The sequence below is a fragment of the Actinosynnema sp. NPDC053489 genome (genome assembly GCF_044544865.1).
Taxonomy (GTDB): domain Bacteria; phylum Actinomycetota; class Actinomycetes; order Mycobacteriales; family Pseudonocardiaceae; genus Actinosynnema.
This window is the reverse complement of the sequence record NZ_JBITXT010000004.1, coordinates 115,344-171,246: the sequence shown is the minus strand read 5'-3', so window position 1 is coordinate 171,246 and position 55,903 is coordinate 115,344. Positions and strand designations below refer to the sequence as shown.

58 protein-coding genes (2 of these 58 only partly in view) are annotated in these 55,903 nt (G+C 73.8%); 34 read left to right on the top strand and 24 right to left on the bottom strand.

Features of this window, described 5'->3' with window-relative positions; all coding sequences use genetic code 11:
• Positions 1-1,157, bottom strand: partial view of a prolyl oligopeptidase family serine peptidase gene (locus tag ACIGNX_RS10545; protein WP_396538489.1) — the 5' portion only. 757 nt of this gene lie to the left of the window's left edge; the window shows 1,157 of its 1,914 coding nt (coding positions 1-1,157); the start codon lies at positions 1,155-1,157; its stop codon lies off the left edge, out of view.
• Positions 1,158-1,287: 130 nt separating this feature from the next.
• Between ACIGNX_RS10545 and ACIGNX_RS10540 the strand changes: the two genes are divergently transcribed.
• From ACIGNX_RS10540 to ACIGNX_RS10505, 8 genes are all read left to right on the top strand, one after another.
• Positions 1,288-1,854: a DUF3090 domain-containing protein gene (locus ACIGNX_RS10540; protein WP_396538487.1), complete on the top strand. Its 567-nt coding sequence runs from the start codon at positions 1,288-1,290 to the stop codon at positions 1,852-1,854.
• Between the two features lie 8 nt (positions 1,855-1,862).
• Positions 1,863-2,657, top strand: coding sequence for an SCO1664 family protein (locus ACIGNX_RS10535; RefSeq protein ID WP_396538485.1), 795 nt, complete (start codon positions 1,863-1,865; stop codon positions 2,655-2,657).
• A gap of 55 nt (positions 2,658-2,712) precedes the next feature.
• Positions 2,713-3,183 carry a GNAT family N-acetyltransferase gene (locus ACIGNX_RS10530; RefSeq protein ID WP_396538483.1) on the top strand — a complete coding sequence of 157 codons (471 nt, stop codon included), beginning with the start codon at positions 2,713-2,715 and terminating at the stop codon, positions 3,181-3,183.
• A gap of 22 nt (positions 3,184-3,205) precedes the next feature.
• Positions 3,206-3,946 carry an aminoglycoside phosphotransferase family protein gene (locus ACIGNX_RS10525; RefSeq protein WP_396538481.1) on the top strand — a complete coding sequence of 247 codons (741 nt, stop codon included), beginning with the start codon at positions 3,206-3,208 and terminating at the stop codon, positions 3,944-3,946.
• Between the two features lie 11 nt (positions 3,947-3,957).
• Positions 3,958-4,764 carry a DUF3097 domain-containing protein gene (locus ACIGNX_RS10520; protein WP_396538479.1) on the top strand — a complete coding sequence of 269 codons (807 nt, stop codon included), beginning with the start codon at positions 3,958-3,960 and terminating at the stop codon, positions 4,762-4,764.
• 40 nt (positions 4,765-4,804) lie between these two features.
• On the top strand, positions 4,805-5,230 hold the full coding sequence (locus ACIGNX_RS10515; protein ID WP_396538477.1) for an NfeD family protein: 426 nt from the start codon (positions 4,805-4,807) through the stop codon (positions 5,228-5,230).
• Between the two features lie 67 nt (positions 5,231-5,297).
• Positions 5,298-6,461 (top strand): SPFH domain-containing protein, encoded by a 1,164-nt coding sequence (locus ACIGNX_RS10510; RefSeq protein WP_396539183.1) that lies wholly within the window; start codon positions 5,298-5,300, stop codon positions 6,459-6,461.
• Between the two features lie 113 nt (positions 6,462-6,574).
• Entirely contained in the window at positions 6,575-7,618 is a 1,044-nt protein-coding gene (locus ACIGNX_RS10505; RefSeq protein ID WP_396538475.1) for a hypothetical protein, read from the top strand.
• A 122-nt stretch (positions 7,619-7,740) separates the two neighbouring features.
• Here ACIGNX_RS10505 and ACIGNX_RS10500 read toward each other — a convergent pair whose 3' ends face one another.
• On the bottom strand, positions 7,741-9,105 hold the full coding sequence (locus ACIGNX_RS10500; protein ID WP_396538473.1) for an amidase family protein: 1,365 nt from the start codon (positions 9,103-9,105) through the stop codon (positions 7,741-7,743).
• A 36-nt stretch (positions 9,106-9,141) separates the two neighbouring features.
• On the bottom strand, positions 9,142-9,516 hold the full coding sequence (locus tag ACIGNX_RS10495; RefSeq protein ID WP_396538471.1) for a DUF1707 domain-containing protein: 375 nt from the start codon (positions 9,514-9,516) through the stop codon (positions 9,142-9,144).
• A 100-nt stretch (positions 9,517-9,616) separates the two neighbouring features.
• Between ACIGNX_RS10495 and ACIGNX_RS10490 the strand changes: the two genes are divergently transcribed.
• Positions 9,617-10,501, top strand: a complete 885-nt coding sequence (locus tag ACIGNX_RS10490) for a pentapeptide repeat-containing protein (RefSeq protein WP_396538469.1) — start codon at positions 9,617-9,619, stop codon at positions 10,499-10,501.
• A 22-nt stretch (positions 10,502-10,523) separates the two neighbouring features.
• Here the strand turns inward: ACIGNX_RS10490 and ACIGNX_RS10485 are convergent, their stop codons facing one another.
• Entirely contained in the window at positions 10,524-11,036 is a 513-nt protein-coding gene (locus ACIGNX_RS10485) for a CGNR zinc finger domain-containing protein (protein WP_396538467.1), read from the bottom strand.
• Positions 11,037-11,234: 198 nt separating this feature from the next.
• On the opposite strand from ACIGNX_RS10485, the gene ACIGNX_RS10480 reads away from it, so the two are divergent.
• On the top strand, positions 11,235-11,906 hold the full coding sequence (locus ACIGNX_RS10480; protein ID WP_396538465.1) for a TetR/AcrR family transcriptional regulator: 672 nt from the start codon (positions 11,235-11,237) through the stop codon (positions 11,904-11,906).
• Here the strand turns inward: ACIGNX_RS10480 and ACIGNX_RS10475 are convergent.
• On the bottom strand, positions 11,811-12,698 hold the full coding sequence (locus ACIGNX_RS10475) for a sucrase ferredoxin (RefSeq protein WP_396538463.1): 888 nt from the start codon (positions 12,696-12,698) through the stop codon (positions 11,811-11,813). The genes ACIGNX_RS10480 and ACIGNX_RS10475 overlap by 96 nt on opposite strands.
• Before the next feature lie 200 nt (positions 12,699-12,898).
• On the opposite strand from ACIGNX_RS10475, the gene ACIGNX_RS10470 reads away from it, so the two are divergent.
• Positions 12,899-13,612: an SDR family oxidoreductase gene (locus ACIGNX_RS10470; protein ID WP_396538461.1), complete on the top strand. Its 714-nt coding sequence runs from the start codon at positions 12,899-12,901 to the stop codon at positions 13,610-13,612.
• A gap of 92 nt (positions 13,613-13,704) precedes the next feature.
• The gene (locus ACIGNX_RS10465; protein WP_396538459.1) at positions 13,705-14,310 is read left to right on the top strand and encodes a class I SAM-dependent methyltransferase; all 606 of its coding nucleotides are present in this window, start codon (positions 13,705-13,707) and stop codon (positions 14,308-14,310) included.
• A 39-nt stretch (positions 14,311-14,349) separates the two neighbouring features.
• Here the strand turns inward: ACIGNX_RS10465 and pip are convergent, their stop codons facing one another.
• Positions 14,350-15,306, bottom strand: coding sequence for a prolyl aminopeptidase (gene pip / locus ACIGNX_RS10460; protein ID WP_396538457.1), 957 nt, complete (start codon positions 15,304-15,306; stop codon positions 14,350-14,352).
• Between the two features lie 43 nt (positions 15,307-15,349).
• On the opposite strand from pip, the gene ACIGNX_RS10455 reads away from it, so the two are divergent.
• A complete protein-coding gene (locus ACIGNX_RS10455) occupies positions 15,350-15,817 on the top strand; it encodes a MarR family winged helix-turn-helix transcriptional regulator (RefSeq protein WP_396538455.1) in 468 nt (155 codons plus the stop codon).
• Positions 15,818-15,868: 51 nt separating this feature from the next.
• Here the strand turns inward: ACIGNX_RS10455 and ACIGNX_RS10450 are convergent, their stop codons facing one another.
• On the bottom strand, positions 15,869-16,813 hold the full coding sequence (locus ACIGNX_RS10450; protein ID WP_396538453.1) for a helix-turn-helix transcriptional regulator: 945 nt from the start codon (positions 16,811-16,813) through the stop codon (positions 15,869-15,871).
• Between the two features lie 91 nt (positions 16,814-16,904).
• Here ACIGNX_RS10450 and ACIGNX_RS10445 point away from each other — a divergent pair, with 91 nt between their 5' ends.
• The 9 genes from ACIGNX_RS10445 (at position 16,905) to ACIGNX_RS10405 (ending at position 27,932) form a co-directional block, all read left to right on the top strand.
• Positions 16,905-17,315: a VOC family protein gene (locus ACIGNX_RS10445; RefSeq protein WP_396538451.1), complete on the top strand. Its 411-nt coding sequence runs from the start codon at positions 16,905-16,907 to the stop codon at positions 17,313-17,315.
• A gap of 79 nt (positions 17,316-17,394) precedes the next feature.
• Positions 17,395-18,606, top strand: a complete 1,212-nt coding sequence (locus tag ACIGNX_RS10440; protein WP_396538449.1) for a glycosyltransferase — start codon at positions 17,395-17,397, stop codon at positions 18,604-18,606.
• An 803-nt stretch (positions 18,607-19,409) separates the two neighbouring features.
• Entirely contained in the window at positions 19,410-20,381 is a 972-nt protein-coding gene (locus ACIGNX_RS10435; RefSeq protein WP_396538447.1) for a tyrosine-type recombinase/integrase, read from the top strand.
• An 84-nt stretch (positions 20,382-20,465) separates the two neighbouring features.
• A complete protein-coding gene (locus ACIGNX_RS10430; protein ID WP_396538445.1) occupies positions 20,466-21,374 on the top strand; it encodes a Ku protein in 909 nt (302 codons plus the stop codon).
• A gap of 16 nt (positions 21,375-21,390) precedes the next feature.
• Entirely contained in the window at positions 21,391-22,848 is a 1,458-nt protein-coding gene (gene ligD, locus ACIGNX_RS10425; RefSeq protein WP_396538443.1) for a non-homologous end-joining DNA ligase, read from the top strand.
• 28 nt (positions 22,849-22,876) lie between these two features.
• Entirely contained in the window at positions 22,877-23,743 is an 867-nt protein-coding gene (gene ligD / locus ACIGNX_RS10420; RefSeq protein WP_396538441.1) for a non-homologous end-joining DNA ligase, read from the top strand.
• Positions 23,744-23,788: 45 nt separating this feature from the next.
• Positions 23,789-24,337, top strand: coding sequence for a GrpB family protein (locus ACIGNX_RS10415; protein ID WP_396538439.1), 549 nt, complete (start codon positions 23,789-23,791; stop codon positions 24,335-24,337).
• A 45-nt stretch (positions 24,338-24,382) separates the two neighbouring features.
• Positions 24,383-27,418: a BTAD domain-containing putative transcriptional regulator gene (locus ACIGNX_RS10410; protein WP_396538437.1), complete on the top strand. Its 3,036-nt coding sequence runs from the start codon at positions 24,383-24,385 to the stop codon at positions 27,416-27,418.
• Between the two features lie 52 nt (positions 27,419-27,470).
• The gene (locus tag ACIGNX_RS10405) at positions 27,471-27,932 is read left to right on the top strand and encodes a PPOX class F420-dependent oxidoreductase (RefSeq protein WP_396538435.1); all 462 of its coding nucleotides are present in this window, start codon (positions 27,471-27,473) and stop codon (positions 27,930-27,932) included.
• Between the two features lie 65 nt (positions 27,933-27,997).
• On the opposite strand, the gene ACIGNX_RS10400 is transcribed toward ACIGNX_RS10405, so the two are convergent.
• The 3 genes from ACIGNX_RS10400 to ACIGNX_RS10390 all read right to left on the bottom strand — a co-directional run bounded on the left by ACIGNX_RS10400 (position 27,998) and on the right by ACIGNX_RS10390 (position 31,186).
• A complete protein-coding gene (locus ACIGNX_RS10400) occupies positions 27,998-28,657 on the bottom strand; it encodes a VOC family protein (protein ID WP_396538433.1) in 660 nt (219 codons plus the stop codon).
• Positions 28,658-28,691: 34 nt separating this feature from the next.
• Positions 28,692-30,761 carry a putative bifunctional diguanylate cyclase/phosphodiesterase gene (locus ACIGNX_RS10395; protein WP_396538431.1) on the bottom strand — a complete coding sequence of 690 codons (2,070 nt, stop codon included), beginning with the start codon at positions 30,759-30,761 and terminating at the stop codon, positions 28,692-28,694.
• A gap of 68 nt (positions 30,762-30,829) precedes the next feature.
• A complete protein-coding gene (locus tag ACIGNX_RS10390) occupies positions 30,830-31,186 on the bottom strand; it encodes a hypothetical protein (protein ID WP_396538429.1) in 357 nt (118 codons plus the stop codon).
• 67 nt (positions 31,187-31,253) lie between these two features.
• Between ACIGNX_RS10390 and ACIGNX_RS10385 the strand changes: the two genes are divergently transcribed.
• The gene (locus tag ACIGNX_RS10385) at positions 31,254-32,042 is read left to right on the top strand and encodes a glycerophosphodiester phosphodiesterase family protein (protein WP_396538427.1); all 789 of its coding nucleotides are present in this window, start codon (positions 31,254-31,256) and stop codon (positions 32,040-32,042) included.
• A gap of 76 nt (positions 32,043-32,118) precedes the next feature.
• Entirely contained in the window at positions 32,119-33,516 is a 1,398-nt protein-coding gene (locus ACIGNX_RS10380) for an MFS transporter (protein ID WP_396538425.1), read from the top strand.
• Positions 33,517-33,548: 32 nt separating this feature from the next.
• Here ACIGNX_RS10380 and ACIGNX_RS10375 read toward each other — a convergent pair whose 3' ends face one another.
• Both ACIGNX_RS10375 and ACIGNX_RS10370 read right to left on the bottom strand, forming a co-directional pair.
• Positions 33,549-34,283: a hypothetical protein gene (locus ACIGNX_RS10375; protein WP_396538423.1), complete on the bottom strand. Its 735-nt coding sequence runs from the start codon at positions 34,281-34,283 to the stop codon at positions 33,549-33,551.
• A complete protein-coding gene (locus ACIGNX_RS10370; protein WP_396538421.1) occupies positions 34,280-34,594 on the bottom strand; it encodes a PadR family transcriptional regulator in 315 nt (104 codons plus the stop codon). The genes ACIGNX_RS10375 and ACIGNX_RS10370 overlap by 4 nt, the downstream gene beginning before the upstream one ends.
• Before the next feature lie 168 nt (positions 34,595-34,762).
• On the opposite strand from ACIGNX_RS10370, the gene ACIGNX_RS10365 reads away from it, so the two are divergent.
• The 4 genes from ACIGNX_RS10365 (at position 34,763) to ACIGNX_RS10350 (ending at position 37,533) form a co-directional block, all read left to right on the top strand.
• On the top strand, positions 34,763-35,494 hold the full coding sequence (locus ACIGNX_RS10365; protein ID WP_396538419.1) for a thymidine kinase: 732 nt from the start codon (positions 34,763-34,765) through the stop codon (positions 35,492-35,494).
• Between the two features lie 66 nt (positions 35,495-35,560).
• Positions 35,561-36,193: a helix-turn-helix domain-containing protein gene (locus ACIGNX_RS10360; RefSeq protein WP_396538417.1), complete on the top strand. Its 633-nt coding sequence runs from the start codon at positions 35,561-35,563 to the stop codon at positions 36,191-36,193.
• Positions 36,194-36,220: 27 nt separating this feature from the next.
• Complete coding sequence (locus ACIGNX_RS10355; protein WP_396538415.1) at positions 36,221-36,718, top strand: NUDIX domain-containing protein; 498 nt, start codon at positions 36,221-36,223, stop codon at positions 36,716-36,718.
• Between the two features lie 470 nt (positions 36,719-37,188).
• Positions 37,189-37,533, top strand: a complete 345-nt coding sequence (locus tag ACIGNX_RS10350) for an RNA polymerase-binding protein RbpA (protein WP_316035332.1) — start codon at positions 37,189-37,191, stop codon at positions 37,531-37,533.
• Between the two features lie 122 nt (positions 37,534-37,655).
• On the opposite strand, the gene ACIGNX_RS10345 is transcribed toward ACIGNX_RS10350, so the two are convergent.
• Together ACIGNX_RS10345 and lnt are read right to left on the bottom strand one after the other, a co-directional pair.
• A complete protein-coding gene (locus ACIGNX_RS10345; protein ID WP_396538413.1) occupies positions 37,656-38,447 on the bottom strand; it encodes a polyprenol monophosphomannose synthase in 792 nt (263 codons plus the stop codon).
• Positions 38,422-40,029, bottom strand: a complete 1,608-nt coding sequence (gene lnt, locus ACIGNX_RS10340; protein ID WP_396538411.1) for an apolipoprotein N-acyltransferase — start codon at positions 40,027-40,029, stop codon at positions 38,422-38,424. The genes ACIGNX_RS10345 and lnt overlap by 26 nt, the downstream gene beginning before the upstream one ends.
• Before the next feature lie 407 nt (positions 40,030-40,436).
• Between lnt and ACIGNX_RS10335 the strand changes: the two genes are divergently transcribed.
• Positions 40,437-40,622, top strand: coding sequence for a PspC domain-containing protein (locus ACIGNX_RS10335; RefSeq protein WP_396538409.1), 186 nt, complete (start codon positions 40,437-40,439; stop codon positions 40,620-40,622).
• 4 nt (positions 40,623-40,626) lie between these two features.
• Here the strand turns inward: ACIGNX_RS10335 and ACIGNX_RS10330 are convergent, their stop codons facing one another.
• A complete protein-coding gene (locus ACIGNX_RS10330; RefSeq protein WP_396538407.1) occupies positions 40,627-40,983 on the bottom strand; it encodes a GntR family transcriptional regulator in 357 nt (118 codons plus the stop codon).
• Positions 40,984-41,059: 76 nt separating this feature from the next.
• Here ACIGNX_RS10330 and ACIGNX_RS10325 point away from each other — a divergent pair, with 76 nt between their 5' ends.
• On the top strand, positions 41,060-41,503 hold the full coding sequence (locus ACIGNX_RS10325; protein ID WP_396538405.1) for a hypothetical protein: 444 nt from the start codon (positions 41,060-41,062) through the stop codon (positions 41,501-41,503).
• On the opposite strand, the gene ACIGNX_RS10320 is transcribed toward ACIGNX_RS10325, so the two are convergent.
• The 8 genes from ACIGNX_RS10320 to ACIGNX_RS10285 all read right to left on the bottom strand — a co-directional run bounded on the left by ACIGNX_RS10320 (position 41,500) and on the right by ACIGNX_RS10285 (position 50,270).
• Positions 41,500-41,895 carry a hotdog domain-containing protein gene (locus tag ACIGNX_RS10320; protein WP_396538403.1) on the bottom strand — a complete coding sequence of 132 codons (396 nt, stop codon included), beginning with the start codon at positions 41,893-41,895 and terminating at the stop codon, positions 41,500-41,502. The two genes, ACIGNX_RS10325 and ACIGNX_RS10320, sit on opposite strands and share 4 nt — an antisense overlap.
• Positions 41,892-42,635, bottom strand: a complete 744-nt coding sequence (locus tag ACIGNX_RS10315) for an OAM dimerization domain-containing protein (RefSeq protein WP_396538401.1) — start codon at positions 42,633-42,635, stop codon at positions 41,892-41,894. The genes ACIGNX_RS10320 and ACIGNX_RS10315 overlap by 4 nt, the downstream gene beginning before the upstream one ends.
• The gene (locus ACIGNX_RS10310) at positions 42,632-44,200 is read right to left on the bottom strand and encodes a lysine 5,6-aminomutase subunit alpha (RefSeq protein WP_396538399.1); all 1,569 of its coding nucleotides are present in this window, start codon (positions 44,198-44,200) and stop codon (positions 42,632-42,634) included. The genes ACIGNX_RS10315 and ACIGNX_RS10310 overlap by 4 nt, the downstream gene beginning before the upstream one ends.
• Before the next feature lie 272 nt (positions 44,201-44,472).
• Positions 44,473-45,969 carry an amidohydrolase gene (locus ACIGNX_RS10305; RefSeq protein ID WP_396539181.1) on the bottom strand — a complete coding sequence of 499 codons (1,497 nt, stop codon included), beginning with the start codon at positions 45,967-45,969 and terminating at the stop codon, positions 44,473-44,475.
• 56 nt (positions 45,970-46,025) lie between these two features.
• Entirely contained in the window at positions 46,026-47,015 is a 990-nt protein-coding gene (locus ACIGNX_RS10300; RefSeq protein ID WP_396538397.1) for an L-erythro-3,5-diaminohexanoate dehydrogenase, read from the bottom strand.
• 181 nt (positions 47,016-47,196) lie between these two features.
• Complete coding sequence (locus tag ACIGNX_RS10295) at positions 47,197-48,741, bottom strand: alpha-amylase family protein (RefSeq protein WP_396538395.1); 1,545 nt, start codon at positions 48,739-48,741, stop codon at positions 47,197-47,199.
• Positions 48,738-49,697 (bottom strand): TIGR03885 family FMN-dependent LLM class oxidoreductase, encoded by a 960-nt coding sequence (locus ACIGNX_RS10290; RefSeq protein ID WP_396538393.1) that lies wholly within the window; start codon positions 49,695-49,697, stop codon positions 48,738-48,740. Before ACIGNX_RS10290 ends, ACIGNX_RS10295 begins: the two co-directional genes overlap by 4 nt.
• 102 nt (positions 49,698-49,799) lie before the next feature.
• Positions 49,800-50,270: an FxsA family protein gene (locus tag ACIGNX_RS10285; protein ID WP_396538391.1), complete on the bottom strand. Its 471-nt coding sequence runs from the start codon at positions 50,268-50,270 to the stop codon at positions 49,800-49,802.
• 107 nt (positions 50,271-50,377) lie between these two features.
• On the opposite strand from ACIGNX_RS10285, the gene ACIGNX_RS10280 reads away from it, so the two are divergent.
• Positions 50,378-51,763 (top strand): KamA family radical SAM protein, encoded by a 1,386-nt coding sequence (locus ACIGNX_RS10280; RefSeq protein ID WP_396538389.1) that lies wholly within the window; start codon positions 50,378-50,380, stop codon positions 51,761-51,763.
• 182 nt (positions 51,764-51,945) lie between these two features.
• Positions 51,946-53,163 (top strand): cytochrome P450, encoded by a 1,218-nt coding sequence (locus ACIGNX_RS10275; RefSeq protein WP_396538387.1) that lies wholly within the window; start codon positions 51,946-51,948, stop codon positions 53,161-53,163.
• A 49-nt stretch (positions 53,164-53,212) separates the two neighbouring features.
• Here the strand turns inward: ACIGNX_RS10275 and ACIGNX_RS10270 are convergent, their stop codons facing one another.
• On the bottom strand, positions 53,213-54,589 hold the full coding sequence (locus ACIGNX_RS10270) for a hypothetical protein (protein ID WP_396538385.1): 1,377 nt from the start codon (positions 54,587-54,589) through the stop codon (positions 53,213-53,215).
• A 171-nt stretch (positions 54,590-54,760) separates the two neighbouring features.
• Here ACIGNX_RS10270 and ACIGNX_RS10265 point away from each other — a divergent pair, with 171 nt between their 5' ends.
• Both ACIGNX_RS10265 and ACIGNX_RS10260 read left to right on the top strand, forming a co-directional pair.
• Positions 54,761-55,606 carry a carbohydrate kinase family protein gene (locus tag ACIGNX_RS10265; RefSeq protein WP_396538383.1) on the top strand — a complete coding sequence of 282 codons (846 nt, stop codon included), beginning with the start codon at positions 54,761-54,763 and terminating at the stop codon, positions 55,604-55,606.
• A gap of 78 nt (positions 55,607-55,684) precedes the next feature.
• Positions 55,685-55,903, top strand: the 5' portion of a protein-coding gene (locus tag ACIGNX_RS10260; RefSeq protein ID WP_396538381.1) for a LacI family DNA-binding transcriptional regulator. It continues 807 nt past the right edge of the window; 219 of the gene's 1,026 nt are visible here — the first part of the coding sequence; the start codon lies at positions 55,685-55,687; its stop codon lies beyond the right edge, outside the window.

The window sequence follows — 55,903 nt, the reverse complement described above, 5'->3', positions numbered from 1 at the left end:
TTGCGCGGCGGGTAGACGTAGGCGGGCACGTCGCCGTCGGGGCCGGGGAACAGGCGTTCCTCGGGCACGGGCAGGTGGTCGACCGGCAGCGGCGACGCGGCCGGGGTGTGCTCGGTCAGCTCGCCGGTGGACAGGTCCAGCGACACCACGGCCGCCTCGGTCAGCGGCCCGGCGGCGGAGCTGACCACGACGCCGTCGTGCACGGCGAGGTGGGCGTGCCAGACGGGCAGGTCCACGTCGACGTCGGTGACGGTGCCGCTGCGCTCGTCGAGCACGGCCAGCGCGCCGGAGCGCAGCACGGCGTGGCGGCCGCCGCCGAGCGGGGCGAACCAGCGGTTGCCCAGCCGCCACATCGGCCCGCCCAGCTCCTGCGCGCACGGGGCGAGGTTCGTCGCGGTGCCGTCCGGGCGGATGCGGAACAGGTTCCACCAGCCGTCGGGGTCGGTGAGGGCGAGCAGGTCCTCGCCGTCCCACTCGACCTGGCAGACGGCCTCGGTGTCGCCGCCGGCCACGACGCGGTGCCCGGGCGAGCCGACCTCGGCCACGCACAGCTCGGTGCCGTCCCACGGCATGCGGGGGTGGTCCCAGCCGATCCAGGCGAAGCGGCGGCCGTCGGGCGAGAGCCGGGGCCCGGTCATGAAGTGGTGGCTGGCGGCCAGCACCCGCGGCGGGGAGCCGTCCAGGGGCAGCGCGACCAGGTCGCGGCGCACGTCGGTGCGGGCGTCGCCGGTCACGGTCTCGCGCACGCACCACACCTCGGCGTGCCCGGGTCCGGCGGTGAGGTCGGCGTAGCGCAGCCCGTGGTGCCGCTCGGGCTCGGGGCTCAGCGGCACGGGCCGCGGGTCGTCGGGGTCGAACAGGTAGACGCGCTGGTCGTCCCAGTTGGTGAACGCCACGCGCGTCCCCTCGGGCGTGTCCAGCACCACCCACGGCCGGCCGCCGTACTCGTGGACGCGGTTGCGCGCGTTCCACGGCGGCGGCAGCAGGTCCCGCCCGTCGCGCACGAGCGCGACCCGGCCGCCCTCGGCGGGGCGTCCCTCGGCCCACCAGGGGCGACCGTCGTGCAGGTCGACCCACTGCGGGCCCCCGCCGGCCGCGGCGGCGTCGGCCGCGCCGATGGGCGATGTCCACGTTCCGTACGGTGCGATCGTCACCACCCGGCCGACCCTATCGGTGCGCGCGGCGGACCGGTCGGGACCGAACGGCGGGGTGTCGTGTTCGCCGGTCGTGGAAAAGGGAGGGGCAGGGCTGCCGATCTTGCTCGCGTGGCCTAGGGTCGTCGTTGTCATGGCACGCGTCATCCACGTATTCCGCCAGCCCGACCGGTTCGTCGCCGGCACCGTCGGGCAGCCTGGCGAGCGCACGTTCTACCTGCAGGCCTCCGAGGAGGCCCGGCTGGTCAGCGTGGCGCTGGAGAAGCAACAGGTCGCCGTACTCGCCGAGCGCATCGGCTCGCTGCTGGAGGAGGTGCACCGGCGGTTCGGCGCGGAGGTCCCCGACGCGGTCCCCGACGACCTCCGGGACACCGAACCGCTGGCGGTGCCGGTCGAGGAGGAGTTCAAGGTCGGCACGATGGGGCTGGGCTGGGACGCGGAGTCCCGCGCGGTCGTCATCGAACTGCTCGCGATCACCGAGGAGGAGGTCGACGAGGCGGTGGTGCTCGACGACACCGAGGAGGGCCCGGACGCGGTGCGGGTGTTCCTGAGCCCGGTGGAGGCGCGGGCGTTCGCCGAGCGCGCGGACCGGGTGGTGCGGGCCGGCCGCAAGCCGTGCCCGCTGTGCGCGGAGCCGCTGGACCCGGAGGGGCACGTGTGCCCCCGGCAGAACGGCTACCGTCGTTCGGACGAGGGCTGAGCGCGGCGGTGGGTCCGGCTGACGACGGGGTGCTCGACCTGCTGCGGCGTGGCCGCATCGAGGTCGAGGGCCGGTTGGTGGACGCCTCGAACGCGACGTTGTTCTGCGGGATCGGGCTGGACGGCGTGACCGCGCAGTGCGTGTACAAGCCGGTGCGCGGCGAGCGGCCGCTGTGGGACTTCCCGGACGGCACGCTGGCGGGCCGGGAGGTGGCGACGTTCCTGGTGTCGGAGGCGGCGGGGGTGCACCTGGTGCCGCCGACGGTGCTGCGGGAGGGCCCGTTCGGGCCGGGCATGGTGCAGCTGTGGGTGGACACCCGTGAGGACGACGACCTGGTGGACATCGTGCCGGAGGACCGGGTGCGGCCGGGGTGGCGTTCGGTGCTGCGGGCGCACGACCGCTACGGCGAGCCCGCGGTGCTGGTGCACGCCGACCACCCGCGGGTGCGGTTGATGGCGGCGTTCGACGTGGTGGTGAACAACGCCGACCGCAAGGGCGGTCACGTGCTGCACGCGGTCGACGGCGCGGTGTACGGGGTGGACCACGGGATCTGCCTGCACTCCGACGACAAGCTGCGCACGGTGCTGTGGGGCTGGTTGGGCGAGGAGCTGCCCGGTGACGCGGTGGAGGCGCTGCGGCGGCTGCGGTCGGAGCTGGCCGGCGGCCTGGCGGGGCGGTTGCGGGAGCACGTGACGCGCGCGGAGGTGCGGGCGTTGACCGAGCGGGTGGACAAGCTGCTGGCGGCGGGGGTGTACCCGGCGCCGTCCGACGACTGGCCGGCGATCCCCTGGCCCGCGTTCTGACCGTCGCGGCCGGTCCCCTTCCCGGGGTCGGGACCGCGTGTTGTGTACTTGCCGCGTGGGCGTCGAACTGCGCGAGGTGACCGCCGCGGACGTGCTGGTGTTCTTCGGGCAGCAACGCGACCCGGAGGCGGTCCGGATGGCCGCGTTCACCCCGGCGGACCCGTCGGACCGGTCGGCGTTCCTGGTGCGGTGGGCGCGGATCCTGGCCGACGACGCGGTGGTGGCGCGGACGGTGGTGTTCGAGGGCGAGGTGGTGGGGCACGTCGCCCGGTTCCCCCGGTCCGGCGGGGTCGAGGTGACGTGCTGGGTCGACCGGGAGCACTGGGGCAAGGGGCTGGCCACGGCGGCGTTGCGGTCGTTCCTGCGGTCGCAGCCGCTGCCGCTGCACGCGCGGGTGGCGGTGGACAACCTGGGGTGGCTACGGGTGCTGGAGAAGTGCGGGTTCGTCGCGGTCGGCGAGGGCGTCCGGTTCGCCGAGGGGCGCGGCGCCGACGTGGAGGAGTTCGTCCTGCGGTTGGACGGCTGAGGTGGCCTCGCTCGGGGAGCGCATGACGCGGCGGTTCGGGCCGGGGGTGCGGTCGTGGCTGGCGGGGGTGGACGCGCTGGTGGCGGGCCTGTGCCGGGACTGGGGCCTGGAGGTGGTGCGGCCGTTGGCCGGCGGCACCTCTCATGCGGTGCTGTGCTCGCGCGACGGGGAGCCGGTGGTGCTGAAGGTGACCCCGGACCCGGCGATCGCGGTGCGGGAACGGGCGGCGCTGCGGGCGTGGGAGCCCTCGCCGCGGGTGGTGCGGGTGCTGGCGGCCGACCCGGCGCGGGGCGCGCTGCTGCTGGAGGGACTGGTGCCGGGCACCCCGGTCGGTGACGACCCGCGCCTGGCCGACGTGCTGCGCGACCTGCACGTCCCCCCGCCGGGGGGCTTCCCGTCGCTGGCCGAGCGGGTCGACTTCGTCTTCGGGCTGCTGCGCCGCCGCCACCCCGGCGACCACGACGCGGCGCACGCGCGGGCGGCGCGGTTGGCGCGCGACCCGGTGCCCGCGACCCTGCTGCACGGCGACCTGCACTTCGGCAACGTGCTGGACGCGGGCGCGCGGGGGCCGGTGGCGATCGACCCGCGGCCGTGCGTGGGCGACCCGGCGGTGGACGCGGTGGACCTGGCCTACGCCTCGCCGGACCTGGCCGAGGGCGTGCGGCGCTGGTCGTCGGTGGTGGACGGGGACCGCCTGGCGGCGTGGTGCGGGGTGTTCGCCGGGTTCTTCCCCGACCACCCCTCGGTGGGCGGGGGCCGGTAACGTCGCCGGCCGTGCGATCACACGACTACGGCCGCGACGTGCTGTCGGGCCGCAAGCGCAGGACGGTGCCCGAGGTGGTGGCCGAGGTCGGGCTGGTGGTGGAGGACCCGGCGTCGGGGTTCTGCGGCGCGGTGGTGCGGTTCGAGCACGGCCAGGTGGTGCTGGAGGACCGGCACGGCCGGCACCGGTTGTTCCCGCTGCGGCCGGCCGGGTTCCTGGTGGACGGGCGGCCGGTGACGCTCGTGCGGCCCGCGCCGAAGGCCGCGGCGCCGGCCCGGTCGGCGTCGGGGTCGGTGCGGGTGGAGGGGCTGCGCGCCCGCACGGCCCGCGACAGCCGCATCTGGGTGGAGGGCCGCCACGACGCGGAGCTGGTGGAGCGGGTGTGGGGGCACGACCTGCGGGTGGAGGGCGTGGTGGTCGAGCCGCTGGACGGGGTCGACGTGCTGGCCGACCGGGTCGCGGACTTCGGCACGGGCCCGGGGCGGCGGCTGGGGGTGCTGGTGGACCACCTGGTGGCGGGCAGCAAGGAGTCGCGGCTGGTGTCGGCGATCCGCGACGAGCACGTGCTGGTCACCGGCCACCCCTACGTGGACGTGTGGCAGGCGGTGAAGCCGTCGTCGGTGGGGATCGCGGCGTGGCCTCGGGTGCCGCGGGGCGTGCCGTGGAAGGAGGGGGTGTGCGCGGCGTTGGGCTGGGGCGAGCCGCACGAGGGGTGGCGTCGGGTGCTGGCGGGGGTGTCGGGGTTCCGCGACCTGGAGACGCCGCTGCTGGGAGCGGTGGAGCGGTTGATCGACTTCGTGACCGACCCCGGGGCCTGAAACGCCCGCCCGTCGCCGCGGAAAGTGCGAGGATGGGTGGGTGGCCGCGCTGATCTGGTTGGTCCTCGGTGTCGTCCTGGTGGCGGCCGAGATCCTCTCGGGCGACTTCGTGCTGGTCATGCTGGGCCTGGCGGCGTTCGGCGCGGCGGGTGCGACGGCGCTGGGCGCGGACGCCCTCGTCGGCGCGGTCGTGTTCGCGGTGGTGTCGTTGGGGCTGGTGGTCGGCGCGCGGCCCGCGATCAAGCGGCGGATGGCGCTGGGCACGGGCCACAAGTCGGGCGTGGAGGCCCTGGTGGGCAGCACGGCGGTCGTGGTGTCCACTGTGGATGGGCACGGCGGTAGGGTGCGGATCGCCGGCGAGGTGTGGTCGGCGCGGTCGCTGGACCGCGAGGTCATCGAGCCCGGCGCCGAAGTGACAGTTGTCGAGATCTCGGGCGCGACCGCGGTGGTGCTGTCCGGGGCGTAGGAGGCGGGGGAAGTTGACCACCACGCTGATCGTCATCGCGGTCCTGGTGCTGTTCGTGCTCGTCGTCATGGTGAAGTCGGTGCTGGTGATCCCGCAGGCCACGGCCGCGGTGATCGAGCGGCTGGGCCGCTACCGCACGACCGCGGCGCCGGGGTTGAACATCCTGGTGCCGTTCTTCGACCGGGTGCGGGCGCGGATCGACCTGCGTGAGCAGGTGGTGTCGTTCCCGCCGCAGCCGGTGATCACGCAGGACAACCTGACGGTGTCGATCGACACCGTCGTGTACTTCCAGGTGACCGACCCGCGCGCGGCGGTGTACGAGATCTCGAACTACATCGTGGGTGTGGAGCAGTTGGCGACCACGACGCTGCGCAACCTGGTGGGCGGGATGAGCCTGGAGGAGACGCTGACGTCCCGCGACCAGATCAACAACCAGCTGCGCGGGGTGCTGGACGAGGCGACGGGCCGGTGGGGCATCCGGGTGGCGCGGGTGGAGTTGAAGGCGATCGACCCGCCGCCGTCGATCCAGGACTCGATGGAGAAGCAGATGCGCGCGGACCGGGAGAAGCGCGCGATGATCCTGAACGCGGAGGGCCAGCGGGAGGCGGCGATCAAGTCCGCGGAGGGCCAGAAGCAGGCGCAGATCCTGTCGGCGGAGGGCGCGAAGCAGGCGGCGATCCTGGGCGCGGAGGCGGAGCGGCAGTCGGCGATCCTGCGGGCGCAGGGCGAGCGGGCGGCCCGCTACCTGCAGGCGCAGGGTCAGGCGAAGGCGATCGAGAAGGTGTTCGCGGCGATCAAGGCGGGCCGGCCGACGCCGGAGGTGCTGGCCTACCAGTACCTGCAGACGTTGCCGCAGATGGCGCAGGGCGACGCGAACAAGGTGTGGTTGGTGCCGTCGGACTACGGCAAGGCGCTGGAGGGGTTCGCGCGGATGCTGGGCGCGCCGGGCGAGGACGGGGTGTTCCGCTACGAGCCGCCCGCGCCGGAGCAGGCGGCGACGTCGGAGCCGGAGCGCGACGACCCGTCGGTGGCGGACTGGTTCGACACGGCGCCGGACCCGACGGTGGCCGAGGCGGTGCGGGCGGCGGAGGCGGTGGCGCGCAAGGAGGTGCCCAGCCCGTTGGGGCAGCCGTCGGTGGAGCGCGGGGTCGACCCGGGGGTGCTGGCGTCGGGCGGGTCGCCGCGCGAGGTCGGTGCCGGGGAGGTGGAGCCGCCCGCGCGCCCGGAGTGATCTTGGTCGCGGTGGTGGGGCGTCGGCGTGGGTGCCGGCGCCCCTTTTCGCGTGGTGGGGCGGGTCGCCGGTGGCCGGGTCGCGCGGGTGGGGCCTCGTGGGGTGTGCGCGGGGTGCGGTTGGATGTCGCGGTGGACGCATTACCCGGTCGTGCGGCGGCGGCTCTGGCGCGTGTGGACGTGCCGTGGTCGGTGCGGTGGGACGAGTTGTCGGCTGTGGTGGCGGAGCTGTCGGTGCTGGTGCGGGGCGCGCCGGAGACGGGCCCGGAGACGGGCCCCGGGGCGGACTCGGAGGCGGGTACGGGCGCGGGCTCGGACGCGCGGGCGGTGGCGCGGGAGCTGGCCGAGGTGCTGGTGGCGGCGGCGCAGGGTGGGGAGCGGCGGGCGGAGCTGGCCGGGTTGGTGGACCGGGTGCTGGACCTGCACGCGGTGGCGTGCGCGGACGGCCCGCCGGGCGGGGGTCGGGAGCTGGCGGCGTGGTTGTTGTGGTTGCAGACGGCGTTCGCCGAGCCGCCGGAGGTGCGGTTGGCGGGGTACGCGGCGGCGTTGGGCGAGGACGGGCTGGCGGCCTACCGGGCGGAGGCGGTGGCGCGGTTCGAGCGGTTGCCGGTGATCGGGTTCGGGCGGACGGGCCGCTACGACCGGGAGCGGTGGGCGTTGCTGCGGGTGATGGAGGAGCTGGCCGAGCACACCGGTGACGTGGACCTGCAGGTGCTGGTGCTGTCGCGGGACCTGTCGTCGGGTTGGCACTACCTGCAGGTGGCGACGGTGCTGCGGGACGCGGGCCGGTCGGCGGAGGCGGTGGCGTGGGTGGAGCGGGGTCTGGCGGCGACGGGCGGGCGCGGTGCGGCGACGCGGCTGGTGGACCTGGGGGTGGACGAGTGCCTGCGCGCGGGGTGGGTGCGGCGGGCGGTGGAGTTGCGGCGGCGGGCGTTGCTGGCGCACCCCGGGTGGGAGCGGTACGCGCGGCTGCGGTCGGTGGCGTCGTCGTCGGGTGACTGGCCGGCGGTGCGCGAGGAGGTGCTGGGGCGGTTGGCGCGGGACGCCGACGACGTGCTGCGGCACGTGGTGCGGGAGGAGTTGGCGGCGGTGGCCGGCGACCGGGTGCCGGGGTGGTTGCTGCGGTGGCGGGAGGAGCTGGCGCGCCGCGAGGGGTGAACCCGGGGGTTCCGAACGTTCGACACACGGGCCCTGGGCGTTCGACACATGGGCTCTGAATGTTCGACACACGGGTCTTGAGCGTTCGACACACCGGGGCCGGGTGTTCGACACGCGGGTGGTCAGGGGTGGCGGTCGGTCCAGGGGCGGGCTCGTTGGAGTTGGCCGGCGGCGGTGAGGATGGTGCGTTCGCCGTCGGGGGCGGCGACCAGTTGCACGGCCAGGGGCAGGCCGGTGCGGGTGTGGCCGGCGGGGACGGAGGCGGCGGGGTTGCCGGTGACGTTCCACAGGTGCAGGAACGTGGTCATGCGGGCGGCGGCGAGCAGCGCGGCGACGGTGGGCAGGCGGTCCCACTCGCCCACGCGCAGCGGCGGTCGGGTGAGCACGGGGGTGAGCAGCAGGTCGTGGTCGTCGAAGAGGCGGTTGGCGTCTCGGGTGAGGGCGGCGGTGCGGGCGTGGGCGGCGCGCACGAGGGGCGCGGGCAGCGCGCGGCCCAGGGCGGCGACGGCGCGGGTGCGGGCGTCGAGCCGGTCGGGTCGGTCCAGGGCCTGTTCGCCGGCGGCGGCGCTGTGCAGGTAGCGGGCGGCGAACGCGGCCGGTCCGGTGAGGTCGTGCAGGTCGGGGTCGACGCGGGTGACGTCGTGGCCGAGGTCGGCGAGCAGGCCGGCGGTGTCCAGGACGGCGTCGCGGACCTCGGGGTGCACGCCGATGCCGGGTCCCCAGGGGCGCAGGGACACGGCGATGCGCAGGGCGCGGCCGTCGGTGACGGCGGAGGCGTGGTCGTGGCCGGGTGCCAGCACGTCCAGGAGCAGGGCGGCGTCGGCGACGTGGCGGGTGATGGGCCCGGCGGCGACCAGGCCGCCCCAGACGTCGCGCTCGGGTGCCAGCGGGACCAGGTCGCGGCGCGGTTTGAGGCCGAACAGGCCGGTGCCGGCGGCGGGGATGCGGATCGACCCGGCGCCGTCGGTGCCGACGGCGGCGCCGACCAGGCCCGCGGCGACGGCGGTGGCGGACCCGCCGCTGGACCCGCCGGGCGAGTGGTCGGGCGACCACGGGTTGCGGGTGGCGCCGGCCCAGCTGGACTCGGTGTAGGGCCACAGGCCGAGTTCGGGCATGCGGGTGCGGCCGACGACGACGGCCCCGGCGGCGCGCAGCCGGCGGACGACCTCGGCGTCGGCGGGCGCGGGGGTGTCGACGGCGGCGGTTCCCCTGGTGGTGGGCAGCCCGGCCAGGGCGAGGTCCTCCTTGACCGCGACGGGCACGCCGAGCAGGGGCGCGGTCTCGCCGCGGGCGAGGCGGGCGTCGGCGTCGGCGGCCTCGGCGAGGGCGCGTTCGGCGAAGACCAGCCGGAACGCGTTGAGCGCCCGGTCGTGCCGGTCGATGCGGCGCAGGCACTCGGCGACGAGGTCGCGGGAGGTGAGCGTGCCGGATCGCAGCAGCTCGGCCTGTCGTGCGGCGCCGGCGAAGCACGCGTCGGTCAGGTCCATGGGGCGGACTCTAGGGCAGGGACGGGCCGGTGTGGATCAGGCGGCCGGGGTGATCGCGCCCCCGTGTCGGTCCTCCCGGCGCCGCCGGGCGCGGTGGACGACCAGCGCGATCAGCAGCAGCGGCCAGGGGAACGGCAGGGGAGAGGCGATCCAGGCGACGACGAGCACGACCGCCAGGACCGCGGGCAGGGGCGGCCGCCGGCGCGCGGGCGGGGTGGGCGGTGCCGGCGGGGCGGCCAGGTCGGCGGTGAGGGCGGCGAGGTCGTGGCGGTGCACGGCGGCGTAGGCGGCGGTGATGCGCTCGTCGCCCTCGGCGAGGGTGAGCCTGCCTTCGCCGACGGCGTCGCGCAGGCGGGCGGCGGTGTGCTCGCGGTCGGTGTCGGAGGCGCGTTGCGGCGGTGTCGGGTGCATGGTGTCGATGCTCCGCGCGCGGGGGCGTCGCGGCGTCGGCCACGAAGCGGTGACGGGAAGTACGTCCGCGGACGTACGCGGGGCGGGCATGATCGGGGGTATGTCGTCGTGGCTGGTGCCGGTGGCGGTGGCGGTGGTCATCGTCTGGATTGGCGTGCGCCACGCGCGCGCGTCGCGTTCGGAGACGTTGTTGGACGAGCACGCGCGGCGGCGGGTGGGGCCGGACGCGGCCGCGGTGCCGGCGGCGGTGTCGGTGTGGCGGGAGGCGAACCGGCTGTTCCGGGCCGGTGAGCAGGAGGGGTTGCTGCTGCTGGCCGAGATCGGCAGGCAGTCGCCGCGGCGGCGGCAGGCGGTGGTGACGACGTGGTTGGCGGCGTTGCGGGGCGGGGTGAGCCGGGGGTTGGACGCGCCGTGGCGCACCGCGGTGCAGCGGGAGCTGGTGGCGCACCTGCGTCCGGGCGAGGACTTCTGGCCGGGGATGGACGTGGTCGCGCCGGGGGCGATCCTGGTGGACTTCGACCTGTCGGGGTGCCGGGTGAACCGGGTGGACCTGACGGGGGCGGTGTTCCTGGGCGACGCGCGGTTCGAGGCGACGACGGTGACCGGTGACGCGACCTTCGCGGGGGCGCGGTTCCTGCGGCACGCGGTGTTCACCGACGCGTTGTTCGCGCGGTCGGCGTCGTTCGGGCTGGCGGTGTTCGCCGGGAACGTGTCGTTGCGGTCGGCGCAGGTGGCCGACCAGTTGGGGTTCGCGCGGGCGAAGGTGTCGGGCCGGGCGGACTTCCGGGGGGCCGAGGTGTCGGGGCGGGCGGACTTCCGGCACGTGCGGTTCGGCGGGCGGGCGTTGTTCGGCGACGTGGTGTTCCACCAGGACGCGTGGTTCCGCCACGCCTGGTTCCGGGGCCGCACGGACGTGGGGTCGGCGTTGATCGGGGAGGCGGCGGAGTTCGGCAACGCCCGGTTCGGCCGCCGGGTCATGCACTGACCTCCCCCGCGGGGCTCGCGGGTCAGGGGGTGCGGGTGCGGTGCCGCGCGACGTGGACGCGGTTGGCGCAGCGGGTGCCGCAGAAGCGGCGGCGGCCGTTGCGGGAGGTGTCGACGTACACGGTGCCGCAGCCGGGGCGGGCGCAGCGGCCCAGCCGGCCGGGGTCCTCGCACACGACGTGGGCCAGGCCCGCGGCGGTGAACGCCCGCACGCGCTGGGCCGTCGGCGCGTGCTCGGGGGCGAAGTGCAGGTGGGGCGGCCGGTCGTCGTGGGTGGAGACGTAGGGCCTGGCGGCGGCGGTGGCCAGCAGGTCGTTGACGAGGTCGACCTGGTCGGGGGTGCGGTCGAACACCGGGGACAGGCGGGCGGCCCAGGCGGTCAGCTCGCGGGCCTGGTCCTCGTCCAGCACGCCCAGGGGCTTGTAGCCGTGCTCGCGCAGCAGCTCCAGCAGCTCGCCCGCGCCCGCCCCGGGGTCGGTGTTGACCAGCGCGGCGGCCAGTTCCGCCGCCGCCCCGCCGTAAGGGTTGAAATGCACTGAACCATGACACCACGCTGGTGGCGTGAACACCAGGTGTCCTTGTTGCGGGTGGCCCAGCGCCGACCGCGTCTACCCGGTCTCCTCGCACGGCCGCGTCGACTACGTGCGCTGCGTGTGCGGGGTGTGGTTGGTGCTGGAGGCCGGGCGGGTGGTGGCCACGGCGGGCCGACCGCGATCGGCTAGTGTCCCGTCCCCGTGACGAGCCGTCGGGACCTGCTGTGCGACTGTGCGATCGCGGTGTTGGCGGCGGAGGGCGGCCGGGGGCTCACGCACCGGGCGGTGGACCGGGCCGCGGGCGTGCCGGAGGGCACCACGAAGAACTACTTCCCGACCCGCGACGCGCTGCTGGGCGCGGCCGCCGCCCGGATGACGGCGTCGCACGCCGCGGCGGTGCGACGGCTGCGCGAGACCACCCCCGAGGCCATCACCCCCGCCGAGGTCGCCCGCCTGTACCCGGCGCTGCTGCGCCGCGCGGTCGTCGACGACCCGACGCAGCTGCTGGCGATGGCCGAGCTGTACCTGGAGGCGGTGCGCCGGCCCGGCGTGCGCGCGGCGCTGGGCCGCATGGCCGTGTCCAACGCCCGCGCCGGCGCCGGCCTGCACGCCGCGGCCGGGCTGCCCAGCACCACGCGCGACGCGGCCCTGCTCGACGCCTACTACCTGGGGGTGGCGGTGTCGCTGCTGGCCCTGCCGCCCGAGGCGGTGCGCGAGCTGGGCCTGGACGACACCGACGCGGTCGGCGGCAGGCTGTTCCGGGACGCGGTGCCCGGGTCAGCCGACGGGGACGAGCCGGTGGACGTCGGTGGCGACGAGCGCGGTCACGGGAGTGGGGTCCGCCCCGCAGCTCGCCGGGCGCAGGGCCGGTAGGTCGCGGGCCGCGACCTCGACCCGCCAGGCCCGCCCGTCGACGTGGTGCACCGTGTCGCCGCGCACCGCCAGCACGTCCCGGTCCTCCCCGAGGAGCTCCCGCACCGCCAGCTCGGCGACCTGCCCGACCGGGGCGTGCGCGGAGCGGCCCCGGCAGCGGTCGGTGACCACCCGGCCGCGGGCGGCGTCGTCCAGCAGCCGCTCGGCGAACCCGGCGTCGAGGCGACCGTAGGTGTAGCCGGTGGGCAGCAGCACCCCGGTCGGCGCGAACCGGTGCCCGCCGGTGTGCGTGCACTCCCACACCGCGTCCGGCCGCCGCGCCGCCAGCGCCTCGGCCAACGGCCGCCCCCGCAACGCGCAGCACACGTCCCGACGGCTGTTGGCGCACACCAGCAGCAGCGGCCCGTCCTCCCTGACGCCCAGCCCGGCGGGCTCACCGGCGGCCAACGCCGCCAGGTCCACGTCCAGCAGCACCGCCGGGTCCGCCACGTCCGCCCGCTCCAGCCACGACCGGCCGGGCGCCGTGGCGGCCAGGTACACCCGGCGCGGCCCGTCGTGGTGGGTGTCGGCGTGCCGGCCCGGGCGGCGGATCAGCAGCACCCGCACCCCGGCGTCGGCGGCACGGCGACCCAGCTCCGCGCCCAGCACCGGGTCGAGCCTGCTCTGCGTCAGCGCGTCACGCCCCCACGGCCCCGGCTGCTCCAGGCAGATCCACGCGGCGGCGGTGGCGGCGGTCCCCGCCTGGGGCTCGTCCAGGTCCGCGGAGATCGCGGAGCAACGCGGCTCGGTCACCTCCCCAGAGTGCCCCCGCGGCACCGTTCGAGTGACACCGGGGTACGGATTCACACCATCGGAGGTCTTGCGGTGGCCCTGCGTACCGGACGTTCGCCACGGGTGGACACCACCGCGCCGGCCGGAGCCGTAGGTTGACCACGAACGCCGGGGGACCGGCAGCCCGGGAACACCCGGCACGACACGGCGGAGGTGACGGCATGACCGGCCTGATCGTGGTCACCGGCGGCAGCCGCGGCATCGGCGCCGCCGTCGTCCGACGCCTCGCCGCCGACGGCCACCGCGTCGTCCTGGGCTACCGCGCCGCCGAGGACCGGGCCCACGCCCTCGCCCGCGAGGTCGACGGCGTCGCCGTCCGCGCCGAGGTCTCCGACGAGACCGACGTCGACACCCTCTTCGACACCGCCGCCCGCCTCGGCCAGGTCACCGGCGTCGTCATCAACGCCGGCATCACCAGCCCCGTCGGCCCCCTGGCCCGCACCCGCACCGAAGACCTGCGCCGCGTCATCGACGTCAACGTCCTCGGAGCCCTGCTCTGCGCCCGCCGCGCCGCACGCGACCTCGTCGCCGGCGGCTCCGTCGTCTCCGTCTCCTCCGCCGCCGCCACCCTCGGCTCCCCGAACGAGTACGTCCACTACGCCGCCAGCAAAGCCGCCGTCGACGCCATGACCATCGGCCTGGCCAAGGAACTCGGACCACGCGGCATCAGGGTGAACGCCGTCGCCGCCGGCACCGTCCGCACCGAGATCCACCAGCTCTCCGGCGTCCCCGACCGCCCCGACCGCGTCGCACCCGCCATCCCCCTCGGCCGCCCCGGCGAACCCGAGGAGATCGCCGACGCCGTCGCCTGGCTCCTCGGCGACGGCGCCTCCTTCACCACCGGCGCGATCCTCCGCGTCGCCGGCGGACTGTGACCCACCCACTACTGTCACCCCATGACACGGCACCCCACAGCGGGGCACCCCACGGCACGCACCGACCCGCCGACGCACCGGCACCCCGCCTAGTGGACGACCTCGTCCGCTCCGCCACCACCGCGCGCCCGGTCCCCCTCACCCCCGAGATCGTGCTGCGCACCGCCGACGACGTCACCACCCTGTGGGAACGCACCGGCTCACCCGAACCACCCTTCTGGGCGTTCCCCTGGGCCGGCGGCCAAGCCCTGGCCCGCCACGTCCTGGACCACCCCCACCTCGTCACCGGCCGCCGCGTGCTCGACCTCGCCTCCGGCTCCGGCCTCGTCGCCGTCGCCGCCGCCCGCGCCGGCGGACTCGTCACCGCCAACGACGTCGACCCTCTCGCCGCCACCGCCATCGCCCTCAACGCCCACGCCAACCACGTCACCCTCACCATCACCCCCGGCGACCTGCTCGACACCACACCCGACACCGACGTCCTGCTGGCCGGCGACGTCTTCTACGACCGCGACATGGCCGCCCGCGTCGAACCCTTCCTCCTCGCCGCCCACCACCGCGGCGCGCTCGTCCTCGTCGGCGACCCGCAACGCGCCTTCATGCCCCGCGGCTGGACCCGGGTCGCCACCTACCCCGTGCCCGTCCCACCCGACCTCGAAGGCGTCACCGTCCGCACCACCACCGTCTGGCGACCCTGACCCCACCTCACGCCGGGAGCACGTTACGCGGCGAGCACGTCACGCCGGGGGAGTGCGCCACGCGAACCGGTCCGTCGCCGCCACCACCGCCTCCGCCATCCCCGGATCCGACACCGCGTGCGACGCGCCCTCCACCACCACCAACTCCGCCTCCGGCCACCGCCGCGCCAACTCCCACGCCGTCCCCACCGGCCCCTGCATGTCCCACCGACCGTGCACCAGCACCGCCGGGATCCCGCGCAACCGGTCCACGTCCCGCAACACCTGCCCGTCCTCCAACCACACCCGGTTGCGGAAGTAGTGCGCGCACAACCGCGCGAACGCCATCCGCCACGCCGGATCCGCCCACCGCGGCCCCGGCCGGTGATCCGGCCGCAACGACACGATCGAGGACTCCCAATCCGTCCAGTCCCGAGCCGCCCTCTCCCGCACCACCGGGTCCGGGTCGTTGAGCAGCACGTCGTACGCCGCCACCAGATCCGTCGCACCTTCGCCCGCACCGGCCCGGAACCGCGACCACTGCTCCGGGAAGAACATCCCCAACCCGTGGTACAGCCAGTCCAACTCCGCGTGCCGGCCCGTCGTCACCGACACCAGCACGACCTCCGTCACCCGCTCCGGGAACAACTGCGCGTACCGCAACCCCAACGTCGCGCCCCACGACCCGCCGAACACCATCCACCGCCGCACGCCCAGGTGCTCCCGCACCAGCTCCAGGTCACCCACCAGGTGCGCCGTCGTGTTCACCGACAGGTCCGTGCCGTACTCGCTCGCGTGCGGCCGACTGCGCCCGCAGCCGCGCTGGTCCAGCAGCACGATCCGGTACGCCCGCGGGTCGAACCGCCGCGCCATGCCGGGGGAGCAGCCCGTCCCCGGCCCACCGTGCAGGCACACCACCGGCTTCCCCTCCGGGTTGCCGCACACCTCCCAGTACACGAGGTTGCCGTCACCGACGTCCAACATCCCCCGCTCGTGCGGCTCGACCTCCGGGTACACCCGAACCCCCTCCCAGATACAACAGCACTGTTACATTAGGGGGGTGGACCACCAACCCGCCCCCCACTACCTCGGCACCCGCCTGCGCCACCTCCTCGACCTCCTCGAGACCGACGTCGCCCGCGTCTACGCCGACCTCGGCCTCCCCGACTTCCGCCCCCGCTACACCCCCGTCATCCGCCTCGTCCACACCACCGGACCCCGCACCATCCGCGACCTCGCCGACACCATCGGCGTCACCCACTCCGCCATCAGCCAAACCGTCAACCAGATGCGCCGCGACGGCCTCGTCGAACTCCACCCCGGCCACGACGCCCGCCACCGCATCGTCCACCTCACCGACCGCGCCCGCGCCCTCATCCCCACCCTCGACGCCGAGTGGACCGCCACCACCGCCGCCGCCCACGACCTCGACAACGACCTGCCCCACCCCCTCAGCACCCTCGTCGACGCCGCCCTCCGCGCCCTCGCCGCCAAACCCCTCCGCGACCGCATCCACGAACACCTCTGACCAACCCCAGGGAAAAGCAGCCCAGGGGGAGAACAGGCGGGGGAGAGCGGCTCACCCACGCCCGTACAACCCCACCAACTCACCACCCAACCGCGCCAACTCCGCCCGCACCTCCACCGGCCCCACCACCTCCACCAACCCACCCCACCCCGCCAACACCTGCGCCACCATCACCGCGCTCCCCGCCGACACCCGCACCCGCGACCGACCACCCACCACCTCCACCACCTCGCAATGCCGCCCGAACTGATCACCCAACACCCCCGCCCACCGCGACGGCACCCACACCACCGCCGACACCGACGACCGCCGCCGCTCCACCTCCGCCACCACCCGCCCCCACACCACCGACAACTCCAACCCCGCCGGACGCTCGAACACCTCACCCGTCACCCGCGCCGACACCACCCGATCCACCCGGAACGTCCGCTCACCCGCCCCCGTCCCCGCCACCAGGTACCAAACCCCGTCCTTCACCACCAACCCCCACGGCTCCACCACCCGCTCCGACCGCACCCCACCACGCCCCGCATACCCCAACACCACCCGCCGCCGCCCCACCACCGCCTCCTCCAACACCCCCACCAACCCCGGCCGCACCCGACCCACCCCACCCCAACCCGCCACATCCACCACCACCGCGCCCGCCGCCGCCAACGCACCCTCCCGGAACGTCTCCGGCAACGCCCGCACCAACTTCCGCACCACCCCCCGAACCTCCGCCGACCCCGCCGCCGCCGGACCCACCAACAAGAACAACGCCCGCGCCTCCGCCGCCGTCAACCCGCTCAAATCCGTCCGCGCCCGCCCCACCAACCGCCAACCACCACCACGCCCCGGCTGCGCGTACACCGGCACCCCCGCCGCCGACAACGCCTCCAAATCCCGCCGAGCCGTCGCCAACGACACCTCCAGCTCCGCCGCCACCTCCGCCGCCGTCACCCGACCCCGCACCTGCAACAACAACAAGACAGCCACCAACCGGTCCGCGCGCACGACCACATCCCACCCCAAAACAGCTCACAACGTGAGCACTTCAACCACCACGCTGGAGGACGAACACCCCACCGACCCGACGAGGAACCCCATGCTCCGCGGACTCACCACCACCAACTTCTTCGCCGACGACCTCGACGCCGCCCGCGCCTTCTACACCGCCTTCCTCGGCACCGAGCCCTACTTCACCGTCCCCGGCGGCTACCTCGAATACCGCATCGGCGACTACCAGCACGAATTCGGCATCGTCAACAGCGCCTACGCACCCCACGACACCCACACCCCACCCGCCGGCGCCATCACCTACTGGGCCGTCGACGACCTCCACACCACCCTCGACCGCCTCACCGAACTCGGCGCCACACCCCACGACCCGCCCACCACCCGCGGCGAGGGCTACACCACCGCCAGCGTCGTCGACCCCTTCGGCAACATCCTCGGCATCATGACCAACGCCCACTACCACGACATCCTCGACCACCTCACCCACCACCAACCCTGACCCGCCACCGAAGCACGGGGCTGCATCGGTTCCGACAACCCCGATACAGTCCGCTCCTCCCAGCGCCCAAGGAGCACCCATGCCGCCGCGGATCTCGGTCGTGATCCCCACCTACAACCGCGCCGAACTCCTCCGCCGCACCCTCGACAGCCTCACCGACCAGACCCTCCCGCCCGACGACTACGAAGTCGTCGTCGCCGACGACGGCTCACACGACCACACCGCCGACGTCGTCACCACCTACCAGCACCGCCTCCGACTCCACTACCACCACCAACCCGACCTCGGCCGCCACGTCGCCCACGCCCGCAACGCCGGGGCCCGCCTCGCCACCGCACCCGTCCTCGCCTTCCTCGACTGCGGCACCCTGCCCGGACCCGACTTCACCCGCGCCCACACGCACGCCCACTCCCGGGCCCACACCCTCAACCTCGGCTACGTCCACGGCTACCGCCCCTGGGACCCCACACCCGGCCTCGCCGAAGCCCTCACCACCCGAACCCCGAAGCAACTCCACGACGACTTCCACGACGACCCGGGCTTCCGCGACATCCGCCACGAACCCCTCGCCGCCGTCGACTTCCAACCCGACCGGCTCCCGTTCCCCTGGCTCTACGCCTGGGGCATGAACCTCTCGGTGCGCAAGACCGACTTCGACGCCGTCGGCGGCTTCGACGAGCGCTTCACCAGCTGGGGCACCGAGGACATCGAACTCGGCCACCGCCTCCACAAGCACGGCCTCACCACCCGCTACGACCTCACCGCCTGGGCCGTCGAACCACCCCACGAACGCGACACGGGGGAGATGCTCGCCAGCGCCAAGCGCACCATGCGCCAATTCCTCGACAAGTCCCACGAACCCGACGTCGAACTCGTCTGGGCCGCCCTCGAACGCGACGACCCCCTCATCGCCGAAGCCGAACACCGCACCCTGACCACCTGGACCCGCCAGGCCCGCACCCTCGACGTCCGACCCGAGATCGACCGGCACACCGCCGACGCCGGGGGACCGGTCTGCGTCGTCGGCTGCGGAGCGGACGTCCCGGAGAACCTGCCCGAGGGCAGCGTCCTGATCGACTTCGACGCCGAACTGCTCGCCGAGGCAGGCGACCGGCACGTGCGCCACCACGCCATCGGCCTGCAGATCCCGCTGCCCGACGCCGCCGTGCAGCGCGTCGTCGTCACGTCACGGCTCGACGGCATGTGGGAGACGTGGGGGGACGTCATCACCGCCGAGGCCGCCCGGGTCGGCAGGGAAGCCCCCCGGACGCCCGCCCGACCTCTTACTTAACATAATGTAGATTATCGGCGTTACGGCCGAGCAGGTCGGGAGCGGTCAGGAGGCCCCGGAACCCGGTCGGTCGACCGCCGACGTCATTCGCTTCGCCACGCGCGCACGCGCACCGTCGGCCCTCGGCGCGTCGTGTGCGCGTGCGCCGCCGCCGGCATGCCCGGCGCCCGCGTGGACCGACGCTCACGGACGGCCCAGGGAGCCGCCGGGGCGCGGAACGGCCCGTGCGCGCGTCGTTCGACCATCCGGGAACACCACCACAGAAACGTCACAGTGACGGATCAAGGGTGGTGTGGACGGACGGTCGACCGACGCGCACGCCGGGTCCGTCACGGCCGATGATCATCCAGGTGCCCCCGCGCCCTCCAGTGCCGCCGAGCCCCGGCCGGCCACCAGGCGGCCTCCCGGTGCCGCGACCCGTCGCGCGTTGCCCGTGACGCGTGCCGGACGAGGCCCCGGAGGGCTCGGCGGCGGGCGTCCGGGAAGGGGCATCCCCCGGTCGGGGTCCCACCCCTTCCGGACCCACGTTTGATGGATAATTGCCATTATCCATGAGTTGATCATGGTTTCGGGACTTTCGGGACGACCGCGTGGCCGATGGTGTCGGCACGGTGCCCGTGCGCCCGCCGTTCCGCTCGGGCTGCCAGCTCCCCCGGGTCGCCGCAGGCGGTCGGGGCATTCCCGGCACCCGGCGAATCGGCGTGCGGACGGGGCACCGGGTGCCGGGGCCTCTCCCCTGCCTCCGCCACTCCCCCGGGTCGTCGATGGCCGGAATTGTCGGTGGGGTGCGGTAGAAGAACCCTATGCGTGTGCTTGCCGCTCAGGAGTCGTTCTTCCTCGCTCGTCGGCCGCGGAAGGATTCGCCGCACACCACGGCGGCGTACCGGCGGGACCTGGCGGGTGTGACGGCGTTGTTGGCGCAGGTGACGGGCATCGCGCCGGAGTCGTTGGAGATGTCGGACCTGACGACGCGCAACCTGCGGGAGGCGTTCGGGGTGTTCGCGGATTCGCACGCGAAGTCGTCGGTGTTGCGGGCGTGGTCGACGTGGAACCAGTTCCTGACGTTCTGCGTGGCGGAGGAGCTGGTGGCGGGGAATCCGATGGGTGCGGTGGCGCGGCCGAAGACGCCGCCGCTGGTGCCGAAGCCGTTGCGGGGTGAGGACACGCCGGAGCGGTTGTTGGCGGCGGCGGCGGAGGGTGCGCGGCGTGGTCGTGATCCGTGGCCGGAGCGGGATGTGCTGGTGTTGGCGTTGGGGTTGGTGGCGGGGTTGCGGTCGGCGGAGATGCGGACGTTGACGTTGGGGTCGGTGGTGGGTCGGCCGGGTGAGCGGCGGTTGCACGTGGCCGGGAAGGGGAATCGGGACCGGTCGGTGCCGATCGAGCCGGCGATGGACCGGATCGTGGAGCAGTACCTGGAGTCGTGTCGGCGGCGTTTTCCGCGGGGGCGGTTCGACCGGGGGTCGGCGTTGTTGCGGGATCGGCACGGTGAGCCGATCGGGCGTGGTGGGTTGGAGTACCTGGTGCGGTCGTGCTTCCGGTGGGCGGGGTTGCACGACCGGGTGCCGTCGGGGGCGAACCTGCACGCGTTGCGGCACACGTTCGCGACGCGGTTGGCGGAGGACGGTGCGTCGGCGTCGGAGATCATGGCGTTGTTGGGGCACGCGTCGTTGGCGACGTCGCAGAACTACATCGAGGCGACGGCGCGGGAGCGGCGGGCGGCGGTGGCGGGGAACCGGACGTACGCGTCGTTGGCGCGGTTGCCGTTGCGGGAGTGACGGGTTGTTCGGGTGTGCCCGATTGTTGGTCCGTTCGGGTGACGTGCTGGTGCGGATCGTGCTGGTAGCGGGTAGTCACGTGGCATGAGGAGCGTGTGGCGTGGGGCGATCTCCTTCGGGTTGGTGACGATCGGTGTGCGGTTGTACACGGCGACGGAGGAGCACGATTTCCGGTTCCACCAGGTGCACCGGGAGGACGGTGGGCGCATCCGGTACCGGCGGGTGTGCCAGGTGTGCGGTGAGGAGGTCGCGTACGCCGACATCGCGAAGGGGTATGAGCTGGACGATGGTCGGGTCGTGGTGATGGATGCCGAGGACTTCGACAAGTTGCCGATCAACACCGATCACGCGATCGACGTGTTGGAGTTCGTGCCGGCGGAGGAGATCGATCCGATTTATTTTCAGAAGTCCTATTATTTGGAGCCGGACAAGGCGGCGACGCGTCCTTATGTGTTGCTTCGGACCGCTTTGGAGCGCAGTGGGCAGCTCGCGGTGGTGAAGATCACGATCCGTCAGCGGGAGACGTTGGCGATGTTGCGGGCGCGTGATGACTTGTTGGTGATGCACACGATGTTGTGGCCGGATGAGGTGCGGAAGCCGGATTTCGAGTTCTTGGGGTCGGAGGTGGAGGTTCGGCCGCAGGAGTTGAAGATGGCGTCGTCGTTGGTGGACAGCATGGCGGGGTCGTTCGATCCGGGTGATTTCACGGATGATTACACCGATGCGATGCAGAAGGTGATCGAGGCGAAGGTGGGGGGTGCGGAGTTGCCGGATCGGCCGGGTGTGGAGGAGCCCGGTGAGGTGATCGACCTGATGACGGCGTTGGAGCGGAGCGTGGAGCAGGCGAGGTCGGCGCGGGGTGGGAAGTCGGCTGGTCGCAAGCCCGCGGCGAAGAAGTCGGCGTCCTCCTCCTCGTCTGCGTCGTCTTCGGGGTCGTCGTCGGGGTCGTCGTCGCGGAAGGCTCCGGCGAGGAAGAAGGCCAAGCCCGCCTGAGGGCGTGGCGGCGGGGATGGGCGGGGACCTGTCGGAGTACCGGCGCAAGCGGGATCCGGGGCGGACGCCGGAGCCGGTGCCGGGTGGTGATGTGGCGTTGCCCCGTGGTGGTGACGACACGTTCGTGATCCAGGAGCACCACGCGTCGCGGCTGCACTGGGATGTGCGGTTGGAGCGGGGTGGGGTGTTGGTGTCGTGGGCGGTGCCGAAGGGGTTGCCGTCGGAGCCGGGGACGATCCGGTTGGCGGTGCGCACCGAGGATCACCCGTTGGAGTACGCGTCGTTTTCGGGGGTGATCCCGAGGGGTGAGTACGGCGCGGGTGAGATGTCGATCTGGGACCGGGGTCGGTACGAGACGGTGAAGTGGTCGGACCGCGAGGTCGACGTGGTGTTGCACGGTGCGCGGGTGGAGGGTGGGTTCGTGTTCTTCCGCCGGGGGTCGGGTGGCGGGGACGGTCGGGAGTGGATGGTGCGGCGGCGGCAGGGGGCGGTGCGGGCGGGTTGGGTGGCGTTGCCGGAGTGGGTGGAGCCGATGTTGGCGACGCCGGCGGCGGAGTTGCCGGGTCCGGGGTCGCGGTGGTCGTTCGAGTTCAAGTGGGACGGGGTGCGGGCGATCGCGCGGGTGGAGGGTGGTCGGGTGCGGTTGACGAGTCGGTTGGGCAACGACGTGACGGGGACGTACCCGGAGTTGCAGGGGTTGGGTGCGCAGTTGGGTGCGACGCAGGTGTTGTTGGACGGGGAGATCGTGGCGTTGGAGGGTGGGCGGCCGAGTTTCGGGGCGTTGCAGCAGCGGATGCACGCGTCGGCGGCGCAGGCGCGGCGGTTGGCGGGTCGGGTGCCGGTGACGTTCCTGGTGTTCGACGTGCTGCACGTGGACGGCTCCCCCACGGTGGACCTGCCGTATTCGCGGCGGCGGGAGTTGTTGGAGGGGTTGGGGTTGCGGGGTGCTCATTGGTTGACGCCGAGGGCGTTCCCGGGTGAGGGGGCGGCGGTGTTGGCGGCGAGCCGGGAGCAGGGGTTGGAGGGGGTGGTGGCGAAGCGGCTGGATTCGCGGTACGTGCCGGGTCAGCGGTCGCCGCAGTGGGTGAAGGTGACGTCGGTGGCGACGCAGGAGGTGGTGGTCGGGGGGTGGCGGCCGGGTGTGGGCAAGCGTCGGGGGTTGGTGGGGTCGTTGTTGTTGGGGATTCCGGACGGGCGGGGTGGGTTGGTGTTCGCGGGGTCGGTGGGGACGGGGTTCGACCAGGCGGAGTTGGAGCGGTTGACGGAGCGGTTGTCGGGGTTGGGGGTGGGTCGGTCGCCGTTCGTGTCGGGGGTGCCGCGGGAGCGGGAGCGGGGTGCGCGGTGGGTGCGTCCGGTGTTGGTGGGTGAGGTGGCGTTCCGGCAGTGGACGGCGGATGGTCGGTTGCGGTTCGCGACGTGGCGGGGGTTGCGGCCGGATCGGGTGCCCGGGGAGGTGCGTCGGGGTGGGGTCTGAGGCGGTGGTGGCGGTGGAGGGTCGTCGGGTGAGGCTGACGAACCTGGACAAGGTGCTGTACCCGGAGGTGGGGTTCACGAAGGCGGAGGTGATCGACTACTACTCGCGGATCGCGCCGGTGTTGTTGCCGCACGTGGCGGGGCGGCCGGTGACGTTGCGGCGGTACCCGAACGGGGTGGGTGGGAGGTCGTTCTTCGAGAAGAACGCGCCGTCGCACGCGCCGGAGTGGGTGCGGACGGTGCGGGTGGAGACGCCGGGGTCGTCGCGGGGGGCGGGGTTCGCGGACTTCGTGGTGGTGGAGGACTTGGCGACGTTGGTGTGGGTGGCGAACCTGGCGGCGTTGGAGTTGCACGTGCCGCAGTGGGTGGCGGGTGCGGGTGGTGGGCGTGGGGTGCCGGATCTGGTGGTGTTCGACCTGGATCCGGGTGAGCCGGCGACGGTGGTGGAGTGTTGTCGGGTGGCGTGCCGGGTGCGGGAGGTGTTGGAGGCGGACGGGTTGGCGCCGGTGGTGAAGACGTCGGGGTCGAAGGGGTTGCAGGTGTACGCGGCGGTGTCGGTGTCGTCGCCGGGGGCGACGTCGGAGTACGCGAAGGGGGTGGCGCGGCGGTTGGCGGCGGAGTCGCCGCGGGAGGTGGTGTGGCGGATGGCGAGGGCGGAGCGGTCGGGGAAGGTGTTGGTCGACTGGTCGCAGAACAACCCGGCGAAGACGACGGTGGCTCCGTACTCGTTGCGGGCGCGGTCGCGGCCGTCGGTGTCGACGCCGGTGTCGTGGGCGGAGGTGGAGGCGTGCCGGGTGGTGGAGGACCTGGTGTTCCTGGCCGACGAGGTGCGGGATCGGGTGGCGCGTGACGGTGACCTGTTCGTGGTGGGTGGGGCGTCGCCGTTGCCGGGGTGACGGTGCGACCCTGGGTGGGTCGGCGTCGTGGTGAGGGGGTCGGTCGTGGGGTTGTCGGAGGAGGAGATCCGGGCGGCGTACGTGGGTGCTCCGCCGCGGCGGGGTGGTCGGGTGGTGTTGGTGGGGTACGACCCGGCGTGGCCGGGGTTGTACGAGCGCGAGGCGGCGCGGGTTCGTGGGGCGTTGGGTGCGGCGGTGCTGGGGTTGGAGCACGTGGGGTCGACGTCGGTGCCGGGGTTGGCGGCGAAGCCGATCGTGGACGTGGTGCTGGTGGTGGCGGATTCGGCGGACGAGGGGTCGTACGTGCCGGCGTTGGAGGCGGCGGGGTACGTGTTGCGGATCCGGGAGCCGTGGTGGTTGGAGCACCGGATGTTCAAGGGGCCGGACACGGACGTGAACCTGCACGTGTTCTCGGCGGGTGAGCCGGAGGTGGCGCGGATGGTGGCGTTCCGGGACCGGTTGCGGGTGTCGGAGGCGGATCGGGTGCGCTACGAGCGGGTGAAGCGGGGGTTGGCGGCGCGGGAGTGGGGGTTCGTGCAGCAGTACGCGGACGCGAAGGCGGCGGTGGTGGCGGAGATCCTGGGTCGGGCTTGAGGGCTTCTCCCCCGCCGGTGGTGTGGGGTGCGGGAGGATCCGGGGGTGCGGTTCGGGGTGTTGGGTCCGATGGTGGTGCGGCGTGCGGACGGGACGGAGGTCCGGGTCGGCGGGCCGCGGTTGCGGGCGTTGTTGGCGGTGTTGGCGGTGGAGGCCGGCCGGGTGGTGGGGGTGGACCGGTTGTCCCGGGCGTTGTACGGGGAGTGTCCGCCGGTGGGGGTGGTGAACGCGATCGGGTCGCAGGTGTCGCGGTTGCGGGGGTTGTTGGACGTGGAGGTGGAGTGGTCGGCGGCCGGGTACCGGCTGGTGGTGGATCCGGGTGAGGTGGACGCGCTGCGGTTCGAGGAGTTGGTGGCGCGGGGGTTGCCGGGTGAGGCGTTGGGGTTGTGGCGGGGGCCCGCGTTGCCGGACGTGGGTGACGCGCCGTTCGCGGCGGGGTGCGTGGCGCGGTGGGAGGAGCTGCGGTTGCGGGCGGTGGAGGAGCACGAGGGTGTGTCGGTGGGGGTGGTGCGGGGGTTGGTGGCGGCGCATCCGACGCGGGAGCGGTTGGTGGCGCGGTTGATCGCGGCGTTGCACCGGGAGGGGCGGTCGGCGGAGGCGTTGGAGGTGTTCGAGGGTGCGCGGCGGGTGTTGGCCGAGGAGTTGGGGGTGGGTCCGTCGCCGGTGTTGGTGGCGGCGCACGGGGTGGTGTTGCGGGGTGGGGGTCCGCCCGCGCGGCGGGTGTTGCCGGCGCAGTTGACGAGTTTCGTGGGTCGTGAGGCGGAGTTGGGGGTGGTGGGTGCGGCGTTGGCGGGGTCGCGGTTGGTGACGTTGACGGGTGCGGGTGGTGCGGGCAAGACGCGGTTGGCGGTGGAGGTGGCGGCGCGGGAGCCGGGTGAGGTGTTCTTCGTGGACCTGGCGGCGGTGGCGGTGGGTGGGGACGTGCCGGGTGCGGTGGTGTCGGCGTTGGGGTTGCGGGAGGACGGGGCGGGGCCGGTGACGGCTGCGGTGGCGCGGTTGGTGGCGGCGTTGCGGGACCGGTCGGTGTTGGTGGTGCTGGACAACTGCGAGCACGTGGTGGACGACGCGGCGGTGCTGGTGGGCGGGTTGTTGGCGGCGTGCGGTGGGGTGCGGGTGTTGGCGACGTCGCGGGAGGCGTTGGGGGTGACCGGTGAGGTGGTGCGGCCGGTGCCGCCGTTGGACTGCGACGGGGTGGGGTCGGCGGCGGTGCGGTTGTTCGCGGATCGGGCGGTGGCGGTGAACCCGGCGTTCCGGTTGGACGCGGCCGCGGCGGAGGTGGTGGTGGGGGTGTGCCGGGCGTTGGACGGGTTGCCGTTGGCGATCGAGCTGGCGGCGGCGCGGGTGCGGTCGTTGCCGGTGGCGGAGGTGGCGGCGCGGTTGGGTGACCGGTTCCGGTTGTTGTCGCGGGGCAGCCGGTCGGTGGTGGCGCGGCACCGGACGTTGGAGGCGGTGGTGGGGTGGAGTTGGGGGTTGTTGCGGGAGCCGGAGCGGGTGTTGGCGCGGCGGTTGACGGTGTTCCGGGGTGGGGTGACGTTGGCGACGGCGGCGGCGGTGTGCGGGGTGGAGGGGGTCGACGAGGTGTTGCCGTCGTTGGCGGAGAAGTCGTTGGTGGAGGTGGTGGGCGACCGGTACCGGATGTCGGAGACGGTGCGGGAGTTCGGGGCGGCGCGGTTGGTGGAGGCGGGTGAGCGGGAGTGGGTGCGGGAGGCGCACGGGCGGTTCTTCGCGGGGTTGGCGGCGCAGGCGGGGCCGCACCTGTTCGGGGAGGGGCAGTTGGTGTGGTTGGCGCGGTTGGCGGCCGAGCACGGGAACCTGATGGCGGCGGTGCGGTGGGCGGTGGGGTGCGACCGGGGGGTGGCGTTGCGGTTGGCGGCGGATCTGGGGTGGCCGTTGTGGTTGCGGGGGGCGCGGTCGGAGGGTGCGGCGGTGGCGGCGGAGGTGGTGCGGGCGGTGGGTCCGACGGCTCCGGAGGGGTTGGCGGAGGAGTACTTGTTGTGCCTGGTGAACGCGTCGTCGGCGGGTGCGGAGGGGGTGCCGGGGGCGCCGTCGCCGCGGGATCCGCTGCCGGCGGGGATGGTGGGTCCGCCGACGCGGCCGTTCCTGACGGTGTTGTGGGGCATGGCGCACGGGGTGCCGAAGGTGGACGGGTCGGGGTTGGAGGTGTTGCGGGAGCGGTTGTTGGGGTCGGATCCGTGGAGTCGGGCGTTGGGTCGGTTGGGTGCGGGGATGCGGCACCACTACGCGGGGCGGGCGCGGCGGGCGTGGGAGGAGCACTCGGCGGCGTTGGCGGGGTTCCGGGCGTTGGGTGAGCGGTGGGGCATGTCGTTGGCGTTGTCGCAGTTGGCGGGGTTGGCGCGGGCGTCGGGTGGGTTGGGGGCGGCGGTGGGGTTCCTGGACGAGGCGTTGGGGTTGTCGCGGGCGTTCGGGGCGACGGAGCACGTGGCGTCGTTGTTGTGCCGGCGGGCGGAGTGGGCGTGCCAGGCGGGTGACCTGGCGGGTGCGGCGGCCGATGTGGAGGAGGCGGCGGTGCTGGCGCGGTCGCAGGGCGCGGTGGAGACGTTGGCGCAGGCGTGGTTGGGGGCGGCGGAGGTGGCGCGGCGGCGCGGGGATGCGCAGGCGGCGCGGTGGTGGTGTTCGGAGGCGTTGCGGGTGTGTCCGCGCGGCTGGTTCGGTTCGGAGGAGGTGCGGGCGTTGGTGCTGGTCGCGGCGGGTCGGGTGGAGGCGGCGTGCGGTGATCGGGAGGCGGCGGCGCGGGCGTGGGCCGCGGCGGCGGTGTCGGCGCGGGAGTGGGGCAACCCGGTGGTGTCGGCGCGGGTGGTGGACGCGTGGGCGGGCTTGGCGGTGGCGGAGGGTGACGCGGAGCGGGCGGCGTTGTTGGCGGGGGCGGCGCGGGGGTTGCGGGGTGAGGTGGCGGTGGTGGACCCGGAGGTGGTGGCGGTGGAGGCGGCGGCGCGGGAGGCGCTGGGCGCGGAGGTGTTCGCGCGGGTGGTGGCGCGGGGCGCGGAGGTCGGGTGGGACGGGGTGGCCGGTGTGGTGGAGGCGGGTGTGGTGGAGGCGGTGCCGGGCGCCGGGTCGGCGTGAGGGGCGTGGCGCGGGGCTGCGGGTCCCGGGCGGGGTCTTTAGGGTGGGGTGCATGCCGAGGATCGCCACCGCCGACACCGTGTCCCGTGACGAGCTGGTCGGGTTCCTGCGGCCGCGGCACCGCGCGCTGCTGGTGACCGGCCGCGCCGACGGGCGGCCGCAGGTGTCGCCGGTGACGTGCGGGGTGGACGGGCAAGGGCGGATCGTGGTGTCGACCTATCCGCGGCGGGCGAAGACCCGCAACGCGCGGCGGGACGAGCGGGTCACGGTGTGCGTGCTGTCCGACGACTGGGACGGCCCGTGGATGCAGGTCGACGGGCGGGCGGAGGTGCTGGACCTGCCGGAGGCGTTGGAGCCGCTGGTGGAGTACTACCGGTGCATCTCCGGTGAGCACCCCGACTGGGACGAGTACCGGGCCGCGATGCTGCGCCAGGGCAAGTCGCTGATCCGGGTGACGATCGACCGGTGGGGTCCGGTGGCGACGGGCGGTTTCCCGCCGGAGCTGGTGGACTGACCGCTCCCGCCCTCCCCCGGGCCGCCGCGGCCCGTGTCGGGACCGGACCGCGACGGCGGGGCGGGTCAGGCGTGGGCTTCGCGGGCGGCGTTCCAGGCCCCGCCCCAGCCGGCGGGGTTCTCCAGCAGGGCGAACACGGCGCCGGCCGGGTCGGCGACGGCGGCGACGACGCCGGTGGGGACCTCTTTCGGGCCGATGAGGACGCGCCCGCCGAGGCCGGTGGCGGCCGCGGCGGCGGCGGTGAGGTCGGGGACGGCGAAGTAGCAGGTCCAGCCGCCGGGGGCGGTGAGGCGGCCGGCGACGGGGCGGCGGTCGTCGGGGGTGCCCGCGTCGTAGAGGGTGAACTCGCCGCCCGGGTCGCGGACCTGCCAGCCGAGGGCGGCGGCGTCGGTGTCGGCGGTGCCCATGAGTTCGACCCAGCAGGGTTCGCCGGGGCGGGGTCGGGGCGCCCAGGGGCCGTGCAGGACGCGGCCGGTGTCGACGGCCGCGCCGTGGTCGAGGTCGCGGGGCGCGTCGCCCGCGAACACGACGCGCCAGCCGTCGTCGCCGGGTCGCACGTGGGTGGCGAGGCGGTCGCCGACCCAGCCGGTGAACGACCCGTCGGGTTCGGCGATGATCACCCAGCCGAGGAGGGCGGCGTAGAACTCGGCGATCGGTTCGGGGTCGGTGGTGCTCAGCTCGACGCGGCGGACACCGCGTGCGGGGCTGGGGGTGGTACCGGGCACGGCGGTGGTTTCCCCTCGGGGGCGGGCGGCGGGCTCAGGAACGCGCCCCATCCTCCGCACCGGCCAGGCGTGGCGACAATGCTCCGTTCGGCGGCTGTGGGTGGGCCGGGAGGACGTGGGCGAGGGATTGGGGGCGGCCGAGGTGGAAGCCCTGGCCGATCCGCACGCCCAGGCGGACGAGCGCGTCGACCTGGGCGGGCCGTTCGACCCACTCGGCGACGGCGGACAGGCCGAGGCCCTGGGCGATCTGGACGATGCCGGCGACGAGGACGGCGTCGGTGGAGCGCTCGTCGATGCCGCGCACGAACTCGCCGTCGATCTTGATGCCGGTGATGGGCAGGTGCTTGAGGTGGACGAACGAGCCGAACCCGGAGCCGAAGTCGTCGAGGATGATGCGGCAGCCGAACCCGCGCAGCTGCAGGGCCAGCGCGCGGGCGGCGTCGAGGTTGGTGACGGCGGCGGTCTCGGTGATTTCCAGGCCGAGGCGGCCGGGTGCGACGCCGGCGGTGGCGAGCCGGTCCAGGACGAACCCGCCGAAGTCGGAGTCCTCCAGGGTGCGGCCGGAGATGTTGACGTTGAACCGCAGTCGCGGGTCGGGGTGGCCGACGAGGGCGTCGATGGCGGTGGACAGCACCCAGCGGTCGATGTCGAGGACGAGGTCGGAGCGCTCGGCCTCGGGCAGGAACTCGGCGGGCCCGAGGCGGGGCTCCTGGTGGTCCTCCAGCCGCAGCAGCAGTTCGTGGCCGATGGTGGTGCCGGTGGCCAGTTCCACCATCGGCATGGCGTGCAGGGCCAGGCCGCCGTGGTCGAGGGCGGCGCGCAGCCGGTCGAGCACGGACACGCGCTTGGCGGTGTCGGCGTAGTGGCCGGGTTCGTAGACGGTGACGCGGTTGCGGCCGGCGGCCTTGGACGCGTAGAGGGCGAGGTCGGCGTTGGCCAGGACGAGTTCCCACGTGTCCCCGGGCCCGTACTCGGCGACGCCGGTGGAGACGGTGAGGCTGCGGGCGGCGCCGACGAGGGGCAGCGACGCTACGGCATCGCGCAGTTCCTCGGCGACGCGGGCGGCGTCGGCGGCGGTGCAGCCGGGCAGCACGACGGCGAACTCGTCGCCGCCGAGGCGGCCGATGAGCCGGCGCGGCGACAGCCGGGACCGCAGCGCGGCGGCCAGGGTCTTCATCAGCCGGTCACCGACGGCGTGGCCGCGCAGGTCGTTGACGTCCTTGAAGTTGTCCAGGTCCAGCAGCAGCATCGCGCCGGGTCCGCCGCCGGCGAGCTGGCGCTCCAGCTCGCGGGTGACGGCGCGCCGGTTGGCCAGCCCGGTGAGCGGGTCCTGCTCGGCCAGGGCGAGCAGCTCGTCGTGGACGCGGCGGGCGCGGGTGATGTCGTGGGCGGTGCCCAGCACCCGCAGCGGGGTGCCGTGCTCGTCGGCGGCGACCTCCCCGAAGCACTCGAACCAGCGTTCGACGCCGTCGGCGAGGAGCATGCGGTGGGTGTAGGAGAACCCCGCGCCGGACCGCATGGCCTCCTGCAGGGTGGCCTGGATCATCGGCAGGTCGTCGGGGTGCACGAGGGCGGCGTAGCGGTCGAAGTCCAGTTCGGTGCCGGGGCCGAACCCGAACAGTTCCAGCAGCGTGTCCGACCACACCACGCGGTCCTCGGCGACGTGCCACTCCCAGGTGCCCATGCGGCCCAGGACCTGCGCGCGGCGCAGCGCGTCGGCCTCGTGGGTGGCCTCCAGCTCCCGGTCGCGCCAGGCGGTGACGTCCACGACCCGGTACAGCAGCCGCTCCCCCGCCTCCCCGCCGGTCCGGTCGGGTGCGGTGCCGCGGGGGTCGGGGTCGAGGGGTTGGCAGGTGACCTCGAGCCAGCGGTGGCCGGTGCGCCGCCCGCCGGGCGCCAGCAGCGCCAGCCCGGAGCGGGGCCGGTCGGGCGCGCCGGGCAGCAGCGCGGGCAGCGACCGGCCCACCACGTGGTCCACCGGGACGCCCAGGATCTCCGCCAGCGCCGGGTTCACCCAGGCCAGCGTGCCGTTGCCGTCCGTGACACCGAAACCGACGTCGGCCCGGTCGAGCACCTCGCGGTGCAACGCGCCGTTGCCGTCCACGCGCCCCTCCTCGCCCACCCGCGCGCCATGATGGTCGAGACCACGCGCGGGGGGCAAGCCGACACCGTTCAGCGCAGCCGCTCCAGTCCCCGGGCGGTGTCGGCCAGTTCCCCCGCCAGCCGCCGCAGCTCGCCGCCGTCCGCGCCGTCCGCGGCGGCGGTGGCGACGTCCTCCGCGGCGCACCGCAGCTGGAACAGCCGGTCCTGCAGGTCGGCCAGCTCCCCCGCCGACAGCACCACGGCGTCCTCGGGCAGCCCGCCGCGCTGCACGGCGGCGCGGCGTTCGTAGGCGCGTTGCCGGCAGGGCTGCGCGCAGTAGCGGCGCGGGCGCCCGATCCGGCCGCTGTCGGGCAGGCGGCGCCCGCACCAGGCGCAGTGCCTGGCGTCCTCCCGGCGCGCCGCGACGGGCTCGGTGACCGACTCCATGGCGGCCGACGGTATCCCGCTACCCACCGGTCACCGCCGCGCCACGCCGCCGGGGCAGACTGCGGGTGTGACCGCGAACCACCCGTACCTGTCCGGACCGCACCCGCGCGCGTTCGCCCACCGGGGCTGGCACCTCGACGACCTGGCGGGGATGGAGAACTCGCTGGCGGCGTTCCGCCGCGCGGCGCGGGAGGGTTTCCGCTACCTGGAGACCGACGTGCACGCCACCTCCGACGGCGTGGTGGTGGTGCACCACGACGACGTGCTGGACCGCACCACCGACGCGACGGGGCCGGTGGCGGCGCGGCCGTGGTCGGCGGTGCGGCGGGCGAGGGTGGGCGGCCGGGAGCCGATCGCGACGCTGGAGCAGCTGCTGGAGGAGCTGCCCGACGCGTTCTTCAACGTCGACGTCAAGGCCGACGCGGCGGTGGTGCCGGTGCTGGAGGTGCTGCGCCGCTGCGACGCGCTGCGCCGGGTGTGCCTGGCGTCGTTCTCGGAGCGGCGGCTGGCGCGGCTGCGGCGGCTGGGCGGGCCGGGGTTGCTGACGTCGATGGGGCCGCGGTCGGCGGGGGCGCTGTGGGCGTCGGGCCGGGTGCCGCTGGTGGGGTTGCCGGTGCGGGGCCTGGTGGCGCAGGTGCCGGTCAGGCAGGGCCGGCTGCTGGTGGTGGACGGCCGGTTCGTGCGGGCCGCGCACCGCCGCGGCCTGGAGGTGCACGTGTGGACGGTGGACGAGGAGGCGGAGATGCGGCGGCTGCTGGACCTGGGCGTGGACGGGCTGGTCACCGACCGCCCCGACCGGTTGCGCGACGTGCTGCTGGACCGGCACGCCTGGAGCGGCCGGGCCGGGAGCGCGTGACCGGCGGACGGCCGGTTGGCAACAGGTTGGTGGTGACCGGCTCGAACGGGTGACGCGCGGGATACAGTCCGCCCCCATGAGCGTGGCCGACAGCACCGCACCCGCCCTGGACCGCCGGCGGGAACAGCGCGGGTGGACCTGGTACGACTGGGCGAACTCGGTGTTCCCGACCTCGGTGGTCACCGTGTTCCTGTCCGGCTACCTCACCGCGGTGGCCAAGGAGGCCGCGATCGCCGACACCGCCCGCAACGGCGCGCACGCGTGCGCGGACGGGCCGCTGCGGCAGTGCGACATCTCCCTGTTCGGCGCCTACTTCCCCGCCGGGTCGCTGTGGGGGTACCTGCTGTCGATCGCCACGGTGGTGCAGGTGGTGGTGCTGCCGATCATGGGCGCGATCGCCGACCGCACGCAGAACAAGCTGCGCATGCTGGGCGGCCTGGCGTTCACCGGGTCCGCGGCGACGGTCGCGCTGGCCGCGGTGGGCGGCGCGAACTGGCACCTGGGCGTGGCGCTGTTCATCCTCGGCAACATCTGCTACGGCGCCTCGGTCGTCGTGTACTACGCGTTCCTGCCCGAGATCGCCACGCCCGACGAGCGCGACGCGGTGTCCTCGCGCGGCTGGGCGTTCGGCTACCTGGGCGGCGGTCTGGCGCTGGGGGTGCAGCTGGCGCTGTTCATCGGCCACGACGCGATCGGGCTGGGCGAGGGCGCGGCGGTGCGGGTCGGGTTCGTGCTGTCGGGCCTGTGGTGGGCCGGGTTCACGCTGATCCCGCTGGCGCGGCTGCGCCGCCACCGGGCACCGCACGGCGCGGAGACCGGCGCGTCGGTGATCACGGCCGGGTTCGCCGAGCTGCGCGGCACGGTGCGGCAGGCGCGGATGTTCCCGCTGACGCTGGCGTTCCTGGGCACCTACCTGATCTACACCGACGGCATCGCCACCGTCGCGAACGTCTCGGCGCAGTACGGGCGCGACGAGCTGCGGCTGGACGAGACGGTGCTGATCACCACGATCCTGATCGTGCAGTTCGTGGCGTTCCTGGGCGGCGTGCTGCACGGGCGGGTGGCGCGGTCGTGGGGCGCGAAGCGCACGATCATGGCCAGCCTGTGCGTGTGGATCGTGGTGATCGCGGCGGCGTTCTTCGTGCAGGCCGGGCAGCAGGCCCAGTTCTACGGGCTGGCGGCGGGCATCGGGCTGGTGCTGGGCGGCACGAACGCGTTGTCGCGGTCGCTGTTCAGCCAGATGATCCCGCCGGGCCGCGAGGCGCAGTACTTCTCCCTGTACGAGGTGGGCGAGCGGTCCACGTCGTGGCTGGGTCCGCTGGTGTTCGCCGGGGTGGGGCAGGCGACCGGGTCGTTCCGGCTGGCGATCGTCTCCCTGGTGGTGTTCTTCGTCGTCGGGTTCGTGCTGATGGTGTTCGTGCCGGTGCGCCGGGCGATCGCCGCCTCGGGCAACCCGGTGCCCGCCAAGGTCTGACCGCCCACCGGGCCGTCGTCACCGGGCCGTCGTCACCGGGGTTCGGCGGCGGGCGCGGTCCACGGCCGGAGGACGGCCGCGGCCACCGCGGCGATCCCCCACGCCGCCGACAGCGTCACCGCCGACAGACCGGCGGTGACCAGCGCCGGGGCCGCGCCCGCCGCCGTGGCGACCGCGCCGGCGGCCCACCAGCGCCGCGACGGCGCCGGCGCCTCCCGGTGGAACCCGGCCACGGCCGCCGCCGCGGTCAGCAGTACCGGCACCTGCCACAGCAGCCCCGGCCACACCGGACCACCGGCCCCGACCACGATCCCCGCGGCGACCAGGCCCGCCACGCCCGACAGCCCGGCGGCGACCCGGCCGACCGCGCGCCGGCCCGCGACCAGCGCGGCGAACGCCACCACCACCAACGCGTCGTACCACCAGGCCGGCGGGTCGTCGGGCCCGCCCGGCAGCGCGAGCACGGTCCACGACTGGGCGGCGGCGACGACCTGCCCCAGCAACCCGGTCAACGCCGGCAGCCGCACCGCGGTGCCCGCCGCGCGACGGCGGCCCAGCCGCACCCGCACCGCCGGCGCCAACGTCGCGCCCGCCTCGCCCCACCCGGGCCGGCCGTGCTCCCGGTCCAGGTCGTCGTCACGGCCGGCGAGCAGGATGCCGACCATCTCCTCCTCCCGCTCGGCCCGGTACCAGGCGGGCAGCACCCGCAGCAGCGACCGGTAGCGGCGCTCCAGGTTCGACCCCCCGTCCGACCCTCCGGCGGTCACAGCGCGCCCCTGGCCCGCAGCACCGACGACGCGGCGCGCACGTTGGCCGACAGCCGGGCCACCTCCGCCGACAGGGCCCGCACCCCCGCGTCGGTCAGCCGGTAGTAGCGCCGCAGCCGGCCCTGGTGGACCTCCTCGCGGTCGCGTTCGGCCAGGCCCTCGGCGACGAGCCGGTCCAGCACCCCGTAGAGGGTGCCCACGCGCAGCGTCGTGCGCCCCTGCGACAGCTCCTCGACCGCGCGCACGATCGCGTAGCCGTGCAACGGCTCCTCCGCCAACGCGGTGAGCACCAGGAACACCTGCTCCGACATACCTCTCACCCGACAGGTTATATCGCGAAGCGGTATATGCCGTCCAGCACGACGTCACGGTGTGCCGGCGCGAGAGGGGTGCCAGCGCGAGAGGGGTGCCGGCGCGAGGGGTCCGTGCGGGGGTGGTGGCGGTGGGCGGTGGGGCGCGGCGCACTAGGGTGGCCCGCCGTGGAGCCGATCACCCCCGCCGCGGACCCGACCGACGCGCTGTCCTCCGTGCCCGCCGCGGGCGCGGGCCGCGGCGTGGCGCCCACCGGGCGGCTGCGGTTCTTCTTCGGGCCGATGGACTGCGGCAAGTCGACGCTGGCGCTGCAGATCGACCACAACCAAGCCCGGCAGGGCCGCCGCGGGCTGCTGCTGGTGCGCCACGACCGGTCCGGCGCGCCGACGATCTCCAGCCGCATGGGCCTGGCCCGCAACGCCCTGGAGGTGCACGAGGACATGGACCTGTGCGTGCTGGTGCGCGAGCACTGGGCGCGGGGCAGTCGGGTGGACTACGTCATCGTCGACGAGGCGCAGTTCCTGTCCGCCGGGCAGGTCGACCAACTGGCCGAGCTGGCCGACGACGCCCACCTGGAGGTGTACTGCTTCGGCCTGGCCACCGACTTCCGCAGCACCCTGTTCCCGGGGTCGCGGCGGTTGTTCGAGCTGGCCGACGAGCTCAACGCCATCCAGGTGGAGGTGCTGTGCTGGTGCGGCCGGCCGGGCCGGTTCAACGCGCGGGTGCACGACGGCGACGTGGTGCGGGCCGGGGACACGGTCCTGGTCGCCGACACCGTGGCCGCCGACCCGGCCGGCGACGCCGCGGAGGTGCGCTACCAAGTGCTGTGCCGCACCCACTACCGCACCGGCGACCTGGGGCCGCTGGTCGCGCGGGGCCAGCAGCTCAGCCTGACCTGACTCCCCCGGGACCGGCCCGCGCGTCCCATACTGGGCAAACCCCCGTTGCCGATCCCGGGACACGACATGAGCGACGACCCCACCCCCGCCGACCCCGACCGCGCCGTTCGCGGCCGGGGCGGTCCGACGGGCGACCCGACGGGCGAGGTGCTGGGCAGGGTCGGCGAGCGGCTGCGGCACCTGCGGACGAGCCGGGGCGCGACGCTGGCGGACCTGGCGGCGGCGACGGGGATCTCCAAGAGCACGTTGTCGCGGTTGGAGTCGGGGCAGCGGCGGCCGAGCCTGGAGCTGCTGCTGCCGATCGCCCGCGCGCACCGGGTGCCGCTGGACGAGCTGGTGGGCGCGCCGCCGGTGGGCGACCCGCGGATCCGGCCGGTGCCGGTGCGCCGCCACGGCATGACGGTGCTGCCGCTGACCCAGCAGCCCGGCGGCCTGCAGGCGTTCAAGATGATCATCACCGACCGGGGTGAGCCGGATCCGCGCACCCACACCGGCTACGAGTGGCTCTACGTGCTGTCGGGCCGGTTGCGGCTGGTGCTGGCCGACCACGACGTGGTGCTGGTGGCCGGGGAGGCGGCGGAGTTCGACACGCGGCTGCCGCACTGGTTCGGCCCGGCGGGCGCGGAGCCGGTGGAGGTGCTGAGCCTGTTCGGCAAGCAGGGCGAGCAGATCCACATGCGCACCCGCCGCAAGGGCTGACCGGCTCGGCACGGCACACTGGCGGGCATGACCCCCTCTTCCGGTGCGCGGTCCCCGGGCACGCGGCGCAGCGCCGGGATCCTGTTGCACCGGGTGGTCGACGGGCGGCGGCAGGTGCTGCTGGGGCACATGGGCGGCCCGTTCTGGGCGCGCCGGGACGAGGGGGCGTGGTCGATCCCCAAGGGCGAGCCGGAGGACGGGGAGGAGCCGCTGGCCGCGGCGCGGCGGGAGTTCGCCGAGGAGCTGGGGCTGCCGGTGCCCGAGGGCGAGCCGGTGCCGCTGGGCGAGGTGCGCCAGTCCGGGGGCAAGGTGGTGTCGGTGTGGGCGCTGGCCGCGGACCTGGACCCCGATCGGGTGGTTCCCGGCACGTTCACCCTGGAGTGGCCGCGCGGGTCGGGTGTGCTGCGGGAGTTCCCGGAGGTGGACCGGGTGGCGTGGTTCGAGCTGCCCGCGGCCCGGGCGAAGCTCGTGAAGGCGCAGCGGGAGTTCCTCGACCGCCTCGCCGAACTTCATTCTTTCGAGTGACACTGAGGTTATTGACCGGATGAAGCGTCCGTTTGGACGTTTGGGCGCGGTCCGGTCGGGTGATTCATCCTCATGTCCGCCACCGAGCACACCCGTGCCGCCACGCTGGGTGGCGGCGTTCCCGTCCATCCCCGAAATGACTTTGCGTGACCGCAACCATGACGGACGTCACTACCGGCGAGTTAAGCCCGCCGTAACGTCGCCCTGCGTGGTCGGTCTAAGCTGTCGCAGCCGCACGACCAGTGCCAGGACTGCTCCATCCGTGTGATGGGGTGATCGGGTAGCTGGTTAACGCGTCACGAACCGGCCGCGATTGCATCCCTTGGGAGGAAGCCTTCGTTGACGGGTGAAAGACGTCACTGTGGGCGACGATGACCGTGAAGCCGGGAACGAACGGAGCAGTCCGGTCGTTGCACTCGGTGAGCAACAAGCCTGGGCCCCGGCCCTGAGCCGAGCGAAAGGACACCGCCATGGCCGACCGCGTTCTACGGGGTAGCCGGCTCGGAGCAGTCAGCTACGAGACCGATCGCAATCACGACCTCGCCCCGCGCCGGTCGGTGCGGTACGCCTGCCCCAAGGGCCACGACTTCGAGGTGCCGTTCTCCGACGACGCCGAGATCCCGCACACCTGGGAGTGCCGTCTGCACGGCCAGGAGTCGAAGATCATCGACGGTGCCGAGCCGGAGGCGAAGAAGGTCAAGCCGCCGCGCACGCACTGGGACATGCTCCTGGAGCGGCGCACGATCCCGGAGCTGGAGGAGCTGCTGGACGAGCGGCTGGAGGAGCTGAGGGGGCGGCGCACCCGCACCGCCTGACCCGTGCCACGCGACGAGGGCCCGCCGGATCCGTTCCGGCGGGCCCTCGTGTCGTCGCGGGTCCGGTCTGGTGAGGTCGGACCGGGTGGGTTGGGTCCGGGTGGGTTGGGTCTGGGGTGGGGTCAGCGGGTGCTGGGGGTCTTGGGTTTGGGGGCGAGCAGTTCCCGCAGCTGCGTCGCGCGGCGCCGCACCCCCCACTTGGTGACCCGCCAGAGGGCTTCGCGGACGATGTTGCCGCTCATCTTCGACTCGCCGACCTCGCGTTCGGTGAACGTGATGGGGACCTCGACGACGCGGTAGCCCAGTTCGATGGTGCGCCAGGCCAGGTCGATCTGGAAGCAGTAGCCCTGGGAGGCGACGGTGTGCAGCTTGAGCCGTTCGAGGACCTCGGCGCGGAAGGCGCGGAAGCCGCCGGTGATGTCGCGCACCTTCGCGCCCAGCGCGATTTGGGAGTAGACGTTGCCGCCGCGGGAGATCAGCTCCCGGTACTTGGGCCAGTTGACCGTGCTGCCGCCGGGCACGTAGCGGGAGCCGAGGACGAGGTCGGCGTCCTCGAGGGCGTCGAGCAGCCGCGGGAGGTCCTCGGGGGCGTGGGAGCCGTCGGCGTCCATCTCGACGACGACGGCGTAGCCGCGGTCCAGGGCCCACCGGAACCCGGCGACGTAGGCCGCGCCGAGGCCGGCTTTCTCGGTGCGGTGCAGCACGTGCACGCGGTCGTCGGCGGCGGCCATCTCGTCGGCCAGCCGTCCGGTGCCGTCCGGGCTGCCGTCGTCCACCACGAGGGCGTGCACGGTGGGCAGCGCGGTGTGCAGCCGCTTCACGATCTTCCCGATGTTGTCCCGCTCGTTGTAGGTCGGGATCACCACCAGCACCGGCCCGAGCTCGCGGTCAGGCTGCGCCTGCTGGTCCGCCATCCGTTTCCTCCTCGCCGGCCCCCGCACCAGGGGTCGGACGCGTCCGTCGTCGTGTCACTGTCAAGGCGATCGCCACGGCTGTCAGGCCCAGGGCGGTCATCACCCACTCGGGCCCTGCGCCGAGCCGGGTGGCCAGCGTAGCCTCCCCGCGCAGCGGGACCGTGGCCACCAGCGCGTCGGGGGTGAACAGGCCGGTCCGGTGGGTGACGGAGCCGTCGGGGGCGACGAGGGCGCTGACGCCGCTCGTGGCGGCGACGACGACCGCCTTGCCGTGCTCGACGGCGCGGACGCGGGACATGGCCAGCTGCTGGTAGGTCATCTCGGTGTAGCCGAAGGTGGCGTTGTTGGTGGGGATGGCGATGAGGTTCGCGCCCGCGGTGACGGAGTCGCGGACCACGCCGTCGAACGCGACCTCGTAGCAGGTGTCGAGGGCGACCCTGGCGGGCCCCATGGTGAACCCGCGCGGGTCGGTGCCGGGTTGGAAGTTGCCCGCCCGGTCGACGGCGTCGGTGAACAGCCGGAAGAAGTCGCGGTAGGGCATGGTCTCGCCGAAGGGCTGCAGCTGCCGCTTGGTGTAGGTGTCGGTGGGGCCGACGCCCGGCTGGTACAGCACGATCGTGTTGCGGGGCAGCTTGTCGTCGGGGTCGACGACGACCGCGCCGACGGCGATGGGCGCGCGGATGGCCTCGACGGCGCGTTGGATCTGCTTGGCGGCGTCGACGTTGCGGAAGGGGTCGATGTCGGAGGAGTTCTCCGGCCACACGACCAGGTCGGGGTGCGGGGCGCGGCCGGCGTCGACGTCGGCGGCCAGTTGCAGGGTGCGGGCGACGTGGTTGTCGAGCACGGCGCGGCGCTGGGCGTTGAAGTCCAGGCCGGCGCGGGGGACGTTGCCCTGGATCGCGGCGACGGTGGCGGTGCCCTGGTCGGGGTCGGTGTGCACGAGCGGGGCGGCGGCGAGCGCGGCGGCCACGGGCAGCACGACGGCGGGCACGGCGACCTTGGGGCCGCGGGCGAGGTGGGCGGCGCCGAGGCCGGTGAGGGCGACGGCGAACCCGACCAGGGGCGCGCCGCCCAGCGCCGCCAGGGGCAGGTACCAGCCCTCGGGCTGGCCGAACGCGATCTTGCCCCAGGGGAACCCGCCGAAGGGCACGACGGAGCGCAGCGCCTCGTCGGCCACCCACACCAGCGCCATCCACAGCGGCGCGCCGGGCAGGCGGGACACCACGGCCATGGCGGCGGTGCCGACGGCGACGAGGACCGCGCACAGCAGCGCCAGGGGCAGCCAGGCGATGAGGCCGACGAACTCGCCGGTCCAGCGCAGCAGGGGCGCCATGAACGCCAGGCCCCAGACCAGGCCGAGGCCGAACCCGGCGCGGGCGCGGCGGCCGTGCAGCACCACTCCCAACGCGGCGAACCCCAGGGGTGCGAGCCACCAGGTGGTGCGCGGGGGGAAGCTGAGGAACACCGCCGCCCCGCCCGCGGCGGCCAGCAGGACCCGCAGCAGCGTGCCGCGCACGTCCCGGCGGCGGGCGTGGGGCGTGTCGGCTGCGGGTTGATCCGGCGTCACGGGGGCTGCGACCACCGCGTCAGCCTACGAGCCGCGGGTCACGAACCGGCAGCCAGCCCGCTCCCCGCGCGCGCCCCGCTCCCCCGCGTGTCGCGCGCCCCGGTCGCGCCCGAGGCGCGCCGGACGTCGGGTCGCCGCCGGCCCGGCCCGCCGCAGACGGGGTCGCGGCTCCGGTCGGTCGCCGGCCGGGTCGGTCGGCTGCCGGCGCTGGACCGTGCACCACCGGGCCGGGGTTGGTGGGTCGAAGCCGGGTCGGGTCGGTGGTTGTGGGGGGCGACGGCCGGGCGGTGCGGGGTGCGGGCGGGGTGGGTGGACGTGTGGGGCGGGTCGGGGTTGCCCTGGGGTTCGGGGGCGGGTGGTCGGGGTAGGGATTCAGGGTTCCCACCGATGTCGGGGTGGCGGTGTGCGGGGAAGGTGGAGTCATGACCACGTTGACCAGGCCTCAGGACCGGAAAGTGATCGCGGGTGTGTGCGCGGGGTTGGCGGCCCGGTACGGGTGGCGGCCCAACACCGTGCGGTTGGTGTTCGTGTTGTCCTGCCTGTTGCCGGGGCCGCAGTTCCTCGTCTACCTGGCGTTGTGGGTGATGATGCCCAAGAGCCCCTACTGACCGGTCAGGTGTCGGTGAGGGCGGCGCGGACGATGTCGAGGGCCTCGTCGCCGGTGAGGCCGTGTTCGCGGGCGGTGGCGGCGTAGGCGCGGGCGGCGCGCAGGACGCGTTCGCGGCCGCGTTGGCCGGCGGCGCTGACGACGGTGCCGGCGCGGCCGCGGGTTTCGATGAGGCCGGCTTCCTCGAGTTCGCGGTAGGCGCGGGCGACGGTGTTGACGGCCAGGCCGAGGTCGGCGGCCAGCGCCCGGACGGTGGGCAGGCGGGTGCCGACGGCCAGGTCGCGGTCGGTGATGCGGCGGGCGAACTGGGACCGCACCTGTTCGTAGGGCGGCACGTCGGAGTCCGGGTCGATGCTGATCACACCGTCGATGGTGGCAGAGGCCGGGGGCGTGACGCCAAGTCGCCGTCCCGGCACGGGCCGTGGCAGGGTGGTGGGCGTGTCGCGCCGACCGTTGCCGCCGTTCCTGGCCCTGACCGTGGTCCTGGCGTTGGTCGCGGGCGTGCTGGTGTCGGTGGCGGTGTTCGGGTCCGGTCGCCGGGTGGCGGGCACGGCGGGGCCGCACTGCGTGGTGGTGCGGGTGTTGTTCGGCGCGGACGCGGAGATGTGGCGGGCGGCGCGGGAGTTGCGGGGTGACCGGCGGGTGCGGGAGGTGCGCGACGAGCGCACGCAGGCCGACAACCACGCCCGGTTGACCGGCGCGTTGCGGGCCGCAGGGCGCGACGACCTGGCCGACGCGGCGCGGGTGGAGTCGACGCCGGCGTCGGTGGAGGTGGTCGAGGCGTTCGGGGTGGACGTGGCGGTGTTGGCCGAGGACCTGCGGCAGCGCTACCGGGTGAACGTGGTGGACGAGTGCCGCCACCCCGAGGAGCCGGTCGGCTAGTCGCGGGCGGGTGGGGCGACGACGGTGCCGCGGGCGCGGGTGACGACGACGGGCGGGTCCAGGACGTCGGCGGCGGAGGGGCCGCGGTGGGGTGCGGCGCGGCAGACGACGCGGGCTTCGAAGTCGATCTCGCGGGAGCGGGTGCCGACGCGGATCAGGGTGGCGGTGGCCTCGACGACGTCGCCGGCGTGCAGGGGCGCGAGGAACTCCACCGAGGAGTAGCCGGCGAAGAGGCCCTCGTCGCCGTCGGTGCGGATGAGCAGTTCGGTGGCGACGTCGCCGAACAGGCCGAGGCCGTAGGCGCCGTCGACGAGGTCGCCGCCGTAGTGGGCGTGGGAGTGGGGCACGTAGCGGCGGTGGGTGACGGTCAGGCCCTCGGTGGGGTTGTTCACGCGGTCTCCTGGTGGCGGGTCTGCACGGCGTGGACGAGGTAGCTGGCGACCTCGCCGGGGGTGGTGCCGCGGCCGAAGACGCGGTCCACGCCCAGGTCGTCGGCCATGAGCGGGTCGAAGCGGGGTCCGCCGGCGACGAGCAGGGGCCGCCGCTGCCCCATGGCCTCGCGGAACGCCGCCGCCATCTCGCGGGTGTTGAGCAGGTGCGCGTCGCGTTGGGTGACGACCTGCGACACCAGGACGGCGTCGGCCTTCTCGGCGCGGGCGCGGCGGACCAGGTCGGGCACCGAGACCTGCGCGCCGAGGTTGACGACCTTCAGCTCGCGGTAGTACTCGAGGCCCTTCTGCCCGGCGAAGCCCTTGATGTTGAGGATGGCGTCGATGCCGACGGTGTGGGCGTCGGTGCCGATGCACGCGCCGACGACGACGAGTTTGCGGCGCAGCAGCGCGCGCACCGCGGTGTTGACCTCGGCGGGCGGCAGCAGCGGGTAGTCGCGCTCCACGACGCGCACCTCGTGCAGGTCCACGACGTGGCGGACGGAGCCGTAGACGACGAAGAAGGTGAAGTCCTCGCCGATGGGGTGGGAGTGCACGACGGTGGCCGGGTCGATGCCCATCTTGTTGGCCAGTTGCCGGGCGGCGCCGTCGGCGGCGGGACCGGCGGGGACGGGCAGGGTGAACGAGGTCTGCACCATGCCGTCGCCGGTGGTGTCGCCGTAGGGGCGGACGTGGCGCTTCACGGGTGTGCCTCCAGCAGGTCCGCGGCGGGGTTGAGGTAGTCGTCGGCCTTGGCGACGACGCCGTCGGCGCCCCTGCCGCCGGTGGCGGGGCGCCTCATCAGGCCGAACGTGCCGTCGCCGATGGCGTTGAGCAGCCCGTCGTCGACGATGCGGCGCAGCAGGTCCACCGCCTCCCCCAGCACCTGGTGGGCGCGTTTGACGATCAGCCCGTCGGGGGCGGGCCGGAAGTCCTCGGCGAGGTTCCCGGCCGCGTCCAGCACGTACCGCACCCCGGCCAGGGCCAGGTCGCGGTCGGACAGGAACGGGGTGGCCACGGCCTCGGTCATCATGCCCACGAGCAGGATCGACTGGCCGGTCAGCGCGCCGGCGAGGGTGAAGAACCCGTCGAGCAGGTAGCCGTGGAACACGTTGCCGGTCATGTGCTTGGTGGGCGGCATCCACTTCAGCGGCGCGTCGGGGAACAGCTCGCGGGCCAGCAGCGCGTGGGCCAGCTCCAGCCGGAACGACTCGGGCAGGTCGGGGTTGATCTCGAAGGCGTGCCCCAGGCCCAGCAGGTGGTCGGGCAGGCCCGCCTCGTGCGCGAAGTGCTCGTTGAGCAGCTGCGACACCGTCACGGTGTGGGCGGCGTCGACGGCGTCGGCGGTGGTGAGGTAGTTGTCCTCGCCGGTGTTGATGACGATGCCGGCGCGGGCGTGGACCTGCCGGGAGAACCGCTGGTCGACGAACGTACGGACCGGGTTGATGTCGCGGAACAGGATCCCGTACATGGAGTCGTTGAGCATCATGTCCAGCCGTTGCAGCCCGGCCAGCACCGCGATCTCGGGCATGCACAGCCCCGACGCGTAGTTGGTGAGCCGCACGTAGCGGCCGACCTCCCGGGACACCTCGTCCAGGGCGGCGCGCATGATGCGGAAGTTCTCCTGCGTGGCGTAGGTGCCGGCGAACCCGTGGTGGGTCGCCCCCTCGGGCACGTAGTCCAGCAGCGACTGGCCGGTGGAGCGGATGACGGCGATGACGTCGGCGCCGGCGCGGGCGGCGTTGCGGGCCTGCACGACGTCCTCGTCGATGTCGCCGGTGGCCACGATCAGGTAGATCCACGGGCGGCGCGGCGGGTCGCCCAGCTTGGCGACGAGCCGGTCGCGCTGCGCCCGGTTGCGGTCCACGGTCCGCAGGCCCCGGGTGACGGCCGCGGTGGCGGCCTTGCGCGCCCGCTCCCGGTCGCGGCCGGTGGGCAGGGTGTAGCGGACCTGCCCGGCGGCGGTGGCCTCGGCCAGGTCGGTCAGCGTGGCCAGGTCGTGCTCGCGCAGGGCGTGGAACACCGGCAGGACCACCCCGTGCTCCAGGCCGCAGTGCTCGCGGACGGTGTCCACCACCCGGTTGACCCACGGCACGTCGCCCGCCCGGTGGGTGCTGTCGGCGCCGGTGATGCCGGCCAGCCGCAGCGTGGCGCGCTCGACCGCGACCGTGGTGTGCGCCTTGGCCAGGGCCACCACCGGCGCGGCGGCCTCGGCGGCCAACGCGCGGGCCGTGGCGACCACCTTCGGGTCGAGGTCGAGCAACGCCATCGGGTTCACTCCTGTTCGTCGGGACGGGACGGGACGTCGGGCAGCGGGTCGGGACGGGACGTCGGGCAGCGGGTCGGGCCGTGCCGCGTGGGGTCAGGCCGGTGCGGATCGGTCCGGTGTGGGTCGGTCCGGTGTGGGTCGGTCCGGTGTGGGTCGGTCCGGTGTGGGTCGGTCCGGTGTGGGGTCGGCCGGCGCGGGAGCGGCCGGGTTGGGATCGGTCGGGGTCGCACGCGGCCCGTCGGACCGGCGGGCACGGCCCGGCACGCCGCCGGTCACCCCAGCACACCCCCGTCGTGGACAGTGCGGCCGCGCAGCACGGTCCGCAGGCACGTCGGGGTCGGGCCGTCGAGGGCCGGCAGCGCCGGGACGCGCGAGCGCGGGTCGGTGGACCAGCGCTGCACCCGCGTGTCCGGTGCCGCCACCTCCAACTCCCCCGCGTCCCACACCGCGTACGTGGCCGGCGCCCCCGGCTGCAGGGTGCCGGTCACCCCGTCGTCCACTCCCGCCGCGCGCCACCCGCCGCGGGTGTGGGCGTTGAACGCCGCCCGCGGCGAGATCCCGTACCCCTCCGTGCGGTGCCGCACCGCGGCCCGCACCGCCGCCCATGGGTCCACGTCGGTGACCGGCGCGTCCGACCCGAACGCCAGCACCACCCCGGCCGCCGCCAACCGGGAGAACGGGTTGAGCCGCGTGCCCCGCTCCACGCCCAACCGGCGCGCGTACATGCCCTCCGGCCCGCCCCACTCCCGGTCGAACAGCGGCTGCACCGACGCCACCACACCCCACGACGCCAACCGCTCCGCCTGCCCGGCGGTCACCATCTCCAGGTGCTCCAGCCGGTGCCGCCGCGCCGCCAGCGCCGCGGCGCCCACCACCTCCGCCGCGCGGGCGAACCCGTCCACCACCGCGGCCACCGCGGCGTCGCCGATGACGTGGAACCCGCCCTGCACCCCCGCCCGCGTGCACGCCACCAGGTGCTCCGCGACCGCCTCGGCGTCCAGGTACAGCGCCCCGGTCCCCCCGCCGTCGGCGTAGGGCTCGCACAACGCCGCCGTGCGCGACCCCAGCGCCCCGTCCACGAACAGGTCACCGGCCAACCCGCGCACCGGCAACCCCACCGGCTCCACACCGCCCCAGTAGCCCACCACGTCCAGCACGTCGGTCGCCAACAGGTCCGCCAAATCCTCCACCGAGGAGATGTCCGGCCCCGCGCACTCGTGCACCGACGCGATCCCCCGCGACGCCGCGTGCCGCAGGAACGCCTCCTGCGCCGCCCGCCGCGTCCCCGCCGGGATCGCGTCCCGCGCCGCCCGCCGCACGTGGTGGTGCGCCTCCCGCGTCAACGGCCCCTCCGGGTGCCACCCGTCCGCACCCCGCGCCCCCGCCGCCAGGTCCACCAGCGCCGTCGACGCCAACGCCGAGTGCACGTCGATCCGCGACAGGTACACCCGCGCGCCGCCCGCGGCCTCGTCCAACTCCGCCCGCGTCGGCGCCCGCCCCTCCGGCCACCGCGTCTCGTCCCAGCCGTGCCCCCACACCACGTCGCCCCCCGCCGACCGCACGGCCGCCAGCAGCTCCGCCGCCGACCGGCACCCGGTCAGGTCCAACCCCGTCAGCAGCAGCCCCGCCGACGTCGCGTGCACGTGCGCGTCGACGAACGCCGGGGCCACGAACGCCCCGCCCAGGTCCACCACCTCCGCGTCGGGGTGCAGCGCGCGGCCCACCGGGTCCTGGCCCAGCCACACCACGGTGCCGTCGGAGATCGCCATCGCGGTGGCGTCGGGAGCGGTCGGGGAGTGGATGCGTCCCCCCACGAGCAAGGTAGTCACGCCCGCTGAGTCTGCCGGTCCTCGAACAGGGCCCGCACGGCAGGCTCGCCGCGCAGCAACCCCAGCGCGAACTCCGCGTGACCGGGCACGTAGCCGTTCCCGATCAGCATCTCCACGTCCGCCGCCAACCCCTCCGCGCCCAACGCCGCCGCCGCGAACGACGTCGCCATCGAGAAGAACACCACCACGCCCCCGTCGGCCGTCGCCAGAACGGCCCCGTGCTCGCAGCCCGCCACGTCCACGCACACCACCGTGACCTCCACCCGCTCACCCACCGCCGCCGCCACCGCCAGCGGATCCCGCGCGTCGGCCACCACCACCTCGTCGGCCAACCCCGACGCCCGCACCGCCGCCGCCTCCCGATCCGTCGGCACCAGCGCCACCAGCCGCGACGCACCCGCCCGCCGCGCCGCCGCCAACGACAACGACCCCGACTTCCCGCCGCCGCCCAGCACCAGCACCGACGCCGCCGACCGCCGCCGCACCACCCGGTCGGTCAACGCCGGCGCGCCGCACACGTCCAGCACCGACAGCGCCAACCCCTCCGGCAGGTCCCGCGGCAGCACCGCGGCGATCGACCGGCCGAACAACACCGCCGTCCCCTCGCACGGCACCTGCTCGTCCCGCCCGTCCCACCCCGCCAGGCCGTCGGTGATCCGCAACGGCGTCAACGTCAACGACACCAGCGACGCGATCCGGTCCCCGACCCGCAACCCCGACGGCGACCGCGGACCCACCTCCCGCACCGTGCCCAGCAGCATCCCGCCCGACCCCGTCACCGGGTTCTGCATCTTCCCCCGCGCCGCCACGATGTCCAGCACCGCCCGCCGCACACCCCCCACACCGTGCCGCTCCCGCAGCTGCCGGTACGACGCCGCGTCCAGGTTCAACCGCGACACGTCCACCACGACCTCGTCCGCGCCGCACACCGGGCTCGCGTCCAACCGCTCCGCCTGCTGCGGCAACACCCCCGCCGGCTCGAGCACACGATGCAGACCATACGGCGAAGTCATGGAAATCCTTCGGTCGACAGGGCCGGAACGCGGATATCTTCACGTGAACGGCCCGGATCCCGCAAGGGTGCCACCCCGACGGTCGCTGCGGGTGCCCGAAACAGCACCGTGCCCGGGCACCCGCACAGGCACCCGGGCACGACACCACCCACGACTACCGCACCACCTGCCGCAACCACCGACACCCGTACGGCCCCAACTCCACCGTCGCCGAACCGTCCTCCACCGCCACCGTCCCGTCCACCAGCAGATCCCTCAGCTCACCCTCCACCTTCGGCAACTCCACCACCACGTCCCGCCCCGCGAAGTTGTGCACCGCGATCACCACCCCACCGTCGATCTCACACCGGTGCGCCAACACCGACGGCTCCGCCGTGTCGATCGCCGAGAACTCACCCCACGCCAACTCCGGGCACTCCCGGTACCGCTCCACCAACAACCGGAACCACCCCAACAACGACCCCGGATCCCGCCGCTGCTCCTCCACCGCGTCCCACCACATCGGCGTCCGCACCGCCAGACGACCCTCCAACGACAGGTCCTCCGTCATGCCGACCTCCTCGCCGTAGAACATCACCGGCGTCCCCGGCAGCGAGAACAACAAGCTGTACACCATCTTGATCCGCGACAGGTCCCCGCCCAACATCGACGGCAACCGCCGCCGCAACCCCCGCCCGTACAACTGCATGTCCTCGTCCGGACCGAACGCGTCGAACACCTCCTGCCGCTCCGGCACCGTCAACTTGTCCAACGTCAACTCGTCGTGGTTCCGCACGAACGTCGCCCAATGACAATCACGCGGAGGCCGCGGCCGCTCCCGCAACGCGTGCGTCAACGGACTCGCCTCCTCCCGCGCCAACGACAAATACATCTGCTGCATCCCGATGAAATCGAAACACATGTGCAACTCGTCGCCCACACCGTCCGACTTCCCGAAGAACGCCATCGCATCCGTGTACGGCAGGTTCACCTCACCCAACAACACCGCCTCGCCGTTCCGACGCGACAAAAAAGCCCGCAAATCCGCCAGGTAGTCGTGCGGATCCGGCAACGCCTCCACCGGCGCCTCCAACAGGAACGGCACCGCGTCCACCCGGAACCCCGACAACCCCAACTCCATCCAAAAACCCATCACCCGCGCGATCTCGTCCCGCACCTCCGGGTTCGCCACGTTCAACTCCGGCTGGTGCCGGTAGAACCGGTGCATGAAATACCGCTTGGCCTTCCGGTCGTACGTCCACAACGACGACTCCTTGTCCGGGAAGACCACACCCTCCCCCGCGTCCGCCGGAAGCTCGTCCCGCCACACGTACCACTCGTGGAAAGGACTCTCCCGATCACGCGCCGCCTGGAACCACGGGTGCCGGTCCGACGTGTGGTTCACCACCAGGTCCGCGATCACCCGCATACCCCGGTCACGCGCCGTCCGCACGAACTCCACGAAATCACCCAACGTCCCCAACCGCGGGTCCACGCCGTAGTAATCCGTGATGTCATAACCGTCATCCAGGTCCGGCGTCGGGAAGAACGGCATCAACCACAGGCACGTCACCCCCAACCGGTGCAAGTGGTCGATCCGGTCGATCAACCCCCGGAAATCACCCACCCCGTCACCGTTCGAATCGTGGAACGTCTCCACGTCCAGGCAGTACACCACCGCGTTCTTCCACCACAGGTCCGCCGTCCGCGTCAACTTCACGACCGCACCTCCGGCAGCACCCGCTCACCGAACACGTCCAGGAAACGCCCCTGCTCCACCCCCACGTGGTGCAGGTACACCTCCTCGAACCCCAACTCCACGTACTCCCGCAACACCTTCGCGTGCCACCCCGGATCCGACGACACGTTCACCACCCGCGCCACCTCGTCCACCGACACCCGCTCCGACACCACGTCGAAGTGCTCCGCCAACTCCAAGTCCCAACACACCGGCGGCGGGAACACGTTGCTGCGCCACTGCTCGTGCGCGACCGCCCGCGCCTCCTCCTCCGACTCCGCCCAACTCAGGTGCACCTGCAACCGCACCGCACCCCGACCACCCGCATCCCGGTACGCACCCACCAACCGCTCCAACCGCTCCCGCGGCGCGTTCACCGTGATCAACCCGTCAGCCCACTCCGCACACCACCGCGCCGTCTCCTCGCTCACCGCCGCACCCACCAACAACGGCGGCACCTCCGGCCTCGTCCACAACCGCGCCCGGTCCACCGTCACCAGACCGTCGTGACTGACCTCCTCACCCGCCAACAACGCCCGGATCACGTCCACGCACTCCCGCAACCGCGCGTTCCGCACCTCCTTGCGCGGCCAACCCCCACCCGTGATGTGCTCGTTGCTCGCCTCACCACTGCCCAACGCCGCCCAGAACCGACCCGGGAACATCGCACCCAACGTCCCGATCGCCTGCGCCACGATCGCCGGGTGATACCGCTGACCAGGCGCGTTCACCACCCCGAACGGCAACCCCGTCGCCTGCAACGCCGCACCCAACCACGACCACGCGAACCCGCTCTGCCCCTGACGCGCGCTCCACGGCGAGAAGTGGTCCGAACTCATCGCCGCGTCGAAACCCACCTCCTCCGCCCGACGCACCGCGGCCAACAACTCGGACGGATGAACCTGCTCATGAGACGCGTGCACACCGATGACGGTCATGCCGTCTCACTACCCAACCCACCCCGACACGACACCCGACCGAACGACCACCCGGGGATCGGCACACCCGAGGATCAGCACCCGGGGATCGGCACCCGGGGATCAGGGCAGCTCCCGACGACCCGACCCCTCCGGACGCACCTCGACCACACCACCCTCCACCACCACACCACCCGCCATCGGATCCCGCCCGTACCGCAGGTTCAACACCACCGCCCGCTCCCGCTCCCGCGCACGCCGCGCCATCCGACCACCCACCAACCGACGCACCGCCGGCACCAACAACACCAAACCCACCACATCGCTCACCAACCCCGGCACCAGGATCAACAACCCCGCCGCCGCCACCAGCACACCCTCCGCCACCTCCCGGTGCGGAGCCCGCCGCGTCCGCACCGCCTCCGAGAACGCCGCCACCGCGCGCACCCCCTCACGACGCACCACCGCCGCGCCCACCACACCCCCCAACAACAGCAACCCCAACGTCGGGAACAGACCCCACGCCCCGAACGCCGCCACCAGGGCGGTCACCTCCACCGCCACCCCGACCACAACCGCCAAGAACACACGCATACCACCCCAACGAACCACCACCCCGAAACGCTCCCCGCCGAAATATTTACGCCCAACCGGCCTTCTGGCAGCATATCTTCACGCCACTCGACCGACAGGGAGCATGGATGACCGCGCTGCACGAGGTCGCACCCACGCACCGGGCCCACCTCCAGCCCTACACCTACGTGCGCCGCCAACTCGTCGAACCCGACTGGCAACGCTTCCCCGGCTGGCGCCACACCACCCCCGCCCAATGGCGCGACGCCCAGTGGCAACGAGCCAACTGCGTCAAGAACCCCAAGCAGCTCCGCACCCTCATGGGCGACCTGCTCACCGACCGGTTCTACGACGACCTCGCCGCCGACCAGCACCAAGCGGCCACCATGTCCATGCTCATCCCACCCCACATGATCAACACCATGGCGCCCGACGCCCCCCTCGACCCCGAAGCGTTCACCGACGCCTTCCTGGCCGACCCCGTCCGCCGCTACATGATCCCCGTCCACTCCGACCGCGACCCCGACTGGCCCAGCCACCCCCACTCCACCCGCGACTCGCTCCACGAAGCCGAGATGTGGGTCGTCGAAGGACTCACCCACCGCTACCCCACCAAAGTCCTCGCCGAACTCGTCTCCACCTGCCCCCAGTACTGCGGCCACTGCACCCGCATGGACCTCGTCGGCAACTCCACCCCCCAGGTCCAGAAGCACAAGCTCACCCTCAAACCCGTCGACCGCCAAGAACGCATCGTCGACTACCTCAAGCGCACACCCGGGGTCCGCGACGTCGTCGTCTCCGGCGGCGACGTCGCCAACGTCCCCTGGCCCCAGCTCGAGCACTTCCTCATGCGCCTGCTCGACATCGACACCGTCCGCGACATCCGCCTCGCCACCAAAGCCCTCGCCGGCCTCCCCCAGCACTGGCTGCAACCCAAGGTCGTCGAAGGACTCGAACGCGTCGCCCGCACCGCCGCCCGCCGCGGCGTCAACCTCGCCATCCACACCCACGTCAACCACGCGCAGTCCGTCACCCCGCTCGTCGCCGAAGCCGCCCGCACCGCCCTCGAAGTCGGCGTCCGCGACGTCCGCAACCAGGGCGTGCTCATGAAGGGCGTCAACGCCACCCCCGACGACCTGCTCGACCTCTGCTTCGCGCTCCAGGGCGAAGCCAACGTCCTGCCCTACTACTTCTACATGTGCGACATGATCCCCAACGCCGAGCACTGGCGCGTCGCGCTCTGGGAAGCCCAGGAGCTCCAGCACGCCATCATGGGCTACCTCCCCGGCTACGCCACCCCGCGCATCGTCTGCGACGTCCCCTACGTCGGCAAGCGCTGGGTCCACCAGCTCCACGAGTACGACCGCGAACTCGGCATCTCCTACTGGACCAAGAACTACCGCACCGGCATCGAGCTGGACGACCCGGAAGCCCTCGACCGCCGCTACCCCTACTACGACCCGATCTCCACCCTCGGCGAAGCCGGCCGCCGCTGGTGGTCCGAGCAGGCGTGACGCCCCCAGCCGAGAGGCTCCTCCGGGCCTCTCGGCTTGTTTTTGAGTCTCCGTCTCTCGTGCCCACTCGGGGTGGGATTATATTTAGTCAACACTGAAGGTATCGAGATAATCGAATAACGTTGCGCCGATCCGCTGACGGCCGTGGTGCCCCGCCCGCCACCGACCACAGACTGGCCTTCATGAGCGATTCAGCCGTTGCCGTCCGGTCCTACGACGTGTTCGCCCCCGAGGCGCAGGCCGACCCGATCCCGGTGCTGCACCGCATCCGCGCCGAGAGCCCGGTCAGCCACCTCCCCCAGCTCGACGCCTACCTGCTCACCCGGCACGCCGACATCGTGGCCGCGTTGAAGGACCGCCGCCTCTCCCCCGCCAACATGACCCAGGGCCTGGACGCGTTCACCCGGGACCAGCAGGACGAGCTGCTCCCGCTGCGCGAGTCCATCCACCTCTGGATGGGCCACACCGTCGAAGCCGACCACGTGCGGTTCCAACAGCTGCTCAAGCGCTACTTCACCCCCGCGACGGTCAACGGCTTACGCCCCCGCATCCGCGAGCTGACCACCGAACTGCTCGACGCCGCCGCCGACCGCGGCGGCATGGACGTCGTCACCGACCTCGCCTACCCGCTGCCCGCCAACGTGATCGCCGAGATGCTCGGCATGCCGACCTCCGAGCGCGAGCAGCTCCAGACCTGGTCCCGCGACCTCCTGGCCATCTTCCAGCTCGCCGACTTCGAGCGGCTGCGGCAGGCCCAGCGCAGCGTCCTGGAGATGGAGGACTACGTCCGCGGCCTGGTCCGGCAACGCCGCACCGACCCGCGCGACGACCTGATCAGCATGTTCGTCGACGCCGAGCGCGAGGGCCTGGTCACCGAGCACGAGATCGTCGCCAACTGCGTCCTGCTGCTGTTCGCGGGCCACGAGACCACCGCCGGGCTCATCGCCAACGGCCTCGCGCTCCTGCTCCAGCACCCCGACGAGCTGACCAGGCTCAGGACCGACCCCGACCTCACGCCCGCCGCGGTCGAGGAGGTGCTGCGCTGCGACGGACCGGCCTCGTCCATCGTCCGCGAGAGCACCGCGCCCGTCGAGGTCGGCGGCCTGGAACTGCCCGCCGGCACGCGGGTCTACCTGGCGATCGCGGCGGGCAACCGCGACCCGGAGGTGTTCCCCGACCCGGACCGGTTCGACATCACCCGCAGGCCCAACCGGCACACCGCGTTCGGGCTCGGCGCGTTCTACTGCCTGGGAGCCGCCCTGGCCCGGACCGAGACCGACGAGTGCTTTCGCGCGCTGCTGCCCCGCTTCCCCGACCTCCGCCCCGCCTACGACGAGCTCGACCGCACCCCCGTGCCGCCGCTCGGGCACCGGTTGCGCTCGTTGCGGGTGGAGTTCTGACCCGTGCCCGTGCCCGGCCGGGTGCGTCCCGACCGGGCACGGGCACGAATCAGCGCGGCGCCACCGCCGACGCGGCCCGGACCGCCGCCGCGAGGTCCTCAGTCGAACGGTCGGGAACCGAACGGACGGGAGCCGGCGACGCGACGGCGGCGCTCCCGGCAGGGGGAACGCGACGGGCGTTCACGCACCCCCGCACGTCCTCGACGCTGGTGCAGTTGTCCGGCAGGTTCCCGGTCACGTGCGAACCGGCCAGCACGGCGCTCCCCTCCAGGGTGGCGACACCGCCACCCGAGGCCCGCAGCGGCGAGGTCCCCGTGCCGGGACCGCCCGCGGTGTTGCCGGTGACCTCGCTGCCGTCGAACGTGAGCCGCTCGTAGAAGATCCCCACACCACCACCGCGACCGCCCGCACCGGCCCACCCCGCGTACCCACCGGGACCCGGGACGCCGGAGTCACCACCGCGACCGGTCCGGTTGCCGTTGACGAGGGTCGTCGCGATCACCGGGAACAACGGCCGGCCCTGGTCGGTGGACACGAACAGGCCCGCGCCCACACCGCCGCCGCCACCGTCCCCTCCCCCGCCGCCTTCCGGACCGCCCGCCCCGCCCGGCGCGCCGTCCCCGGTGACGTTGCCGGTCACCGTGCTGCCGGTGACCCGCAGGACCGAACCGCGGAGCACCTCGACACCCGCGCCGAACCCGCCCGAGCCGCCGCGGCCGCCCCGCTCCCGCCCGACGCCGTCGCCGCCCCGACCGCCCGGACCGGTGCGGTTGTCGGTGATCAGCGTAGTGGTGATGGTGACCCCGGCCCCGGGACCCGTGACGTAGGAGGAGATCGCGCCGCCGAAGCCGCCGAGCCCGCCGACACCGGCCGGCGTGGTGGCCGTGGCGTCCGCGCCGGGAGCGCCCGCGCCGCTGCGGTTGCCGGTGAGCACGCTGTCGGCGATGGTCAGCGGACCCCAGTTCTGGATCGCGCCACCGCTCCCGCCCGCGTTGCCCTGCCCAGAGGAGTCCTGCCCAGAAGAGTCCTGCCCAGAAGAGTCCACACCGACGCCGTCCGGGGCGTGACCACCCGTCAGGGTCACCCGGGACAGGGTCAGCGTGCCCCAGTTGGCGATGAGCCGGAACTGCGGCGCGTCCGGGGCGCGGCGGATCGTGGCGCCGTTGCCGAGGACCGTGAGCTCGCCGGAGATCCTGGGCAGGCCCTCCTCCCCCGCGGGCACGGCCGGGCCGGTGAGCGTGTAGACGCAGCCGGCCGTCAGGGACAGGGTGTCCGGCTCGGGCGACGCGTTGGCCGCCGTCACGGCCGCGACCAGCGACCCCGCGTCGCACGGCACGTCGGTGCCGGCGTGCGCCGGGACGGCGGGCAGGGCGAGCACCCCCAACGCCGCCGCGGCGAGGGGCAGGGCGGATCTCGTGCGGTGCATCGGAACCTCTCGGCTGGTGATCGTGGCCCGTCTTGATCCACCTCATCACAGGACCCGTCATCGCGGAGCAGTTTTAGTCAACACTGAAGCTATAGAGTCAAGCATGACAGCTCTTGCGGGATCGCTCCCCTCTCGATGGCCGGCTCGGCGCCCCGTCCCCAGAATGGCCGCATGCGCAGGCCGAGGGTGTTCGTCGCGGGACCGGTGTCGTGGAACCGCCTGGTGCTGCTGGACCGGCTCCCCGAGGCCCGACCGCACACCGTCTTCGCGAAGGGGCACCGCACGGCGGTCGGCGGCACGTCGGCGGGCAAGGCGCTCAACCTCGCCTCGCTCGGCGCGGAGGTCACGCTGCGCACCGTGGTCGGCGACGACGAGGCCGGGCGGTCCGTGCTCGACGTGCTGCGGCACGCCGGCGTCGACGTCATCGCCGAGGTCGCCGACACCGCGACCGAGCAGCACCTCAACCTGATGGACCCGCACGGCGGCCGCCTGTCGATCTACCTCGAACTCCCCCGCCTGGCCCGGCCGCGGCACGACGGGCGCGCGCTCGCGGCCCTGGCGGCGGCCGACGCGGCGGTGATCGACCTCGCCGACCACGCCCGTCCCCTGCTGGCCGCCGCACGGGGCGCCGGCGTGCCGGTGTGGTGCGACGTGCACGACTACGACGGCGTCGCGCGGTTCCACCGCGACTTCCTCGACGCGGCCGACCGCGTGTTCCTCAACGACGACGGGTTCCCCGACCGCGACGCGCTGCTCGGGTTCCTGCGCTCCCTCGCCAAGCCCGCGGTGGCCACGCTCGGCGCGGACGGCGCGCTGGCCGTGGTCGACGGGGCGGTCCACCGCGTCGCGGCCGTGCCGGTCGAGAAGGTCGTGGACACCAACGGCGCGGGCGACGCGTTCTTCTCCGGCTTCCTCGTCGCCCACCTCGCGGGCGCGGACGTCACCGCATCGCTGGCCGCCGGAGCGCGCCAGGCCGCGCACTGCCTCGGTTCAGCGGGACTGGCACCCGAAATGTGACGGTCGAGGGCTTGCTGAAAACCCTTGCAAGGACTTTCCTTCGGGTGCCCGTGCCGCCCCGACGGAGAGGAACCACCCATGGACGGCGTGACCGCCCGGCTCAGCGACATCGCCGCGCAGGCCGGGGTCAGCGAGGCGACGGTCAGCCGGGTCTTCAACGGCAAGGCCGGCGTGTCGACGGCCACCCGCCAGGCGGTGGTGGCCGCGATGGACCTGCTCGGCTACGAGCGACCGCCCCGGCTGCGGCAGCGCAGCGCCGGCCTCATCGGCCTGATCACCCCCGAGCTGAACAACCCG

Bases quoted from the DNA above. Each gene is read 5' to 3' on its own strand.
- ACIGNX_RS10270 (WP_396538385.1), bottom strand. From the start codon at position 54,589: ATGCACCGCACGAGATCCGCCCTGCCCCTCGCCGCGGCGGCGTTGGGG.
- ACIGNX_RS10350 (WP_316035332.1), top strand. From the start codon at position 37,189: ATGGCCGACCGCGTTCTACGGGGTAGCCGGCTCGGAGCAGTCAGCTAC.
- ACIGNX_RS10285 (WP_396538391.1), bottom strand. From the start codon at position 50,270: ATGCGTGTGTTCTTGGCGGTTGTGGTCGGGGTGGCGGTGGAGGTGACC.
- ACIGNX_RS10510 (WP_396539183.1), top strand. From the start codon at position 5,298: ATGGTGAAGTCGGTGCTGGTGATCCCGCAGGCCACGGCCGCGGTGATC.
- ACIGNX_RS10525 (WP_396538481.1), top strand. From the start codon at position 3,206: ATGACGCGGCGGTTCGGGCCGGGGGTGCGGTCGTGGCTGGCGGGGGTG.
- ACIGNX_RS10280 (WP_396538389.1), top strand. From the start codon at position 50,378: ATGACCGCGCTGCACGAGGTCGCACCCACGCACCGGGCCCACCTCCAG.
- ACIGNX_RS10390 (WP_396538429.1), bottom strand. From the start codon at position 31,186: ATGGAGTCGGTCACCGAGCCCGTCGCGGCGCGCCGGGAGGACGCCAGG.
- ACIGNX_RS10490 (WP_396538469.1), top strand. From the start codon at position 9,617: ATGTCGTCGTGGCTGGTGCCGGTGGCGGTGGCGGTGGTCATCGTCTGG.
- ACIGNX_RS10370 (WP_396538421.1), bottom strand. From the start codon at position 34,594: ATGTCGGAGCAGGTGTTCCTGGTGCTCACCGCGTTGGCGGAGGAGCCG.
- ACIGNX_RS10430 (WP_396538445.1), top strand. From the start codon at position 20,466: ATGAGGAGCGTGTGGCGTGGGGCGATCTCCTTCGGGTTGGTGACGATC.
- ACIGNX_RS10290 (WP_396538393.1), bottom strand. From the start codon at position 49,697: ATGACCGTCATCGGTGTGCACGCGTCTCATGAGCAGGTTCATCCGTCC.
- ACIGNX_RS10265 (WP_396538383.1), top strand. From the start codon at position 54,761: ATGCGCAGGCCGAGGGTGTTCGTCGCGGGACCGGTGTCGTGGAACCGC.
- ACIGNX_RS10355 (WP_396538415.1), top strand. From the start codon at position 36,221: ATGACCCCCTCTTCCGGTGCGCGGTCCCCGGGCACGCGGCGCAGCGCC.
- ACIGNX_RS10435 (WP_396538447.1), top strand. From the start codon at position 19,410: ATGCGTGTGCTTGCCGCTCAGGAGTCGTTCTTCCTCGCTCGTCGGCCG.
- ACIGNX_RS10470 (WP_396538461.1), top strand. From the start codon at position 12,899: ATGACCGGCCTGATCGTGGTCACCGGCGGCAGCCGCGGCATCGGCGCC.
- ACIGNX_RS10540 (WP_396538487.1), top strand. From the start codon at position 1,288: ATGGCACGCGTCATCCACGTATTCCGCCAGCCCGACCGGTTCGTCGCC.
- ACIGNX_RS10310 (WP_396538399.1), bottom strand. From the start codon at position 44,200: ATGGCGTTGCTCGACCTCGACCCGAAGGTGGTCGCCACGGCCCGCGCG.
- ACIGNX_RS10275 (WP_396538387.1), top strand. From the start codon at position 51,946: ATGAGCGATTCAGCCGTTGCCGTCCGGTCCTACGACGTGTTCGCCCCC.
- ACIGNX_RS10495 (WP_396538471.1), bottom strand. From the start codon at position 9,516: ATGCACCCGACACCGCCGCAACGCGCCTCCGACACCGACCGCGAGCAC.
- ligD (WP_396538443.1), top strand. From the start codon at position 21,391: ATGGGCGGGGACCTGTCGGAGTACCGGCGCAAGCGGGATCCGGGGCGG.
- ACIGNX_RS10305 (WP_396539181.1), bottom strand. From the start codon at position 45,969: ATGGCGATCTCCGACGGCACCGTGGTGTGGCTGGGCCAGGACCCGGTG.
- ACIGNX_RS10360 (WP_396538417.1), top strand. From the start codon at position 35,561: ATGAGCGACGACCCCACCCCCGCCGACCCCGACCGCGCCGTTCGCGGC.
- ACIGNX_RS10380 (WP_396538425.1), top strand. From the start codon at position 32,119: ATGAGCGTGGCCGACAGCACCGCACCCGCCCTGGACCGCCGGCGGGAA.
- ACIGNX_RS10440 (WP_396538449.1), top strand. From the start codon at position 17,395: ATGCCGCCGCGGATCTCGGTCGTGATCCCCACCTACAACCGCGCCGAA.
- ACIGNX_RS10500 (WP_396538473.1), bottom strand. From the start codon at position 9,105: ATGGACCTGACCGACGCGTGCTTCGCCGGCGCCGCACGACAGGCCGAG.
- ACIGNX_RS10405 (WP_396538435.1), top strand. From the start codon at position 27,471: ATGCCGAGGATCGCCACCGCCGACACCGTGTCCCGTGACGAGCTGGTC.
- ACIGNX_RS10345 (WP_396538413.1), bottom strand. From the start codon at position 38,447: ATGGCGGACCAGCAGGCGCAGCCTGACCGCGAGCTCGGGCCGGTGCTG.
- ACIGNX_RS10335 (WP_396538409.1), top strand. From the start codon at position 40,437: ATGACCACGTTGACCAGGCCTCAGGACCGGAAAGTGATCGCGGGTGTG.
- ACIGNX_RS10445 (WP_396538451.1), top strand. From the start codon at position 16,905: ATGCTCCGCGGACTCACCACCACCAACTTCTTCGCCGACGACCTCGAC.